Source organism: Parahoeflea halophila, from assembly GCF_900220985.1.
Lineage (GTDB): Bacteria > Pseudomonadota > Alphaproteobacteria > Rhizobiales > Rhizobiaceae > Hoeflea > Hoeflea halophila.
This window is the reverse complement of the sequence record NZ_OCPC01000001.1, coordinates 113855-170826: the sequence shown is the minus strand read 5'-3', so window position 1 is coordinate 170826 and position 56972 is coordinate 113855. Positions and strand designations below refer to the sequence as shown.

Here is a 56972-nt window from a genome sequence, read left to right as displayed (position 1 = left end):
TTCGGAATCAGCGGAAGGCGTGGTGTTTCTGGCGGCGAGTTTTGCAGCCTATGTGCTGGCGGAAGTGATCGGCGGCAACGGCTTTATCGCGGCTTTCGTCTCCGGCATGATCTTCGGCAACACTTACAGGCACAATATCCGCTTCGTGCGTGAATTCATGGAAGGCGCCGGGATGCTCTTGACCATGGCGTCATTCCTGGTGTTCGGCGCGTTGCTGCTGCCCGACGGGTTGGCGCATGCCTCCCTCAAGACGGTGGTGATTGCGGTGATGTTCCTTACCGTGGTCCGGGTGGGCGCGATCTGGCTGTCGCTGACCGGGGCAGGGCTGAATGCCAGCGAGAAACTGTTTTTAGGCTGGTTCGGACCGCGCGGGCTCGCCTCGATCCTGTTCACGCTGGTGATCATCGACGAGTTCGAGTTCCCCAACGAAGCCGAGTTGCTGGCCTGCGTGTCGATGACAGTAGCGCTGTCGATCCTGGTGCACGGGCTCAGCTCGACGCCACTGGCGCGATGGATCGGCAAGCGCTCGCAGTGAGCCCACGGCCCGGAGCCAAGGTGTTGCGCTTGAGGCGGAGAGGAAATGCCCGCAGGATTTTCTCGGCGGGCTTATATCAGGCTGTCGTGTTAAACGACCAGGGTGGGTTGTCTGATACGGAGTTTTCTCATGACCAATATTGCAAGAGCAAGTTGTCTCGTCCTTGCCCTGTCCGTCGGCATTGCCTCCGGCGCCGTCGCCTCGGAGATCGAGGTGGGGCCGCGGCCGGGTTTTCTGATCGACAAGATGGCTGACGGTGCGCTGAAGGACACGCTGCGCGCCTGCGCCGGCAAGCCTGTGTCAAGGACGCTGTTTTCCATCGGCCACCGCGGCGCGCCGCTGCAGTTTCCCGAGCACACGCGCGAATCCTACATGGCGGCTGCGAAAATGGGCGCCGGCATCATCGAATGCGACGTGACCTTTACCAAGGACAAGGAACTGGTATGCCGCCACGCCCAGAATGATCTGCACACGACGACCAATATTCTGGGAACCGAACTGGCAGACAAATGCACCAGGAGGTTCACGCCGGCGCGGGGCGGCAAGGCATCGGCGGAATGCCGAACCTCCGACATCACCCTGGCCGAGTTCAAGGCGCTGAACGGCAAGATGGACGCGGCCAACAGCAAGGCGGAAACGGTCGAGGACTACATGAACGGCACCGCCGGCTGGCGCACCGATCTCTACGCCAATGCCGGCGGCACCGTGATGACCCATGCCGAATCGATCGCGCTGATTGCCTCGCTCGGCGGCAAGTTCACGCCGGAGCTGAAATCGCCATCGGTGGAAATGCCGTTCGAGGGGTTCAGCCAGGCCGACTACGCGCAGAAGATGATCGACGAGTACAAGCAGGCGGGCATTCCCGCCTCCGATGTCTGGCCGCAATCCTTCAATCTCGAGGATGTGCTCTACTGGATCGAGAACGAACCGGAATTCGGCACCCAGGCGGTCTATCTCGATGGCCGCTACAGCCGTGAGGGATTTGATCCTCTCAAGCCGGAAACGTTTGAGCCGTCGATGCAGGAGCTGGCGGATCAGGGCGTCAACTACATCGCGCCGCCGATCTGGATGCTGCTGACGGTTGATGACGGCAAGATGGTTCCGTCGCCCTATGCGCTGGAAGCGAAGCAGGCCGGTCTCGAGATCATCGCCTGGTCGTTCGAGCGGTCCGGCTCACTCGTCAATGGCGGCGGCTGGTATTACCAGTCGGTCAAGGACGTGCTTGCGGGCGACGGGCAGATGTACGAGGTGCTTGATGTTCTGGCGCGGGATGTCGGCATCGTCGGCCTGTTTTCCGACTGGCCGGCAACGGTGAGCTATTACGCAAGCTGCATGGGTCTGAAATAGGACGGACTGCTAAGATCCCGACATGACGCCAAGGCCACGCCGTAACCTGGCTTGGCCTTCGCTTTTTCACTGAGGCGGATTGCGGCGGTTGCCGAAGGACCGGGAGCCGGGTTCGGCTGGTGTCAGCGGCAGTCGAGCGGGCGGATCTCGCCAACTTCCACCGCCGGGCCATGATCGTCGGTGGCAAGAAAACGCGGCGGTGCATCGCCGTCCAGTACGATGCAGGTCAGATGGCCGGAACGGACCGCGCCGGTGTCGAGCGCGATGCGGTTGCGGTGCAATTCCGGCAGCGACGACGCGGTCATGGTGTGGCCGTGGACGACGATCTTTTCAAGCGGGCCACGGAACGAGAGGAACCGCTCGCGGATCCAGCGCGTGGTTTCCGGGTCCTGCCGGGCAAGCGGCAGGTCAGGGTCGACGCCGGCATGGACGAAGGCGTGGGTGGTGGTCTCGAGCATCCAGTCCGCATCGCGCAGCGCGGTGATATGGGCCGGAAATCTCGCGCGAAGCCCGCTTGCGGTCCGGTCGAGCGGATCGTCATCGGCAAATCCGTAGGATCGAAGCGTCTCGGTGCCGCCATTGGGCAGCCAGCGGCGCGCCGCGGCCTCCCGGTCTTCCCGCGTTGGGGCGTCGAGAAAGGCCAGCATGAACTCCTCGTGATTGCCGAGGATCAGGCGGGAACCGTCGACCTCGCCGAGCGTCTCGATCACCAGATCCATCGCCTGCCGGCTTTCCGGCCCGCGATCGATGATGTCGCCGAGGAAAACGATCCGACCATCGCGGCCGCCCATGTCGGCCCTGATGGCCGCAAGCAGGCATTCGAGCAGGTCACGCCTGCCGTGAACATCGCCGATGGCATAGGTGAGGGACATGGCGAAAAACTAACGCGCAGGCAGGCGCTTGGGAAGGGGTGGGATGGGGTGACTGATTTCAGGTGACCGGTGCCGGGTATTGCGGATGAGGGCGGTACCGCTTTAGCCTTTCATTCCGTGATGCGGAGTTTAGCCCGCGTCCGTTCGACAGCCGGGGTGCAGACACTGCCGGACCCCCTCGCCAACAAAGTCTGAGCTTTAGCCTGTGGCTAAGCCCTCGATTTTGTGTCCTCTCCCACCAAGAGAGAGGTTGGCGCGTCGGGGGTCTCGGTCTTCTCCTCGCCCCTTTTGGGAGAGGGCGCAATTTCAGCATCTTAGCCTGAGGCCAAATGCAGAAAACTGCAGGAGAGTAATCGTGCCGCTGTCGTGCACACCCTCTCCGTCGTCATCCTCGGCCCCCGAGCCGCAGATCCATTCCGTGATGCTGCAACCTGCGGTATCATCTCGCGATGACTGGTTATGTTTATATGCTGGCCAGCCGCAAGGGCGGAACCATTTACATCGGGGTGACCAATGATCTGGCGCGGCGGATCCCCGAGCATACAGCTGGCACTGGCTCTGGATTTACCAGACGCTACGGAGTGCGGCGGCTGGTCTGGTATGAGGAGCATTTCGACATCGGCGATGCGATCCAGCGTGAGAAGTCGCTCAAGCGGTGGCCGCGGCAGTGGAAAATCGACTTGATCGAGAAGACCAATCCGGAGTGGTTCGAACTGTTTCGTGGCACCGGGTGGTGATGGGGAGCGGACCGAGCGTTTGTTTCGCGCGGTGGAGTGGGGTCCTGCCCTGCGATAGGGTTTGCGGTGCTGTGGGATCACGGAATGGATCCCAGGGTCGGGGCCCTGGGATGACGAAGGGGTGTGGGCGTCTCGGCACCAGCTGACTATCTTCTTGGCTCAACCCTATCCATCGTCATCCTCGGCCCCCGAGCCGAGGATCCATTCCGTGATGTGTGTCTGTTTGTGTGTTTGTTATTGTGTGGATACGGGGTGGCTGTATGCGGGATCGAGTCAGGGATAACGGGGATTTGCCACGTCTCACTCGCTTCGGAACTTGAGTTTCAGGGCGGTGCAATCGCTGGCCATGCGTCGAGGAAGAGCTTGCGTTCTTCTGATAACAAATTTTCGAATGGGACCTCTATGGAAGCCTCCCACAGAAGCCCACATACATCAGTCGCATGCCAGACCAAAGAGGCTAAATCCTTGTACGTCGAGGTTTATAGGAACTCATTGACATGGGGTCCGATGTGAAGGTCTTTACCGTCTCGATGAGCCATGATGGAGACCGCCGATGGATGTCCGCCATATTCTGAAAACGTATTGAAACGTGCCTCGAACCAATCAAACTTGGCTCTCAAATCCGGAGTGCTTAATTTGCTTTTCAGTTTGCTGTGGCCATAACGATTATACCGGTCTTTCCCGCGCAACACTCGCCAGCTTTCGATGTGGCTTGGATCTTCGGAAAATATCAGTAGCAGCTGCGCAGTCTCTGCAATACTCCGCAATGGAGCGGCGGCTTGAAGGAAGTATCCGCGATCAATCAAGACACTTGATGCGCCGGCGTCATTGCAAATCCGCAACACTAGATGGGATGCTTCAGCCAGCTTTCTCGAGCAAGATTGTTTTTAAGTTTAAGTCCTCGGGATTTTTGCACACCTTCCCGAATGAGATTGGTGCAAGCGCCCAAGGCTCCGAGTTCATTCAAAACAAATGTGGCGAGCCTTTCATGGCCCGCCACAACTTCATTTTCGTCGAATATGCTCAATTCTGAGCTCAGCTGCAGCCGCTCGTCGACCCACAGGTGTCGCACTTTTCGCAGGTGCCATTCCTCACCATGGTGAAGTTCTGGCATTCGGTGCACATGTTGCCGGTGTAGCCCTGCATGATCGACTTGGCGCGGCGGTCGGCTTCGAGTTTCTTGGCCTCGGTTGCAGCATCGGCCTTGGCGTGGGCTGCGTCCTCGGCCGCGTCGTCGGAGAACATTTCGTCCATCTCGATCTCGGCTGCCAGTTCCTCGGCGCGTTCCTCGTAGTCGCGCTTGAAGGCGACGGCACCGTCGGTGGCCAGCGCTTCGGCCTGATCGGACTTGACCGCCAGATTGCCGGAAGCCTTGCCCGACGCCGCCTTTGACGCGAACGAGGCGGTGATCACGGAGGAGCCGGAGGCGGGAGCGCCCTTGGCGGGAGCTGCTGCCTGGCCCTTGGGCTCAGCGCTGCCGCTGGCACCCGCGCCGGTGACGACCTTGAGCGATGCGCCGCGGGTCAAGCCCTTGGAGAAGGGCTGCGCCTTGCCTTCCGAGATCCCCTTGCCGAGTGCGGTGTTGGTGAAGTCGGAGGTGTCGACATGGGCCAGGTCATGACGCGCCAGGTAGGAGACGGCCAGCTCGCGGAAGATGTAATCCAGGATCGAGGTGGCGTTCTTGATGGCGTCGTTGCCCTGCACCATGCCGGCCGGCTCGAACTTGGTGAAGGTGAAGGCCTCCACATATTCGTCCAGCGGCACGCCGTATTGCAGGCCGAGCGAGATGGCGATGGCGAAATTGTTCATCATCGCCCGGAAGGCGGCGCCTTCCTTGTGCATGTCGATGAAGATCTCGCCGAGACGGCCATCGTCGAACTCGCCGGTGCGCAGATAGACCTTGTGGCCGCCGATGACGGCTTTCTGGGTGTAGCCCTTGCGGCGGTTGGGCAGCTTCTCGCGGTCGCGGTAGAGACGCTCGACCACGCGCTCGACGATCTTCTCGGTCACGGTGACGGCCTGGGCTGAAGCCGGCTGGGCCACCAGCGCCTCGATGGCGTCATCCTCGTCCTCTTCGTCCTCGATCAGCGAGGCGTTGAGCGGCTGGCTGAGCTTGGAGCCGTCGCGGTAGAGCGCGTTGGCCTTCAGTGCCAGCTTCCAGGACAGCATGTAGGCGCTCTTGCAGTCCTCGACAGTGGCCTCGTTGGGCATGTTGATGGTCTTGGAGATTGCGCCGGAGATGAACGGCTGGGCGGCCGCCATCATGCGGATGTGGCTTTCCACCGAAAGGTAGCGCTTGCCGACCTTGCCGCACGGATTGGCGCAGTCGAAGACCGGATAGTGCTCGGTCTTCAGGTGCGGAGCGCCTTCGAGCGTCATCGCGCCGCAGACATGAATGTTGGCAGCCTCGATATCCTTCTTCGAAAAGCCCATGGCTGAGAGCATGTCGAAGGAGAAATCGTTCATCTGCTCGTCGGTGAAGCCGAGCACGTCCTTGCAGAACTCTTCGCCCAGGGTCCACTTGTTGAAGACGAACTTGATGTCGAAGGCGGCCTTGGTGGCGCCGTTGACGGCTTCGATCTGGGCGTCGGTGAAGCCCTTGGCCTTGAGCGAGCCGGGGTTGATGCCGGGCGCCTGGTTGATGTTGCCGTGACCGACCGCATAGGCCTCGATCTCGGCCAGCTGGGCCTCGGAATAGCCGAGTGTTCGCAGCGCCTCGGGCACCGCGTTGTTGATGATCTTGAAGTAGCCGCCGCCGGCGAGCTTCTTGAACTTGACCAGCGCGAAATCGGGCTCGATGCCGGTGGTGTCGCAATCCATCACCAGGCCGATGGTGCCGGTGGGCGCGATCACGGTGGCCTGCGCATTGCGGTAGCCGTGCTTTTCGCCAAGCTCCAGCGCCTTGTCCCAGGCAGCGGTCGCGTGGGTGATCAGGTCCTGGTCGGGGCAATCCTCATGGATCAGCGCGACCGGGTTGACCGACAGGTCCTCATAGCCGGTGACCTCACCGTGAGCAGCGCGGCGATGGTTGCGGATTACCCGCAGCATGTTCTTCTTGTTTTCCTTGTAACCGGCAAAGGGCCCGATTTCGCCGGCCATCTCGGCCGAGGTGGCATAGGCCACGCCGGTCATGATCGCGGTCAGCGCGCCGCAGATGGCGCGGCCTTCCTTGGAGTCATAGGGAATGCCGGAGGTCATCAGCAGGCCGCCGATATTGGCGAAGCCCAGGCCCAGGGTGCGGTACTTGTAGGAGAGTTCGGCAATCTGCTGCGAGGGGAACTGCGCCATCATCACCGAAACCTCGAGCACGACGGTCCAGAGACGGACGGCATGCTCGTAATCAGCGATGTTGATGCGCTTGGAATCCTTGTCCTTGAAACGCAGCAGGTTGAGCGAGGCAAGGTTGCAGGCCGTGTCGTCGAGGAACATGTATTCCGAGCACGGGTTGGAGGCGCGGATCGGGCCGGCCGCCGGGCAGGTGTGCCAGTCGTTCATCGTGGTGTTGTAATGCAGGCCCGGGTCGGCTGATGCCCATGCCGCATGGCCGATGGATTCCCAAAGGTCACGGGCCTTGATGGTCTTCATCACCTTGCCGTCCTTGCGGGCGGTCAGGTTCCAGTCGCCGTCGGCTTCAACCGCCTGCAGGAAGTCGTCCTTGATCGAAACCGAGTTGTTGGAGTTCTGACCCGAAACCGTCAGATAGGCTTCTGAATCCCAGTCGGTGTCGTAGGTCTTGAATTCGATGTCGGTGTAACCCTGACGTGCAAACTGGATGACGCGCTTGACGTAGTTTTCCGGCACCTGATCCTTCTTGGCAGCCTTGATCTCGCGCTTGAGAACAGGGTTCTGCTTGGGGTCGAAGCAGGCGTCGTTGTCGGCCTCGCAGTTCATGCAGGCCTTCATGATGGCCTTGAGGTGCGTTGCCACGATCTTGGAACCGGTGACGAGGGCGGCAACCTTCTGCTCTTCCTTGACCTTCCAGTTGATGTAGTCCTCGATATCGGGGTGATCGATATCGACAACGACCATCTTGGCCGCGCGGCGGGTGGTGCCGCCAGACTTGATCGCGCCGGCCGCGCGGTCGCCGATCTTGAGGAAGCTCATCAGGCCCGACGACTTGCCGCCGCCCGAGAGCTTTTCACCTTCGCCGCGCAGGTGCGAGAAGTTGGAGCCGGTGCCGGATCCGTATTTGAACAGGCGCGCCTCGCGGACCCAGAGGTCCATGATGCCGTTTTCATTGACGAGATCGTCCTCGACCGACTGGATGAAGCAGGCGTGCGGCTGAGGATGCTCGTAGGAGGATTTCGATTTGGTCAGCTTGCCGGTGAACGGGTCAACATAGAAATGGCCCTGGCCGGGGCCGTCGATGCCATAGGCCCAGTGCAGGCCGGTGTTGAACCATTGCGGCGAGTTGGGGGCAACGCGCTGGGTGGCGAGCATATAGGCCTGCTCGTCCATGAAGGCGCGGGCGTCGTCTTCGGAGGAGAAGTAGCCACCCTTCCAGCCCCAGTAGGTCCAGGTGCCGGCGAGTCGGTCAAAGACCTGACGGGCGTCGGTTTCCGAGCCGTAGCGCTCGTCTTCGGGCAGCTTTGCGAGGGCTTCCTCATCGGCCACCGAGCGCCACAGCCATGACGGGACTGAGTTTTCCTCAACCTTCTTCAGGCGCGCAGGAACGCCGGCCTTGCGGAAATATTTCTGCGCCAGAATGTCGGCTGCGACCTGGCTGAACTGAACCGGCACGTCGATGTCGGCGAGGCGGAAGACCACCGAACCATCAGGGTTCTTGATCTCGCTGGTCGCCTTGCGGAATTCGATGTCTGCATAGGCTGACTGGCCCTCTTTGGTGAACCGACGTTCAATGCGCATTTTAGTCCTCTTTGTGAATTCGGCGCCGACCGCATCCCTTGCGTCCCGGCAACAGCTGCCCCGCAGGCGGCGCACTCATTGCGCAGCCAGTGTATCTACTCGGTCACTCAGTGAGATTCCCGTCGCAGGGAATGCTCTATCTTGTGGTCAGGTTGGCTGCAAACACTAAATATAGTGTTAACAAGAAATTTACGCCAGTCCCCAATATGGCAGATCGCCGTCATTTTTCCGCATCAAGGCAAGCCCCTCAAACCACCGTGTTTTCCACGGGGAAAGATGCTGTGAAACGCAAAATGTCGAGATTTGACTGGCCTCTGAACACCCCAGTCGCGCCGCCGCCGCAACGTCTGTCCTATAAGCAGCGACTCGTGTGGATGCGTCAAGGGGTTGTCGGTGGCAGATTCTTGCACACCATATCTAGTGGAAAAGCACTGTGGAAAACGAGGACAATCGCTTATTTGTCAGCTCGCGTCGTTGTTCGTAGAAACGCCAAGCAATCGTCGCGGACAAACTGCTTCGGACGAAGCGCCGACTCAATCCTGACAGGAGCAACGCATAATCAGAGCTTTAGGAAAATGACTGGAGGGAGCAGATACATGCCTAGAGGTCAAGTATCGCTATCGACCTGCGCCAGCCGCGATGGTTGTGCTCCGATATTTGCTTCATCGGAGCTCTTGGCGAAAAGGAGAGAACGCGGTGTTGCTTGCCGAGGTAGAAACTCAGGCAGCCTTGACGTAGAGGAAGGCCTCGCGGATGACGTCCTTCAATCCTTCTTCGTCGACAAGGCCAATTGCAGTGGCGACCGGGAACCATTTGCGCCGCCGTTCATCGCACTCGGGCCAGCGGTCGCATTCTTCGAGCAGCCGGAGAAGATAGACATCGACATCACACAAGGCATCGCGGCGGCGTGCCCTGTGCTTGATGTAGCGGTAGTGCCCGATCGGGCCGCCTGGCAGGGCTTCGCCGATCAAGCCGGCTTCTTCCCAGGTCTCGCGGATTGCGGCCGCGGCGCCGTCCTCATCATCTTCGATCCAGCCCTTGGGCACGATCCAGCGACCGGTATCCCGGCTGGTGATGAGCAACAATTCGCAATCTTCGCCTGTACCTCGGAAAATTGCCGCTGCGGATTGCCGCTTGGATTTTTTCTTGAGTTTTCGGTGCGGCTCGCCGGTCTGCCTAAACAGGTCCAGGATCGCCTTGAGCCTGTCAAATGCTGTCATGTCTGCTGATTCACCTGTTCTCATCTTGTTACCCGATTGTGGCCGATTTTCTTCCAAACCGCGGATGCAAGGCCGTTCCCGGCACTGCAGGATACGACAGCCTGTGGAACACCCGGCTGCGGCACCTGCTTTGGCCATGTCGGGCAGGGGCGTGCGGCGCCGGTGAGCAAATGGGGACACGGCGCGGGCCGGGTCCCCAACATAGTGCAACAAATGTGCAAACCAAGACTGACCGAAACCATTGGCCGCAAACCGGCCCGGAGAGATCAGAACTCGTCCCACCCCTGTGCGACGGCGACCGCTGCTCCTCCGCCTGCGTGACGTGCCGGGCGCTGAGGCTGGGGCGCGGGTGCCGGTGCTGCGGCCGCCGGCCTGGCCCGAGCGGCCGGGGCAGGGCGCGACGCGGCGCGTTCGCTGACGTTGAAGACCGCCAGCTTGGCAACAAGCCCATCCGCTTCCTCGGCAAGGCCGCGGATCGATCTGGTCGTGTCGGTCATCAGCGCGGTGTTTTGCTGGGTCGTCTGGTCCATGTTGACCACGGCGGAATTGATTTCGGAAATGTCTGTGGCCTGCTCGCGGGCGGTTTCGACGATCTTGGCGATATAATCGTTGATTTCCCGGACCTGCTCGCCGATGGAGCGGAGCGCTTCGCCGGTCTGGTTGACCAGTGCCACGCCGCTGCTCACCTGGGTCGACGAGGTGTCGATCAGCGCATTGATTTCCTTGGCTGCGCTGGCCGAGCGTTGGGCCAGTTCGCGCACCTCCTGGGCTACAACCGCAAAGCCCTTGCCGGCTTCGCCAGCGCGGGCGGCTTCAACACCGGCGTTAAGCGCCAGAAGGTTGGTCTGGAACGCGATTTCGTCGATCACGGTGATGATCTGGCCGATCTGACGCGATGACGCTTCAATCTCGGTCATGGCGTTGACTGCATTGGAGACGATGGAGGCCGAGATTGAGGCGTTTTTTGTCGCTTCGTCGACCAGACGTCCTGCTTCGCCAGCCCGCTTTGAGGCGGTCTGGACGTTTTCTGTGATCCGGCCGATGGCGGCTGCGGTTTCTTCCAGCGAGACGGCCTGCTGCTCGGTTCGTTTTGAAATCCGCTCGGCATCTGTGCATACGGTGTTTGAAGCTTCGCACATCTGACGCGCAGAGCCGCCAAGTTCGGCAACCAGTTGCTCAAGTGATTCCATTGATGTGTTGAAATCACCCCTGAGAACTTCCAACGTCTCGTCGAACTCGTCGGTCAGTCGAACGCGTAGATCTCCTTCCGCAAGCTTGCGAAGGCCGCTGCCAAGCGATTCCATGGCGAATTGCAGACGCGCCGTATCGGCAGCGCGCTCGGCTTCGCGGCGCTTCGCGTCTTCGATGTTTTGTTGCCGGGCCTCCTCGGCCTTGCGAGACATTTCGCTCGCCTGCTCATTGGCCGCACGGGTCTCAATCATCGCTTCATCGTTCTGGGCAAAGGCTCTGGCCAGCGAATGGCCCAAAGCCACGAGCGCACCGGCTTCGAGGATAAGGATGACCGCATGCAGCACAACCCGGCCAAAATCGGAAGTACCTGGAAACACCGCTGCGGGAATCAGGAAGAACAACACCAGGTGATGCACGGCCGTGAGGCCGGCGAATGCCAGAATCGGTTGCCAGTTCACCCAGGCCGCGCAGATCGCCAGACTGGCGAAGAAGTACATATGCATATCGATTTGATAGGGAGAACCGGAAAACGAATAGACCAGAAGCGCGACGCTTGCCGCATGGGCCAAGGCCGTGGAGATCTGCGTTGCCGTGCCGGTGCGGTCGTTCCACCAGGTCAGCGTCGCAGCGCCGGCGATGGCGGTGCCGCCACCCAGAACGATGATGGGATCCGCCTCCATGCCCCACAAGAACCTCAGGGCCATCATGCCGACGTTGATCCACAGCAGCGAGATGATTGCGATGGCTGCGCGGGTGCGGAGCGAAATCATGTAATTCATGGCGTAGGTGTACTCCTGCAAAAGAAAGCGAGACTGCCATCGAGAACCAGCATGGCGCCGGAACTGAACAGGCGGAAAGCAAAACCGGGTTCGTCGGAATGAGCGATGGCCGCATAGGGCGCGTCAGTGCCGTTGATGACGGATCCGCCTGCCTGGGAAATGACATCGACCACCCGTGACGGCTCGCTCCATGGTGGCACGATCACCAGAGCCTGGCCGTTTCGGGGCGTAATGGCCGCTGCCGACAACACGAGGCCGATCACGGCAAGGTTGATGCCGACTATGCGGCATTGCCTGAACAACTTTCCAGGTGGCGGCGTCGATGGCTGCATGATGGTGGATGATACGCCCTTGGGCCGCGATGCATGCCTTTGAGAAGGCTCTTAAAGGCTGAAATCATTCCAGCCGGATCATCAATTCTGACCCGGCATAATCCAACAAATGTATATAAAGAGAGTTAACGGCGTGCTGAGATCGAGAGCAAGGACTTGAGTTCGCGTGTCCAGGTCCTTGCGCCTGTTCGGGGCAGGGCAAGCCTCGGATGGCAGTTTTTTGGGGAAAGCCGGGCAGTGTTGCAAATGCCGCCCGTCTGCCGGCCGATCGCCGGCGGACGACCCCAAATCACACCGTTTTTGGCTCAGCCCTTGGTATCCTTGGCGATCGGTTCGACATAGGCGAAGCCCATATCCCAGGGGAAATAGATCCAGGTATCCTGGCTCACTTCGGTGACAAAAGTATCGACCAGAGGCCGGCCCTTCGGCTTGGCATATACGGTGGCAAAATGAGCCTTTGGCAGCATGGCGCGGACAATGGCCGCTGTCTTGCCGGTGTCGGTCAGATCATCGACGATAAGCACGCCTTCGCCTTCCGTCTCCAGGATCTCGGAGTTGATTTCCTTGAGAACCTTCATCTCGCCCTGATTGGAATAGTCATGGTAGGAGGCGACCGAAACGGTGTCGATGCGACGGATGCCGAGCTCACGCGAGATAATGGCGGCAGGAACCAGTCCGCCACGGGTGATGCAGACAATCGAGTTCCAGACCTGTCCGCTGCCGCTCAATCTCCAGGCAAGCGCTCGCGCATCACGGTGAAACTGGTCCCACGAGACCGGAAAGGCTTTGTCTGGAAGGGACATGGCTGGTTTCCTTGAATGTGCAGGCAGCCCCGATGGCCGCTGTTTGCAGGGTAAGCGCCGCAAATAGCCGGAATCGGTGGCGGAACGCAAGCCACCGGTCAAGTCCGTATCGCCGCTGCCTGCATTCTTCGCCGCCGATCCCGTCCACCCGGCGCGCCACCTGCATGAATGTGCAGACGTCGGGTGAGGCGACCGCCGGGCGCGATGCAATGGCGGGAATGTTCATGCAGATCAACCGCAATAACAGCCGCCGGCGTCAGCGTGACATCAGCACTGGTACCGGAGAGCTCTCGACAAAGGCGCGGGTGACGCCGCCGAAGAGCCATTCCCTCAGTCGCTGGTGTGTGTAGGCACCCATGACGACGAGGTCGGCATTGCTGGCCGTGACCTGCGCGGATATCGCTTCGGCCGTCGTGCCATCGCCTCTGGACACGGTTGTGACATTGGCATGAACGCCGTGGCGCGACAGGCAACTGGCGATATCGGTGCCGGCAAGCGGCGCGTCGATGTCGGGCAGCTTGTCGGGATCGACCACGACAACTTCAACCGCTTCCGCCGCCTTGAGCAGTGGCAGCGCATCATGGGTGGCGCGGGCCGCTTCGCGCGAGCCGTCCCAGGCTATGAGGATCCGCCTGACCGGCGTGGCCAGCTTGCCGTCGGAGGGAAGAAACAGCACTGGACGGCCGCCTTCAAACAGCAGCGCCTCGATGTTGGTCGCCATATCTTCGTTGGCGGTGCGGTCGGGCTGGCGGACCACGACAAGATCGGCCGAGCGCGCACTGGCAAGGGCAGACACGGCGCTGTCGCCGCCGGGAGAGCGGACCGGCCGCCATTCATGCGACAGGCCCTCGGCCTCACAGGCCTTGTTGAAGGCATCACCGACTTCGCGCATGCGCAGGTCGGCCTGTTCGTAGAGAGCCGCGATTGTGGTCGCGTCAGGCACATCGATGGGGGCGGAAAGCACGACAAATTGCGAAGGTTCGCCATGGCAGCCGATGAGGTGCACCTCCTTGCCCGCGGCAAACCCGGCAATGGCCGATGTCACCGGCGCCACGTCGGCCAGCGTTGCATAGACAGCGAGGATCGTGTGGTATGTCATGGGATGGTCTCCTTTGCGGGGCGCAGGGGCGAATGTCTGGATCCTACCATGCACAACGCGCGGCGTGACCGCCTTGATCCGTATCAAACAGCCTTGGGGGCGAGCCTCGATCCGGTGCTTGAGAGCATCGCCTCGACATCGCGCCTGGCCGCGGCGATGGCGGCCTGGTCGCGGCCACGGATGACGATCTCGGTGGAAAACCTGTCGCCTGAAAAACGCGGGTAGGAGCCGATATTGACCGTGGGATGGGCCTCCGCAATGGCGCTCAGCGGATCGCCGATGTCGCCTTCGCCATAAGGGCAGCTGACTTTCTCCGAGTGCATCTTCACGCCGGTGTTCAATGTCGGCAGGACGTTGTCGAGCATGGCCTGAAACACCGATGGAACGCCGGCCATGACATGGACATTGCCGATCACGAAACCCGGCGCCTTGCTGACAGGGTTGTCGATGTGGCGGCTGCCCACCGGCATGCGCGCCATGCGGCGCCGCGCCTCGGTAAATTCCATGCCGCGTTCGGCGTAATGCGCGTCGAGCAGGGCAAGCGCGTCAGCATCATGGGAGCAGGCCACGCCAAAAGCTGCTGCGACCGCATCTGCGGTGATGTCGTCATGGGTGGGGCCGATACCGCCGGAAGTGAACACGTAATCATAGCGCGCCCTGAGCGCATTCAGCGCCTCGACGATACGCTCCTGATCATCTGGGACAATGCGCACTTCCTCGAGATCGATGCCGGCTGCGGTCAACAACTCGGCGAGATGGCCGATGTTCCTGTCCCGGGTGCGGCCCGAAAGCAATTCATCGCCGATGGCAAGCGCTGCAGCGGTTACTGTGCGGCTTTCGCTCATGCTCACTCTCCTTTGCCAAGCGGTTCTGCATAGACCTTCCGCGGGCTTGCGTGCAAGGGAGAAGCACCCGCTGACAATGCCAGATTTGTGAACAATCCGTGCTTATTTTGCCCGCTTATTGTGAACGATAAAATGTCTATCTGTGGTGCCGAAACCGCCGAGGTGGCGAACACGGAAAAGGATATGACGATGGCGAAAGTACTTGTGCTCTATTATTCGAGTTGGGGCCATATGGAAGCGATGGTGCAGGCTGCGGCCAGGGGGGCTGCTGCGGCGGGAGCCGATGTGACCATCAAACGGGTGCCCGAGCTGGTGCCGGAAGAAGTTGCGAAAGCCGCCCATTACAAGCTTGACCAGGAGGCCGCCATTGCCGAGCCGCTGGAACTGGCGGATTACGACGCGATCATCTTCGGCGTTTCGACCCGCTACGGCATGATGGCGTCGCAGTTGAAGAATTTCCTCGACCAGACCGGGCCGCTGTGGGCGGAAGGTAAGCTGATCAACAAGGTAGGCTCGGTGATGGTCTCGACTGCCACGCAGCATGGCGGCGCGGAGATGGCAATCATCAACACGCAGGTGGCGCTGCAGCATCACGGCATGATCATCGTGCCATTGTCCTACGCCTACCAGGACCAGATGGGCAATGATGTCGTGCGCGGCGGTTCGCCCTACGGCATGACCACCACCAGCAATGGCGACGGCTCGCGGATGCCGTCGGAGCAGGAACTCGAAGGTGCCGAGTTCCAGGGCAAGCGGGTGGCGGAAATCGCCGCCAAGATTGCTGCCTGACGATCACCGGCTATCTTGCAAGCATATCAGCCGCGTCTGGCTCCTACTGCCGGACGCGGTTTGTTTTTGCCAATCTACATGACAACTCTTGCCTGCAACCTGATCGTCTTGTACCGACTAGGCCACGTGCGGACGTGGCGAAACTGGTAGACGCAAGGGACTTAAAATCCCTCGGCCGCGAGGCTGTACGGGTTCGATTCCCGTCGTCCGCACCACCGTCTTCAAGCTGAAATCGCCTGCGTGATGATGCAGCGCGGGTCTCAGGGGTTGATCTTGAAGCCGATGCGCAGGCCGCCCCAGTGGCGCCCGTTGACGACGATCGGGGCCGAGAGGTCCTTCATCAGGGTGAAATTGCCGCCGCCCATGTCACGCCGGTAGGTCTGCAGCAGGAACGGCTTGGTATTGCGGCCGGCGGCGAGACCGGTGCGGTCATTGAAGATGCGGCGATTGCGGCAATTTCCGGCATTCCAGACCGGATCGGAGCTCTGTGGCTGCGAGTAGATCTTGTTGTGGGTCGGCAGATAGCCGTTGCGATCAATTGCGGCACAGAATGTCACCCGCGGATCGACATCGAGCATGGCTTCCTGGATTGGCGGCAGCAGGCGGTCTGTGTGCCTTGTGAACCGAGTCATGTGCTGAAGCGGATCGGTTCCGGCGATGGGCGTGTAGTTTTCGTCAAACAGGTCACTGAGCGAGACGGCGCCGGAATTGACTGCCTCCTCGAAGAGCGCGCTGACTTTCTTGGCCCCGGCGATGCAGTGGCGGATGATCGGAGTGTCCTCGGTCTCGACGCCGCTCTGGGCCACTTCACCGATGACGTTTTCCGAGAAGGACACCAGCCGGTCGATCTTTGCGCTGGCGGAAATCAACATGTCGGCACTGGAGTGGACCTGTTTGTCAAGGTCGGACACCTTGGCGAGAACCGTTGAACAGGCTCTTGTGGTTTCCTCGACCGGATCGCTGATCCGCTCTATCTCGCTGATCATGCCGGCCACGGTCTGGCTGAAGCCGGTGAACTTCTGCAACTCGACATCGATCTCGGTCGAGCGCTGATGCGCGGCGGTTGCCACCATTTCGTTGTCGGCATTCTGTTTTTGCAGCTTGTCGACGATTGTGCGCAGGGCCTCCAGCCGGGAGACGATGTCGCGCGAGACCGTACCGGTCTTGTCGGCCAGCTGCTTGACGGCGTCGGCAACGACCGCAAAGCCACGGCCGGCTTCCCCGGCATGGGCCGCCATGATGCCCGCATTGACAGCCAGCAGCTGGGTCTGGGTGGCAATCCCCTGAATGGATTCGGAGAACGAGTGGATCTCCTTGATTTGCCCGGAAACGGAATTGAGAACACCGCTGATCTCGGTGGCATTGGCGGCCATAGACTGTATGTCGGAGACAGCGTTGCCAAGAATGCAGTTGACGCTATGGGTGGTCGAGTCGAGGCCCGTCTTGGTGGCCTTGGCCGATTCGATTGCGCCGCGCGAGGCTTCCGCCACGGTCTGGTTCGAGCGGGCAATCATAGAGATGTCGCGGGTGAGTGCGTGAAACTCGTCGGCCTGCCGTGACATCGAGCCGGAGACGTCGCTGACCATGCCGCTGGTGTCGGCAATGTTGACGGAGAGCTCACCGACCTGGGAGCCGATCACGGTCATGGCATGGATGAGGCGCGCGTCGTCTTCGCCGGGAGATGATGTTTCGGTCAGAGGACCCGACCCGATTATCGATCTGAGTTCCTTTTCCTCTGCGAAAGTTACCTGCAAAGCGTGCATTCGTTTGTACCCTCCGGTTCAGGGAAGAAAAGCAGGGTTTGGTTAACCGATGTATAATTTAGCAATGTTCGAAACTGCGGGCGGGATCAGTCGCGCCAGAACGCGGGCAGCAGCAAGACCAGAACCGCCAATATTTCGAGCCGCCCAAGCAACATCAGAGATACAAGTATTATCTTGGCCGGATCGCCGAGCGAACTGAAGTTGCCTGCCGGTCCGATAATCGGTCCGATACCGGGACCGACATTTGCGAGCGCGGTAATCGAGCCAGAAATCGCCGTCTCGATGTCGAGTCCGGTAGCTGCCAGCGCGACCGTACCCAGAACCCAGATTCCGACATAGGCGCAGACGAAAAGAAACACCGTTCGCTGCATGTCCGGTTCGACGGCGATCGAACCGTAGCGAACCGGGCGGACGCTGTTGGGGTAGATCAGCCGCATCAAGCCGGTACGGACCGAACTGGCGATGATGACCAGTCGGTAGGTCTTGATACCGCCAGAGGTCGAACCGGAACAGCCGCCGAGGAATGTGGCCATGAACAGAACGGCAACGGCCAGCGGCCCCCACAGCGTGTAGTCAGTACTGGCATATCCGGTGGTGGTGACCACGGAGACGACGTTGAAGGTGGCATGGGTGAGGGCGACGCCGAAGACTTCGCCCTGGGTCAGGCGCAGGCTGAGCGCGATCAACACGGAAAGCACCAAAAGAATGCTGCCATAGGCATAGATCTGCGGATCGCGCAATGCATCCCAGCGTCCCCGTACGACGAACAGGATCAGCACCGAGAAGGGCAGGCCGGCAATCGACATGAAAATCGTTGCTGTCCAGATCAGGGCAGGCGATTGGAATGCACCGAAGGAGGCGTCATGGGTGGAGAAGCCCCCTGTCGCCATGGTAGTCATGGCGTGGTTCAGCGCATCGAAATCGGTCATCCCGAACACGCGGTAGAAAATGGCGCAGATAATGGTCAGCCCTATATAGATGGCGAAGAAGGCGCGCACGAAGACTGCGAAGCGTTCGAACGGTTTCTCCGACGTGTCTGAGGATTCCATCTTGAACACGGTAAAACCGCCGACCTTGAGGTAGGGAAGCACCAACAGTCCCAGAGCAACGATGCCGATGCCGCCAATCCATTGCAGCAGCGAGCGCCACAGCAACAAGCCGGGCGGCGCCGAATCGAGACCGGCAATGACCGTTGCGCCGGTCGTGGTGACCGCGGACACGGATTCAAACAGTGCGTCGGCCATGTCGAGCCCGAGCGATGCCAAGTAGAACGGAATGGCGCCTGTGACAGATAGCGTGATCCACAGCAGGTTGACGACCAGGAAGCCCAGGCGCCTGGAGAACGGCGCGTTGATGCCACGATTGGCAGCTGCCGCGGCGAGGCAGACGGTGCCGACCACAAAAGAGGACACGGCAAACACCTGCCAGTCCGGATTGCCGTAATAGTAGTCGAGGGCCGCAGGCGCGAGCATGGCGACCGCAATGTATAGGCCGGCAACCGAGGCGATGAACACCGCAGATCGAATCGTGTGGCCGTGCACGCCAAGTCCTCTTGAAAGCCGGATCTGGTTGGCAACCGGCAGCTACGCGTGGCATATACCCGAGATGACCGAAAAACAATCTCCGGCTGATTTCCGCAGTTCTGTCGACCGTTCACTGGAGGAGATGCGCGCGTTGTTCCCGGCAACGCCGTTGCAGCTTAATGATCACCTGTCGGCGCGGTTCGGAGCGCGGATCTGGCTCAAGCGCGAGGATCTGTCGCCGGTGCGGTCCTACAAGATCCGTGGCGCGTTCAATTTCATCCGCAAGGCCTTGCAGGCAAATCCGCAACAGAACCTGTTTGTCTGTGCGTCCGCGGGGAACCACGCCCAGGGATTTGCCTATGTCTGCCGGCATTTCGGCCGCAAGGGTGTTGTCTTCATGCCGGTGACGACGCCGCAGCAAAAGATCGACAAGACCCGGGTGTTTGGCGGCGAGTTCATCGAAATCCGGCTCACAGGGGATTTTTTCGACGCCTGCTATGATGCGGCGCGCGCGTTCGCCGCCGCCGAAGGCGCACTGATGGCGCCGCCGTTCGACCATGACGATATCATCGAGGGACAGGCGAGTGTCGGCGCGGAGATCGCCGCACAACTGCCGGAAGGTGAGACGCCTGAACTGGTGGTGCTGCCGGTCGGCGGCGGCGGGCTGTCAGCAGGAACGACGCGCTATTTCGAAGGTCAAATCGACCCCGGCCGGTTTCTAATGGTGGAGCCTGCGGGTGCGCCGAGCCTCAAGGCGAGCCTTGAAGCGGGTCACCGGGTGAAACTCCCGAAGATCGACAATTTCGTCGACGGTGCGGCGGTGGCTGAAATCGGTGCACGCAATTTCGAGATCCTGCGCCGGTTCCGGGCCGGTCAGGTGATGACGGTGCCCGAGAACGCCATCTGCCTGACCATGACTCGGATCCTCAACACCGAAGGCATCGTGCTTGAGCCCGCCGGTGCGTTGTCGATCTCGGCGCTGGAAAGGCTCACTGCAGACGACATAAGGGACAAGACGGTGGTCGCCGTCGTCTCAGGCGGAAATTTCGATTTCGAGCGCTTGCCTGACGTCAAGGAACGGGCGATGCGCTATGCCGGGACCAAGAAATATTTCATCCTGCGCCTGCCGCAGCGGCCGGGCGCGCTGAAGGATCTGCTCAACCTGCTCGGCCCCGAAGACGACATTGCCAGGTTTGAATACCTGAAGAAATCCGCACGGAACTTCGGTTCCATCCTGATCGGGATCGAGACCAGCTCACCGGAGAATTTTGTCCGGTTGATCGAAGCCTTCGACCTGGCGGGGCTGAGTTATGAAGACATCACCGACAACGAGATCATCGCCAACCTGATCATTTGAGTTACCGGTTTGAGATGTTTCCGTTACAGAGCGGCGATCCAGTCAGCGGTTTCCGCCGCCAGCCTCTCGGTGGTGGAGGGCGAAAGCGCTTCGCCGGCGATGACATGGTGGTTGGGATCGTCCGCATCAAGGACTTCGATGATCCTGGCCGGGGCGCCCCAGGCGGCGGCTTTCGCCTTGACCAGATCCGGGCGAATAACCCGGTCGAGGGGAGAATAGACAAACAGTGACGGGATCTCGATTTTCCGTGCGTCGGCGGCGTCAGCAAGCTTGACCATGGACGCCATCGGCAGAAGAGCGAGGCTTGGATACTCTGATGTCCAGTGTTGTGCGTGCAAGTCGTTTGCCGGTTCGAATGAACGCCGCTCGCCGATGACCAGCTGCACCATCTGTTTCGCCCATGGCATGGACAGCAAGAAGGAGCCTGTGGCCTGAAGGCCGTAATTGGGTGAAAACTGCACCAGGCCTGCCACATTGCGCATCAGCTCCGGTTGGGTGGCGGCCCAGGTGGCGAGCGATGCGCCCGTCGAAGTTGCCATGACGATGACGCGCTCGCCCAACCGGCGGCCAATGGCAACGGCTTCTGCAAAATCATTGACCCAGGCATGAACCGAACCGTCGCGCATGGCATCGCCGCTGCGTCCGTGGCCCCTGAGGCGGGCGTAGTAGATATTGGCGCCGAGCTTTCGAGCGACGAGATCTGGCAGGGGGCGCAGCTCGCCGGGTCCGGCGGAGAAACCGTGCACATAGATGATGGCAAGGGGTGTGCGGGCGCGGGATGCGGGGTAGGCCCAGACGATCTGGCGTTGATTGGCGGGGCGGAGATCGCCGAAGGCGGCTTCGGATTGCGCGAGGTACGCGTCGAGATCATCGGGCAGGAAGCGTTCGTCGTAGTTTACCGTCACATCGGAAGCGGGACGTGGACCAAGCAGAAATGCAACAAGGCCGGCCAAAACCAGGAATCCTGTCACGTACAAGGCCATTCGTGCTCCCAGAGCGGATTTCACCATCATTCGCGTTCCTCTCGCATGGCTGTCGGTTGCGGCCGGTCACCGACCGGGCCAACAGTGGAGCAGAGAGACTGGACGTGCAATGGCTTTCGGTCTGCCGCGGGGTCGGGCAGCCGCACAACCGGGCTTCAAGCCATCAGGTAGTGCTTGATGTATTTCTTGTAATAGCTCTGCACCTTCGCTGCGGTGTTTGATGACATGTCAAGCTGTACACCAAGCCGCGGCCTCCGGAACCAGCGCACCGTGCCAGTAAGGTACCCCATTTCTTCAGTCTTGATCTCGATCTCTTCTTCCGGAGAAATGGGTATGTGGGAGTTTAGATAGATACACATGCCGCCCATCGAAATATCGATGATCGTCGCATGGGTTTTTCGGCCCATGCAGGTGATGACCGCCCGCAATTCGGTTGCGTCGCGCGGGTCCATTCGTGTTGGTCTGTCACTCATGATGTGAAGCCCCCAAAATATGGCAGGTGAAATCTATCATGGCCGGGTTATCAATTTGATAATGCAGCATGGCGTGGCTGTGTCCGGCCGGGTAAGCTCGCTCCAAGCGGTACGCGGAAGATAGTGAGGAGGTGCGGATTCGTTCCGGTATGCACGCAGGGGAAGACGCCAGTCTTTGCGTGGCTTTCGCAACAGCGGGCGGCAACTCGGATGGTCTTTGTTGGGCGCCGCCATCGGCTACAGGCCGTCGTGAGTGGCGGCCAGGGATCGCGTCAGGGAAAAGGTAACTCCTGACGCAGCGCGTTGGGGAAGGCGGCGCGCCACACGGTGGCTGTCAGGCGTCCGGAACCCATCAGGCGAGCCGGGTCGTCAGCCCGGTGACTTGAAATCCGCGAGCGTCTTGTAACAGCTCGCGACCTTGGCCACGGTGTTGGAAGACAGCAGCAGAGACACGCCGACCCGCGGGCTTTTGCTCCAGCGGACGGTGCCGGTGAGATGACCCATTTCTTCGGTGGTGCAGTGAATTTCGTCTCCGTAGGCAACCGGAATGACGTGCGATAAGTAAAGGTCAGCGCCGAGCTTTGAAAGATCGAGAACGTATCGGGTGTCTTGTGGCCCTTGCAGTCGATCCTGGCCCGCATCCGGGTTTTATCCCCTGGGTGTGCCCGCCCGGTGAAATTCTTCATGTCCGTTCGCCCAGTCTGTTTTTTTGGTCATGCGACGGTGCCAGCTATCCGTGTGCAAGGTTTAATTCCTTTCCCGTGGTTTGAGGCAGGGGCAAGGGACGATCGGCTTTTCACCGGGACGCCTGCCGGTCCAGGTCGAGCCCTCTACCGGTTCGCATGTACTTGAGATCGCCTGAGCCAGGTCGAGCAGAAGCCGCGGCGACCAGGTGCACTCGACCTGCATCGAGGGGTAACGGCAACCTGACCGGAAACCGGATCTATGCTGGCTGGCGGTTGTCGAGAAACATCTTGTAGTAGCTCTCGACCTTGGCGCGGTTGTTGGAGGTAAGCACCAGTGCCGCCCCGATGCGGCTACCCCGCATCCAGCGAATGGTGCCGATCAGCAGACCCATCTCTTCGGTCTCGACATGGATCTTGTCGCCGCGCGCCATCGGGATGCGGCCATCGATCTGGAGGCAGATTCCCTGCTGCGACAGGTCAACCACCGCTCCGGTGGTCTTCTGCCCCATGCAGTCAATCTTTGCCCTTACTCTGGTCCTGTCCCGCTTGATGGCGCGGCTGGTCGATCCCGTCATCGCGATTACTCCCCTGGCTTGCTGCCGTGCAGTCTCGCATTCAGCGGTAATCAAATTGCTAAGGTCGAATGATAGCGGCATGGCCTCACGTTGCTGGATATTGCAAGGCCGTTATCTTCATGCTCCCCGCGCGTGCGTCGGGGAGCATGAGAGCGCGCCGCAATGCTACAGCGTGATGCGATAGAGCGCGAAACCATCCGCGCCTTCGCCGGCTGTTTCGATCGAGACGCCCTTGACGTCGTCAACAAAGGCCGTGGCCTTGGGTCCGGTGGAGAACAACACGGTCGCGCCGTCCATGGCTGCAAAGCGCCAGTTGCCGTCGGCAGAAGGATTGATGGTGCCCTGATCGATGATGTAGCGGACGATGACATCGCGGTTGGTGTCGGGGGCCTGGAAGACCACCTTGTCGGGTCCGATGTCGGGGAAATTGCCGCCGCCGCCGCCACGGTAATTGTTGGTTGCGACCACAAATTTCTTCTCGGGATCAACAGGTTGGCCGCTGAAGCTGAGGTTCTGAATGCGGCTGGAATCGGGGTTCTGCAGTTCCCCTTTGGGTGTATATCTGGCCGGTTGGGTGAGGTCGACCTCGTAGGTTACGCCGTCGATGACATCAAAATTGTAGGACGGAAATTCGCCATTGATCAATTCGGCATCGGTGGCGCCGGGTTCGATCTGGTTGAAGATCCCGGCAGACATTTCCAGCCACTCCTTGACCTGGGCGCCGTTGATCACCACTGCCTGGACGGTATTGGGGTAGAGATAGAGATCGGCGACGTTCTTGATGGCGATGTCGCCGGCGGGAACATCGGTGTAATAATCCGCGCCTCCGCGTCCTCCGGCCTTGAATGGGGCGGCTGCCGAGAGCACCGGCAGGTCCTTCCACTCCGTGTCCTTGAGCATCTCGGTGACGTACCAGGTCTGGGCCTTGCTCACGATCTGAACCGAGGGATCATCGGCGACGAGCGCGAAATAGGAATGCAGTGGCGCCGAGGTCTTGCCGACGGCTGTGCGGACATAGGCGAGCGTTGCCTCATGATCCGCCTGGGCTGCTGCGAGCACTTCCGGGGTATCGGCAACAAGCGCATTGACCTTTCTGTCGACGCGTTCGTAGATCGGCCGGGCTTCGGAGCTGTGACCGACGATCTTCCAGCTGCTGCCATCGCGCTCGAGCATCAGGTCGATCAGGCCGAGATGGGAGCCCCAGAAACCGCCCATGACGCCGGGCTTGCCGGAGATGGTACCCTTGGCGTTGTCGACGCCGGCAACGCCGTCGAACCTGGGTCCGGGAAAATCGAGATGACTGTGGCCGGTGACGATGGCGTCGATGCCGGGAACGGCGGCAAGCGGCACCGAGGCATTCTCGAGGTTTTCGGCCCATTGCTCCTGGCCGATGCCGGAGTGCGAAAGCGCAATGACGATGTCGGCGCCTTCTTCGCGCATCTGCGGCACCCAGGCTTCGGCGGCCTTGACGATGTCGCGCGTGGCGGCATTTCCGGTCAGGTGACGGGCGTCCCAGGTCATGATCTGCGGCGGGACGAAGCCGATCAGGCCGATCCTGATCTGGTGTTCCTGGCCGGCGCCATCCTTGATGGTCCGGTCGAGGATCATGTAGGGCTCGAGAAAGAGATCATCATCGCGCGGGTTCTCGGCGAGGGATCCCTTGGCGAGATTGGCGCAAACCATCGGGAAGTTGGCGCCGGAAATGACCTTGAACAGGAAGTCGAGGCCGTAGTTGAACTCGTGATTGCCCAGGGTTCCGCCATCATAGCCGAGCACGTTCATTGCCGAGATGATCGGATGCATGTCGCCTTCCTTCATGCCGCGCTCATAGGCGATGTAGTCACCCATCGGGTTGCCCTGAAGGAAATCACCATTGTCGAGCAGAATGGAATTCTGCGCTTCGGAACGGATCTGGTCAATGATTGAGGCTGTGCGTGCCAGTCCCATGGTATCGTTGGGCTTGTCGCCGTAATAGTCATAGGCAAAGACGTGCACATGCAGGTCGGTGGTTTCCATGATCCGCAAATGCGCCTGGTTGGCATTGGCCCTGGCGGTGAAGGGATGGACCATGACGAGCGCGCTGGTGGCTGCGAGCCCACCCAGCAAGGAACGCCGCGAGATCGGATGAAGCATGTCGGAAATGCGTTGGTCTTTCATGGACTTTCTCCCTGCAGTTGACCTAGAAAGGATGCATGGCGGGTGCATCGGCACGCATCTGCATCCGGGCTTTCCGTCACGCCCGGCGGCAAGCCCTAAATTACGAGTGTGATCCCGGCATGACACTTGTGCAACAGAATTCAGCGGCACCCGCGGCGGGAATTTGAAAGACGGGCGAACGGCAAAAACCGATTGTGTGCGGCAGCAAGGAGCATGGAATGGCAGGCATTATGGACAGCATTCGCAATTTGTTCGGCGGCGGTTCCGGATCCAGGCCACCGCAGGCGGCCAATGCGCCCGACCGCTACAAGGATTACCTGATCTACGCCGAGCCGATTGCCGAGGGCGGGCAATGGCGCCTGGCCGGACGTATCGTCAAGGGTGAGGGGGACGCTGCCAGGGAGCACAAGTTCATCCGCGCCGACATTTCCGCAAACAGAGAGGAAGTCGAAACCATGGCCTTGCGCAAGGCGCGCCAGATCATCGAAGAGCAGGGCGACGCCTTGTTCAAGTAGAACTTCCCGCCAGTAGCGGGCCAGCAGGGTCTTGCGGTCATGCCGCGGCAGGAACGCGGCGAAACCGGTGGTCCCGCATGTTTCGGCTTTTTGAGCAGCCCGGCCTCAGTCGTAGCTGATGTCGTTGTCCTCGAGATAGACATTGCTGGCTTCGCAGATGTCGATACTGATCGGCTCGTCGAGCACTTCGCTTCCGTCTTCGCCGACCCAACCGACCTGCAGCACCTGTTCGCAGGGGCCCGTATTGGCGTGGAAACGGGCCTCAGCGGCTTCGCCGGGGCGCACCTGAATGGAAAGCCAGTTGGCGCTCCAGCTGTCGCCATTGTCCTCACTTGTATAGAATCCGGACACAACGTTGTTCTCGGTGTCGTTGTAAATGGTGAAGACGCCGTCAGCGCCAGTACCGGCCAGCGCACCGCTGGTGAGCAGCAGGAACAGGGCTGCTGCGGATCCGAATGATATTGCCTTCATGACCTTTCCCCTCCAATTTGACGGTCATCCCGATGATGACACTTATCGCCCGAGGGCACCAGTCAGCGAGAGCCTCGCAAGGCGGCGGAGCGGGGCGGGCAGTCCGAATGCAGCGGAATTGCGGCATGATTGTCGTGAAATCACCCCATATCTGTCCGGAACCGCTTTTCAGCCAAAACGTTGATCTCGCAGTCGTTCCTTTTCACCCCCGCAGGAACGGCTGACCCGGGAGATTCCCCGGCTGAATGCTTGAATTGTCCAACTTGTTGAGGAGAACGAAATGAGCATGACAAAGGAGAGCGCTGCGCTGATTGGCAGTGACAAGGTTGCCGGCACCGAAGTCTATGACCGCAACGGCAACCATATCGGTTCCATCGAAAAAGTGATGATCGAAAAGCGTGGCGGCAAGGTGTCCTACGCTGTTCTGAGTTTCGGCGGCTTCTTCGGGATCGGCGACGACCATTATCCGCTGCCCTGGGAGAAGCTTAAATATGACGAAGGCCTAGGCGGCTACCAGGCCGATATCACCAAGGAACAGGTGGAGGGCGCGCCCAAGTACCAGCGCGGCAACGATTACGACTGGTCTCCGAGGACGCAGGAAGACCTTTATGCACATTATGGCCAGCCTCCCTACTGGCGTTGACCGTCTGGCCTGCTGGCATCGACTGGCTAGCGTCATGACCACAAATACGGCCGCCGCAGTCGCCGGCGGCCGGTTTCGTTGTGGTCAATTTGGTGATGCTCGTCTGCAGAGCAGTGTCATGCCGCGGCGGTGGCATCGTCGCGCTTGGCGATCTTGTGGTTTTCTTCATTGCTGACAACCTTCCAGTAGCTGGAAATATTTAGGTTGGCGCGGTCGAGCCCGCGCTCGCCGCGGAAATAGTTGCGAATTTTGCGCATGCTTGAAAACTCGCATGCCGCCCAGACTGGTGGATTTCCAACTTGCCAGTGCAGGCTCCTGACCCTTTCGACCAATGGATCGCTGTTGTGTCCGGGCTGTGAATTGACCACCCAATCGATCTTGAGCTGCGGCGGCTTTTGCAGATCCTGAATGTCGGCTTCGTCCATGACCTCGATGACGGCTGTCCCGCGCGCCGTTTGCGGCATCAGTTCATGATTGCCCGAGAGCGCAGGCAGCGCGGTCATGTCTGCGACCAGCAGGTATCAATCGAGGCCGACATTGGGCCGGTCGATGATCTCGCGTAGCGCAAAGCTCGAGTTGATCTTGACCACATGAGGCAGGGCCGACAGCCAGTCCCGGTGAATGCGTTCATAGTCCTCCAGATCGCGCGCGGCAACGCGCAGGATATAGTCGTACTCGCCACTCATCAGATAGCAGACCAGGACATTGGGGCAGAGTTTGACCGCAGTCTCGAATTCGGAGAGGGTTTTGGCGAACTGGCCCGACAGAGAAATGTGAACAATGGCGATCATCCGGTAATCCAGCGCCTTGTGCGACAGCCGGGCGTGGTAGCCCTTGATGACATCGGATTTTTCGAGAATATCGAGCCGTCGTGAACAGGCGGACGCGGACAGGCCGACGCGTTCCGCCAGGGCTGCGTTGGAGATTCGCCCCTCGTTTTGAAGCGTCTTCAAAATGGCGATATCAAGTGTATCTAGCTCAGCCATAGCAAGAATATCCGAATAGCGAGTGAAGTTGCGCAATTTTATTCGAAAGCTGTGATCCGAACAAGGTTAGATTGCAAGGACATTTCATGGCGCCAATGTTTCAATGGGCCGCATTGAAACCGGATTTGACGCTTGCAGCGTCAGCCCAGGCTCGGAGGAGACATCTATGCGCGTAGGCTGCCCCAAGGAAATCAAGAACCATGAGTACCGCGTCGGACTGACACCAGGCGCCGTGCGTGAATATGTGGCACATGGCCACGAGGTCATCGTCGAAACCAAGGCTGGCATGGGCATCGGCGAAGACGATGCAGCCTACCAGGCCGCCGGGGCCACTGTCGTCGGCAGTGCCAAGGAAGTCTTCGAGCGGTCGGACATGGTGGTCAAGGTCAAGGAGCCGCAGCCGTCGGAGTGGGCGCAGTTGCGCGATGGCCAGTTGCTCTACACCTATCTGCACCTGGCTCCGGACCCGGAGCAGACCAAGGGCCTGCTGGCATCGGGCTGCACTGCCGTCGCCTACGAGACTGTGACTGATGACCGCGGCGGCCTGCCGTTGCTGGCGCCGATGTCGGAAGTGGCCGGCCGCCTGGCGATCCAGGCCGGCGCCACCTCGCTGCAGAAGGCCAATGGCGGCCGCGGCATCCTGCTCGGCGGCGTTCCCGGCGTGCTGCCGGCCAAGGTTACCGTGATCGGCGGCGGCGTTGTCGGACTCAACTCGGCCAAAATGGCCGTGGGTCTGGGAGCTGACGTGACCATTCTCGACCGATCGCTGCCACGTCTGCGCCAGCTCGATGATATCTTCAACGGCAGGGTGCACACCCGTTACTCAACCATCGAGGCGCTGGAAGAGGAAGTCTTCTCCGCCGATGTCGTGGTCGGCGCCGTGCTGATCCCGGGTGCTGCCGCGCCGAAGCTGGTCACCCGCGACATGCTCTCGGGCATGAAGAAGAACTCTGTGATTGTAGATGTCGCCATCGACCAGGGCGGCTGCTTCGAAACCAGCCACGCCACAACCCATGCCGAGCCTACCTATGAAGTCGATGGTGTGATCCATTATTGCGTTGCCAACATGCCCGGCGCCGTGCCGATCACCTCGGCCCACGCGCTCAACAACGCGACCCTCCATTACGGGCTGATGCTGGCCGACAAGGGGCTCAAGGCGATTGCCGAAGACCGCCACCTGCGTGCAGGCCTCAATGTCCACAAGGGCCGCATTACCAACCGCCCGGTCGCCGACGCGCTGGGTTATGAGCTGGCCGATCTGGATCAGGTGCTCAAGGTCGCCTGATCAGCGCTCGACGAAACTGCGTGTCGTGGGCTCCTCCACGTCTCCGGCCCGTCCGCATTTCATCCTGCGGGCGGGCTTTCTGTTGGCCGCAAGAGCTCAGTTTTCCCCGGAGCGGACAACTCTGCAATGGTAGCAATTGTTGCGCGACGAGCGGATATGCACGGCCTGGACATCGGGTCGGGCGAGCAGTTCGCCGATGCGAGCGGGGATCGCGTCACGGGCAGTGACGCCGCCGGTCCCGTAGACGATGCGTTCGTCGCCGTCATAGCCGCGCAGGATGTAATCCGGGCTTGCGAGAAACTCCGGCAAGGCGCCGTTGCCGGCTTGGGCTGGGCTGCAAATCTCTGCATGGAGGAACACCGGGCCGGTTTCGGTATAGGCGTGCAACCGGCGGAACGGGCGCCAGGCGGCGACCAGATAGGGCTCGTCCTTGCCGATCATGCACATGCAGCGGCGGCAGGGCAGGCCGGCTCCATCGGAAATCCGGTGTTCGGGCGGATTGCCATAGCAGTCGCCGCCGCCGGTTCGCAGCCGCTCAGCCGTGGCTTCATCCATCGGTTCGAATATGAAAGTCATCGGTTCCTCGCATGGTAGCTGGTATCACACGAGGTCTTGCCGCGGCCATGTACCGGGCGCCACCCGATTTCAGCCGCTGCTTTGATTTTCCGATTTCACCATGGCGAGGATTTCCTCATCCGCCAGCGGTCGGATTATCGCTCCGTTCTGGCTCATCGGCTCGAATCCCATCTTCTGGTAAAGCGGCAAGGCTGCGGGGTGGTCCAGCGTATTGGTCGAAACAATGACGCGGCCCGGCGTGCTCGACCAGGCTGTGCTCAGCGCCTGGCCCAGCATCCATTCGCCCAGCCCGCGTCTGCGCACATGTTTCATCAGGCCGAAATAGACGAGTTCTACTGTTCCGTCTTCACGATCGCTGAGTTCGAAAAAGCCGGCCGGTGCGCCCTCGACGCTGAGAACGTAAATGCGTGTGCTCTTGGCGTGGACGATCTCGGAGAGTTTTTCGTCGGTCAGACGCAACCGCGCGACCCAGTGCCATTCGCGGCCGACCTGCCATTGCAGGTAGCGATAGAAGTGCAGCGGTATGCCGGTCGCTTTCATCAGCGTCGCGTGCAGATTGACCGGCAGCGGTGTGGTGGCGCGCGGCCGCCGCTTCATTTCCAGATGTGTGACCGTGGCCTTGAGTGACTTCGGTTTTGCAGCCTTTGTCATCTCATGGCTCTCCGGTGGCGACGGGCGTGTCCTCGCGGCCGCCCCATTCCGACCATGACCCATCGTAAAGCGTGTTGTCGCAGTGCCCGACCGACTGCAGCGCAAGCGTGATCACCGCTGCGGTCACGCCCGAACCACAGGTTGTCACCACCGGTTTGTCGAGGTCGAGACCGGAGGATTCGAGTGCCTCACGCAATTCCGGGATCGGTTTGAGCTTGCCGCCGTCCGACAGGATGGGGAAAGGGACATTGCGTGCACCGGGCATGTGGCCCGAACGCATGCCGGCGCGGGGTTCGGCCTCGGCGCCTGTAAAGCGGCCCGGGCCACGCGCGTCGGCAATCTGCGAAGAGCCGGTGTCGACGATCGAGCGCATCTGCGCAAAGCTGGTGACTGCGCTCGGGTTGCTTGCGGCGGTGAACTGAGCCTGATGCGGCTCTGCCGGTTCGGTTGTCTCCACCGGCAGGCCCTGCTGTTTCCAGCTGTCAAAGCCGCCATCGAGGACAAAGGTGTTGCCGGCACCGAACAGGCGCAGCAGCCACCAGACCCGGGGCGCGGTAAACATGCCTGGGCCGTCATAGACGACGATGGTGTCGGTTTCAGACAGACCGAGCGCGCCGGCAGCCCGGGCGAAATCAGACGGATTGGGAATTGTGTGCGGCAAATTCGAAGTCTTGTCGACGATGCTGTCCTGATCGAAGAAGACGGCACCCGGAATCCGCGCGGCGGCAAACTCGGCCGCAGCGTCTCGGTTTTGTGCCGGGAGATACCATGATGCGTCGACGATCTTGAGACCCGGCTCACCGATCCGGCTCTTGAGCCAGTCAAACGAGACGACGAATGGGCTTTGCTCTGGCGCAGCGGTCATGAAATTATCCTCAAATGAAGGGCACGGGTCGTAGTGTCGTGGCGCGAGTGTTCCGGGCGCATGTTATGCGATTGCCGTCAGCTGCGGCAATGCGGTGGCCGGGTCATACAAAACTATATCGGGCAAATAAAAACGGGCCGATGACCGGCCCGTTGGGTTTCAGTGTGCGGCGCGTCAGTACATCGATGTCGGATAGTAGGTCCTGGCGTCGTCGAACACAATCGGAGCGTGTTGCGGCCCGGATTCCCCGGCACTGTTATTGCTGCCAGCGTCGTTGTCGGTTTTCAGCTGCAGCAAGGCAGATGTGCTTTCGCTGGATGTTTCGTTCTGCCGTGGAGCTTCACCAGCCGAAGCCGTTCCACCCTCGGGTGGTGTGCCTTTCGGGCGGCGGCCGCTGGTTTCCATCGTTGCATCGCTTGTCAGAAAGGTGCTGACCCGTGCAGACAGCTGTGGTGCAGCGTCAGTGGGGACGACCGTGTCGGTCTTCGGCGAAGGTGTTTTGGTGCTGCCGCCAGCAGGCTGCGCAGGCATCAGGCTCGGAACCATTGCAGAGATCGGATAGGATCTTGCTTGAATGGAATTCATGGTGTCGCTTTTCGATGTTCGGTGAGAAGCCCGAAAGACTTCGATCACGGCGTTGCTCTGTGCCCGCGGCTCTAGCATGCCCGCGAGTTATCACGTGTTTTACGCTGATCGATTTAACGAGGTCTCAAATGCACCGTTAAAACTGTAGGCATTGCCACCGATTGGAGCGCTGCACCGGGCAGGGAAGCGCGACGACGGTGTGCGGTGATGTCTGGAGAGACCGAGATCAGGCCGGAAGCGGGCCGAAGCGAATGCGGAAGCGGCGGTTTTCCTTGCCCTTCTTCTCGATCTTGCCGATGTGGATCTCGCCGACTTCGGCGGTCTCGCCGACATGGGTGCCGCCACAGGGCTGGCTGTCGACGGACGAGTCTTCACCGATGCAGACCAGTCGGATCTGACCCTGGCCACGCGGCGGCCGCACGTTCTTGGACTTTACCAGTTCGGGGTTGGCGTTGAGATCCTCCTCCGAGATCCATTTCCTGTGCACCGGATGGTTGGCATTGACCAGTTCCATCAGCTTCGCGGTGATCTCGGCCTTGTCGATAGTGTCGGTCATGTCGAAATCGATGCGGCTGTCGGTCTCGCTGACCGCGGCACCGGTGATCGGGTAAGGACAGACGACGGAAAGCAGATGGCAGGCAGTGTGCATGCGCATCAGCCGGTAGCGCCGGTCCCAGTCGATGTGCTGAACCAGTTTCTCACCGACGGCAGGGACAGCCTGGCCGGGTGCAGGGACAAGGATGATCTCGGCCTTGGTCTCGCCAGTGACGGTGCCGGCGATCTGGATCCTGTCACCATTCTCGCGCTCGAGGAAGCCGGTGTCACCGGGCTGGCCGCCGGAGGTTGCATAGAAGCAGGTCTGGTCAAGCAGAATGCCGCCATCCTCCCGCACTCCGGTGACATGGGCCTCAGCGGTGGAGAGATAAGCGTCTTCGAGGAAGAGAGCAGTCATGGAACTCATTCATTGGTAAAGGGGACAGAAAGGTCGCTGGTGCGATTCAGCCATTCGGGTACCGGCAGATCCTTCGACCGCAAGAATTCGGGGTTGAACAGCTTGGACTGGTAGCGGTTGCCGTAATCGCACAGGATGGTCACGATGGTGTGGCCGGGCCCCATCTCCCGGGCCATGCGGATGGCGCCGGCGACATTGATGCCGGAGGAACCGCCAAGGCAAAGGCCTTCGTTTTCGAGAAGCTCAAACACCAGCGGGATGGCTTCCGAATCGGGGATGTTGAACGACATGTCGGGCGTGAAGCCTTCGAGGTTGGCGGTGATACGGCCCTGGCCGATGCCTTCGGTGATCGATCCACCTGACGATTTCATCTCGCCATTGGTGTAGAAATTGTGAAGTGCTGCACCATCGGGATCGGCGAGACCGATCTTGACCGACTTGGTCCGGCCGCGCAGGCCTTCTGCGACGCCGGCAAGCGTTCCGCCCGAACCCACGGCGCAGATGAAGCCATCGACCTTGCCGTCAGTGTCGTGCCAGATTTCCGGCGCCGTGGTCTTCACATGGGCCTGGCGGTTGGCGACATTGTCGAACTGGTTGGCCCAGATGGCGCCTCGTGGATCGGTCTTGGCAATCTGCTCGGCAAGACGCCCGGACAGCCGGACATAATTGTTGGGATTGCGGTACGGGGCGGCCGGAACCTCGACCAGTTCGGCGCCGAGCAGGCGCAGGGCGTCCTTCTTTTCCTGGCTCTGGGTTTCCGGGATCACGATGACGGTCTTGTAGCCAAGCGCGCGCGCCACCATGGCGAGGCCGATGCCGGTGTTGCCTGCCGTTCCTTCGACGATTGTTCCGCCCGGACGCAGCAAACCCTTGGCTTCAGCGTCGCGGATGATCTCGAGCGCAGCCCGATCCTTGACCGACTGGCCGGGATTGAGAAACTCCGCCTTGCCCAGAATGGTGCAGCCCGTGGCTTCCGACGCGGCATTGAGGCGAATGAGTGGCGTGTTGCCGATGGCGTCGAGAACAGAGCTGATGGCTGGCATGGTTTTTCCTGTTAATGTCTGCGGGTGCACGGGCTGGCTGAGACTAGGCAGCCAGTTGTGGCTTCTCAAGGGGGCGGTGGCAAGAAATCGCCTCTTTCGCGGGCGGAATATTAGGGAAAATTTGCCTTCTAAGGGCAAAAATGGGAAATGGCATGTTCCGGTGATCCGTATTGCGCCGCCGGGCGTAAGGAGACACAATTGGAACATGTCTACGCGATGGTTTCACCTTCATGGGTGAGGCGGTCGTTGAAATTGTGGAAAGCTTGATACGCATGGTGCGTGAACACATCGATACAATCGACTCGCTTCTTGCCCGGTATGTCGCCGGGACTCTTCCGACCCCGGCGCGGGTCCTCGTAGAAGCACATCTGGAATTGAAGGCGGACAACCGGCGCAAGATTGCGAATCTGGAAGCCATGGCCGGACTTGAGCTGATGGACGTCGAGCCAGCTGCGCTCGACAATCGCGATGCGATGCTGGCTGCAGTGCTTGGCTCCCCTGCACCGGCGCCCGTTACCGGGATGCGCGGCGGCGAAGAGCGGATCTTCCCCAAGGCGCTTTATGATTTCGTCGGCTTTGATGCGGATGATGTGCCGTGGCGTACCAAGATGCCAGGGTTCAAGGAATATGAGCTTGGCGACATCGAAGGCTGCCATGTCAACCTGTTCTGGATCAAGCCCGGCCGGACGGTACCTGCCCATACCCACGAAGGCTGCGAGTTGTCGCTGGTATTGGACGGCGCGTTCAGCGATGGGCGCGGGCATTACGGCCGCGGCGATATCTCGGTGGCCGATGATTCGGTCGACCACCGCCCGAGCGCCGACAGCGGCCGTCCGTGCATCGGCTTCGCGGTGATGGATGCGCCCTTGAAACTGACCGGGTCGTTCCGGCAGCTGATCGGCGACCTCATCGGCTGAGCCGCTGACACTTCTGAATTTGAACCAATAGGCCGTCTGGAACGTATCATGTTCCAGACGGCCTTTTTGATTGGAGATACGCATGACCAGTTTTACCGCCAAACCCGCAGACGGAGCAGCCTGGGTAACCGGCGCCTCAAGCGGCATCGGAAAGGCGTTGGCGCTGGATCTGGCGCGCGAGGGATACACGGTCTTTGTCACGGCGCGCAGCGAAGATGCGTTGTCCGAGCTCGCGGACCGGTCTGCCGATCTCAAGGGCCGGATTGTTGCGGCACCCGGCGATGTGACCAACACTAAGACGATGGCCGAGATCGCGGGGCGCGTTGATGCCGAAGGCAATGGCCTGGCACTGGCGGTGTTCAATGCCGGGGTGTATCTGCCGGTTCACGGCGAAACGCTCAAGGTTGCAGATTTCGACAAGACTTTCGCAGTCAATCTGTCCGGCGTGGTCAATGGGTTGGTGCCGGCGATCGAGCGAATGAAATCCCGCGGCCGCGGCCAGATCGCCATCGTTTCCTCGGTCACCGGCTATGGCGGTTTGCCGACAAGTGCGGCCTATGGCGCCACCAAGGCGGCGCTGATCAATATGGCCGAAAGCCTGAAATTCGATCTCGACAAGTTCGGCGTGCGCATCCAGGTGATCAATCCGGGCTTTGTCGATACGCCGGCCACGGAAGACAATGCGTTCGAGATGCCGGCGCTGCAGCAGCCCGAGCAGGCGGCCGATCGCATCGCCAAGGGGCTCAAGTCAGGTGCATTCGAGATCACGTTTCCGCGCCGCTTCACCTATGTCCTCAAGGCGCTGCAGTTTCTGCCCTATCCCGCCTACTTCTGGCTGATGAATGCGGCTACCGGTTGGAAGAAACGGCCACTGGAGACCGGCTGACCTGTCGGCTCACGCTGTTTCAATCCGGCTGCGCAGCGACTTCTGCGCGGCTTCGTCAAGCGGGAAATTCCACATGATGGCAATGCTGATCAGCTTTGCGGCAATCGGCACCCAGGCATAGGCAATGGCCAGGGCCGTCAATCCCTGCGTCGAGCCTGATTCAGTGCCGGGATCGAAGCCGAACATGGCGAGGGCCGGGAACACGATCCCGACGCCGCCGGCAAGCGAGAGCTTGGTTGCGAGGCTCCAGACGGCGAAATAGGTGCCCGAACGCTGCTCGCCGGAGGAGGCAGTATCAACATCGATGACGTCCGCCTGGATTGCCGGCGGCAGCGAGAGATCGAAGCCGAGAAGCAGGCCGGTCAGGGCGCAGATTGCTGCAAAAGCCACAAACGCTCCCTCGGGCAAGAGCGGTGCCGGCGCAAAGGCGACGCAAGCAGCCAGCATGGCATAGCACCAGGCGCGGTGCTTGCCGACGCGCCGGGCCGCCCATGCGGCAAGCGGCACACCGGCGATGGCACAGAGGAAATAGAGAAACAGAAGCGGTCCCCGCGCCTCGGGCAAACCGAGCCGTGCCGAGACGAAATAGAGAAACAGGGTGGCCGGTATGCCGTTGGCCAGCCCGTTGAGAAAAAACGCCACGATGAGGCGGACGAAGGGCCGGTTGCCGACCAGATGCTTCAAACCGGCCTTCAGGTCGACACGCATGCGCGAATGCTCGACCGGCTCAGGCGTCGCGAGAGTGGCTGTTGCACCGAACAGCGGAAGTGCAATGAGGATGGCCAGCCCCAACACCGCCAGACCATGCAGGCCGCTTGCCTGCTCGAAGCCGATGGCAAAGGGCAGGGCGATGGCAACCAGGGTTCCCACCAGGGTCAGGCCCTCGCGCCAGGCGGTGATGCGGGAGCGGCCGTGGTAATCGGTGGCCAACTCGGCGCCCCAGGCTGAAAACGGAATCAGCGCGGCGGTGTAGCCGAGCGACAGCAACAGGCCCCAGCCCGCCAGCCACGGCACGCCGGCGTTGACTGGCGGCCAGAACAGCATGAAGGCTGAGATTGCCGTCGACGGCAGACTGATGGCAAACAGCGTGCGGCGGCGGCCGAAGCGGGGACGGAACCGGTCGGCGGCCCAACCGATCAGCGGATCGTTGACCGCGTCGAAGATCCGCACCAACAAAAGGGCGAAACCGACCGAGGCGAGCGAGAGCCCCAGGGTCTCGGTGTAGAAGGTCGGCACCAGCACATAAAGCGGCAGTGTGAGCGCAGCCAGGGGAATGGCCGGCAAAGCATAGGCAGCAATGCGCAAAAGGGCGAGGGGCGAGGCTTTCGGGCGCTCGCGCTCTTCAGACGCAAGATCGGGGGTGAGGTCAGAAGCTGTCGCCAAAACGTAAACCCGGTGGTTGGCCAAAACCCCGGCACCGGCATGGTTACGGGTTCAGCTGCAGTCCTGACTACGCGTAGAGGCTGCATTTGGTTCACCCCGCCGGAGCCAGCTTCAGCGGGATGAGCTCACAAAACCGGCTGATCAGCCGTAGACCACTTGGCGGACATTGATGTGTCCGGAGCGGAACCCGGCTTCGCAGTAATGCATGTAGAATTCCCACAGCCGCTTGAAGCGCTGGTCGAAGCCCATTGGCTGGATCTCCTCCCAGGCGTCCCAGAAGCGCTGCCGCCATTCGGCCAGCGTGCGGGCGTAATCGGGGCCAAAGGCTCGGTGTCCGAGCATGTCGAGGCCTGCCGTTTCGCCCAGCGTCTTGAGATGGTTTTCGGTCGGCAGCATGCCGCCGGGGAACACGTAGCGCTGGATGAAATCCGGATTGGCACGGTAGGCCTCGTAGGCGTCCGGCTTGATGGTGATGATCTGCAGCCCGGCCCTGCCACCGGGTTTGAGGCACTGGCGAACCTTGGAGAAATAGATCGGCCAGTATTTCTCGCCCACAGCCTCGAACATCTCGATCGAGACAATTCCGTCATACTGGCCGGTTTCGTCACGGTAATCCTGGAAACGCAGTTCCACGTTGTCCGACAGACCTGCCTTTTCAATGCGCTGGCGGGCAAAGGCCAGCTGTTCGCGGGAAATGGTCAGCCCTGTGACGTGGCAGCCGATCTCGCGTGCGGCGAACTCGGCAAAGCCGCCCCAGCCGCAACCGATCTCCAGAACGCGGTCGCCCGCCTTCAGGCCGGCGGCCTGCGCCAAAGCGCGGTACTTGGCGGTCTGCGCGCTGGTTAGGTCATTGGCGCCGTCGGCATAGAGCGCCGCCGAATAGGTCATCGTCTCATCAAGCCATTTCGAGTAGAACGTGTTGCCAAGATCGTAATGGGCCGAGATGTTCTTTTTGGCCTGGCTGCGTGAATTGGACCGCAGCCAGTGGCGCACCAATTCGACAAGCCGGGCGATGCCGCGTGCGCCGCCGGCCAGCGTGTCGCCGACCTCGACATTGACCAGGAACAACTCGAGAAAGGCCGTCACATCCGGGCTCTCCCAATCGCCATCGATGTAGGATTCGGCCACGCCGATGGTTCCGCCGGTCAGCGCACGATGTGCCAGGTTCCAGTTGTGCAGGATCAGGCAGGCATCGGGCCCCTCGGCACGTCCTTCGATCATCACGGTGCGGCCGTCGGGCATGCGAATCGACAGCCGGCCATGCCCCATGTGCAGAAGCCCGCGCAATGCCATCTTGGCCTTGGCCGGGAGCCCGCGCAGATAGGTCGAGAGGTTGTCCGTCGACAATTTTTCTATGGATTGATGTTCGTTCCAGGTGGCTTCAGACTTCATGAACGCAGCCTCCTCCGACTCGCCAACAACTCATCCGTCACGGTCTCGCCACCTGACGTTCGAACTCTCCCTGATCGCGAAAACTCGCACTGGGAGGCGGCGCCGGGCGCGGCACGTATCGCATCCCCTTGAGCCACAATTTCAGCGCCTCGTAGTGGATGCCGCCGACAATCTTCCACGTCAGCAGCGGAATCTGCAAGAGCAAGCTCAACACTGTCGCGGTCGTCAGGGCTCGCCTGTTGCCATTATACGTCGCTGCCAGCAGCGGGCCCGTCGGGTCGGTTTCGAGGATACGCCATTTCAGGTTTTCTCCGGGAAGGTTCATCCGGAAATTGTAGCGGGCCTGCATTTTGACGAAGGGCGAGACGTAGAATATCTTGGAGCGGCTCTGGCGGATGCCGGCCGGCGTGACGTCACCCTCTTCGACCCTGCAGACGTAGGTGTGGTTTTCGCCAAAGGTGTTGCGCACCTCGTAGACGAGCGCCAGCGGCTCGCCAGCGTCGTCATAGGCGTAGTAGACCGAGAGCGGGTTGAAGACGCGGCCGAAGATGCGCGGATAACAGGCAAGTTCGATACGCGCGGCGGGCAGGTCAAGCCCCGCTTGCTCCAGCAAGGTGTCAATATGCGCGCGCAGCGACGGCTGCGATGCACCGCGCAGATGATCGGCTTCGTGAAACGACATCACATTGCGGCCATTGACCGAAAACAGCGGTGACAGCCGGTCGGCCTCGTCGAGGCGGTCGAGATCGATCAGCATGGAGTAGACCCGGTAGCGGAACCTGTGACCGACCGGTTTCATGCGCTGATGCATGACATCACCTACGTAAAGGCAGGCCGGTGGGGGCGTAGCTGCGTGGTCCATTGCCGGGTCATCGTGGGACACTTCCGTGGTCATGCGGCCACTTCCGTGATTTGGGCCGTGCCGGTGCGCCACGGCAGAACCGCGCCTAGGGCTTCGGCGGCGAGGATGCCCGAGGTCAGGCCATCCTCGTGGAAGCCGTAGCCGGTCCATGCACCGGCGAAATAGGTGTTGTTGTGACCCTGGATCCGCCGTAGCTGCGCCTGGACCTCCATCGCATCGGTGCCGAATTGCGGGTGGTCGTAGCTGTATTCGCCAAAGACCAGTTTCGGATCCGGTTCGCGGTCCGGGTTCAGGGTGACAAACAGCGGCTTGGCAGGGTCGATGCCCTGCAGCCGGTTCATCCAGTAGGAGACCGCGACATTGGCGTCGCTGCTCTGGCTGGACGACCGCAGGTAGTTCCACGATGCCCAGACCTTCCTGCGCGTCGGCATCAGTCTTTTGTCGCGATGTAGAACGACGCGGTTGGGACTGTAGGGAATTGCACGAAGGATCGACTGTTCCTCGTCGGTCGGCCGGTCGAGCATGCGTAGCGCCTGATCGGTGTGGCAGGCGATGATGACCCGGTCATAGGTTTCGGTGGTTCCGGTGGTGTCGAGGATGTCAACACCATCGGCGCTGCGGCGGACAGAGACCACACCGGCATCGAGCCTCACCCGGTCGCCCAACGGCTCGAGCAGCTTCCTGTGGTAGTTGCGGCTGCCACCGGTCACGGTGCGCCAGGTCGGCCGCTCGTGATGGATGAGGCGATGATTTTCGAAGAAATTGACAAAGTAGGTCGCCGGGAACTCCATCATCTTCTTGGCCGGCGTCGACCAGATGGCAGCGGCCATCGGCACCAGGTAGTTGTTCATGAAGCCCGGTGAGAATCCGCGCCAGTTGAGATAGTCGCCGATCGATCGGGCAGCCAGGTGGCCCCGGGCGCGGTCCTGCAGGCAGAGCTTGTTGAAGCGCAGGATCTCGCGCAGCATCAGCAGGAAGGACGGACGCAGCAGATTGCGTTTCTGGGCAAACAGTGTCCAGAGATTGTCGCCGCTCCATTCCATCTTGCCGTGGTCAAGCGACAGGGCAAAGCTCATGTCGCTGTCATGGGTCTGCACGCCGAGATGGGCGAACAACGCCGTCAGATTCGGATAGTTCAGCTCGTTGTAGACGATGAATCCGGTGTCGACGGACAGAGGCGTGCCGTCATAGTCGATGTCGACCGTGGCGGTGTGGCCGCCGGCCCGTTTCTCCGCCTCGTAGAGCGTGACGTCGTGCAGATCACGCAAGGCCCAGGCGGCCGAGGCACCGGAAATGCCGGAACCGATGACAGCCACTTTCAGACGGTGTGGCCCGGGCTTGACTGGAAAGGCCTTCAGATGGACGTTCATGCGGCTTCCTTGATCTCTTGATAGGCAGCCAGAGCGCGGTCGCGCGCCAGCTGATGGTCGACAATCGGGTGAGGGTAGGTGTCGCCCAGGCGCACACCTGCAGCGTCAAGCACCTTGCCGGGAGCGTCCCACGGCTTGTGTATGTACTTGTTCGGGATCCCGGCCAGCTCGGGCACGAAGCGGCGAACATAGTCGCCGTCGGAATCGAATTTCAGGCCCTGAAGCACCGGGTTGAAGATCCTGAAGTAGGGCGCGGCGTCGGCGCCTGAGCCGGCAACCCACTGCCAGCTTGCGGCATTGGACGCCGGGTCTGCGTCAACGAGCGTGTCCCAGAACCAGTCCTCGCCAGTGCGCCAGTCGATCAGCAGATGCTTGGTGAGAAAGGAAGCCACAATCATGCGGACACGATTATGCAGCCAGCCAGTCTGCCAGAGCTGGCGCATGCCCGCATCGACAATCGGGTAGCCGGTCAGGCCTTTTTGCCAAGCTGTCAGAGCTTTTGAATTATCGCGCCATGGGAACGCATCAAACTTCGGATTGTGATTCTTTTCAGCGAGCGAGGGCTCGTTGCACAGAAGATGCCAGGCGAATTCACGCCAGCCGACTTCCTTGCGGAACTTGCTGCGGTCATCAGGGGCCGCATCATTTTCCGTGGTCTTGAGTGCCTCGAGGATCTGCGCCGGGGTGATCTCGCCGCTGGCAAGATGCGGGGACAGGCCGGAGGTGGCATCAACGCCCGGAATGTCGCGGCGGTCGGCATAGCCCTGCATACGTTCTTCGAGAAAGTCGGCAAGGCGCTCGTGGGCGCCGGTTTCACCGGGTGTCCATGTATCGTTCAGCCCCCCAGACCAGTCAGGCGTTGTGGGGAGCAGGTCCCAATCGTCGAGCGATTCCGTCGTGAGGTCTGAAGCGCAATCCAGAAAAATCAACTGCTCGGGCGCATCAAGCGGCGGGCGGTTTTCAATGTCGGGTTCGAGCGCCCGCCAGAATGGGCTGTAGACCTTGTAGTAACTGCCGGATCCGGCGCGCAGTTTCTTTGGCTCGTGCAACAGCTGTCCGGCGAAACTTTCCACAATAAGGCCTTGGGCCTGAAGAGCGGTCTTGAGATTCGAATCAGCCTCGAGGTGCTGAGGATCGTAGCGCCTGTTCCAGTAGACTGCGGATGCGCCGGTGGACTTGACCAGCTCGGGGATCAGATCGGTGGGGTCACCGCTAAGCAGGATCAGTGGCGCACCAAGCCGTCCCAGATCATTCGAAAGGCTGGCCAAGGACTTGTGCAGCCACCAGTTCCGGGCACCGCCGAGAGCACGTGCCTTGCCCCCGGTTTGCCGGATATAGACCGGCACAACCGCGCTGTGCTGACAGGCGGCGACCAGAGCCTCATTGTCCGCGGTCCGCAAATCGTTGCGGAACCAGACAATGGCCGGAGCCTGAAAAAGGGAGGTGTGGTGTTCCATGCGATGTATTTTTTCCGTATTGGCGAAAGTCGCCGAGGCTTTTGAATGTCTCTTACGGAACTACGTAAGGGACGGATCAAAAGTTTCACGAAAAAATGCTGTTGCTGCACGGAGTTGCGGAAAACTCGCCAGGCAACAAAAAAGACCGCGATCCCTGTCGGGATGCGGTCTTTTGAAATTTGGCTCCCCGGGCCGGATTCGAACCAGCGACCGATCGATTAACAGTCGATTGCTCTACCACTGAGCTACCGGGGATCACCGCGTTAAGCAGCGTGGGGGGCCTATAACAAATGCCTCTCTCATTTGCCAAGCTGTTTTTGAAGAAAATGTGTCGATCTTGCCAAGAAGCTTCGTAAACCCCATCTCTCGGGAACCTACGAAGGGGCAAACCGGCCCCCGCAACCGCCAAAGGCAAGCCGCCGACCATGTCCCGAAACCGTTTATTCAGCTTTCACGCCGGCCGTGGCGAGATCCGGATCGGATCGCGCTTGTTCCGGCTGCCGCAGAGCCCATCTCTGCGAATCGCGCTTGGCCTTGGCCTGATTGCGGGTGGGGCGCTGGGTTTTCTGCCGATTCTGGGGTTCTGGATGCTGCCGCTGGGACTTCTGGTCTTGTCCATGGATCTCACATCCGTGCGCCGCTGGCGCCGGTCATTCGTGCTGCGGATGGAACGGCGCAAGGGCGAAAGGCCCGGCCGAAAGGGCAGGATGAAGTGAGACAAATCGGTAGGAAGATGGATTGGAGGCCTCGCCCGGAATCGAACCGGGGTGCAAGGATTTGCAGTCCTCTGCGTAACCACTCCGCCACGAGGCCTCGCGCCGATCAATGACCGGACGGCTGGCAAATAGACGGAGAATCGAAGCGGCGCAAGGGGCATCTTGATCGCCGGGGCAGCTTTCTGGCCAAGTTGCCGGTTGAAAAGCCGGAATTCGACCGCGCGGGACGTGGTGCTGCTTGAATCTCGCGGTGCAGCGCTTTATTGGAAGCGGAAGAACAGATGCATCGGAGAGACCTAATGGGCACCGACTACCAAGCAGCGCGCCAGAAGATGGTGGACAGCCAGCTCCGGACCACGGATGTGAATTCGCATTCGGTGTTGAAGGCGTTCCTGACGGTTGCGCGCGAGGATTTCGTTCCGACACCGCTCAAGCCGCTGGCCTATATCGACACCGATCTCCAGGTCTCCACCGGTGGTGAAGACGGCGTCGGCCGATATGTCATGGAACCTTCTCCATTGGCCAAAATGTTGCAGCTGGCGCAAATCACCCGCGACCATGTGGTGCTCGAGATCGGTTGCGGTTCGGGTTACACCGCGGCGCTGCTTTCCCTGCTTGCGGGCTCGGTGGTCGCCGTGGAGAGCGATTCGGCGTTGGTCGAATCCGCCAGTCAGACTCTGAGCGACGGTGGCTACGACAATGTGGCCGTGGTCACGGGCGAGCTGGAAAAGGGGTACGCAGCGGAAGGCCCCTATGACCTCATATTCCTCAACGGCGCTGTTGAAACTGTGCCGGCGGCTTTGTTCGATCAGTTGCGCGATGGCGGGCGGCTTGTCGCACCCGTTGGCCTTGGTCTGGCTGCGCAGGCGCATCTCTTCGTCAAGGACGGTGGCGCAGTCTCGAGCCGTCCGGCTTTCAACGTTGCCGTCAAGCCTCTTCCAGGTTTCCGCAAGGTCGAAGAGTTCGTCTTCTGAGCCGCGCAAAACCCAGCAATTCCGCCTTGATGCGGCGTGTCGCACTGTTGCCTGATGGCAACTTGAGGGGGATAAGTTCGCAATTGTGATCCACGCGCGATTGCGTCGGAGTGCTCCAACCATCATATGTTGATCAAACATCATGATGGTGTCCTGCTCTTGTTCGCGGTCACCGCGATTGCGCATGCTGGAGTATGTACTCGTGTCCCTTTTCAAGAAATCGCTCGCTTCCATTGCCGTCATTTCACTGATGGCGGCGGCGGTGCAGCCGGCCTCGGCTGAAACGATCTACCAGGCCATGGCCAAGGCCTATGAGAACAACCCGGATTTGAACGCGGCACGGGCGGGTTTGCGGGCTACAGACGAAGGGGTGGCGCTAGCCAAATCCGGCTACAGGCCCAAGATTGGAGCAGAAGCTACAGCTTCGGTCGTCAACACCGAGGGACGGGTAAACAAGTCTGCCAGCGTCGGGGTTTCGATCACACAGACGCTGTTTGACGGGTTTCAGACGCGAAACAACGTGCGGGCCGCCGAAGCGCAGGTCTTTGCCGGGCGGGAAAACCTTCGCGGCACCGAGATCGACATCCTTCTGGCCACCGTCCAGGCCTATGCCAATGTCAATCGCGACAACCAGATCGTCGTTTATCGCAAGCAGAACATCGCCTTCCTTCAGGAGCAGTTTTCTGCAGCGCGCGCACGTTTCGATGTAGGTGAAAGCACCCGCACCGATGTGAGCCTTGCCGAAGCCGAGCTCGCCGGCGCAAGGGCCAGCCTGACTGCCGCGATTGCACAGGCCAAATCGAGTGCTGCGGTCTATGCGCAGATCGTGGGCACCACTCCGAAGAGCCTCAAGCCTGTACCGTTGCCGCGCAAGCTGCTTCCCGGGTCACTGGCGCTTGCGGTTGCGCAGGGCACCAAGGAGCACCCTGCGGTTCTGGCAGCGTTGTATGGTGTTGATGCGGCGAGCTACAATGTCAAATCACAGGAAGGTTCCTTTCTCCCGGGTGTCACGGTCTCCGGCTCGGTTGCCGAAGCCGATGGCGGGATTACCACCAGCCAGATCCAGGCCAAGGTCACCGTTCCTCTCTACCAGGGCGGCGCTGCTTCGGCCCGCGTTCGCCAGGCCAAGGAACAGCTCGGCCAGCAGCGCATTCTGGTGGATTCCGCGCGCCGTTCAATCGAACAATCGGTGGTCTCTTCGTGGACCCAGATGGAAGCCGCCATTGCGACCATCCAGGCTAACAGGGCCCAGCTTTCCGCCGCTAATCTCGCCCTGAACGGCGTTGTGGAAGAGCGGCGTGTCGGGCAGCGGACCACGCTTGACGTGCTCAATGCCCAGCAATCGGTGCTCAATGCCAAGGAAGCCATTTCGCAGTCGGAGCGTAACGCGATCGTTGCAAGCTTTTCGGTCCTTGCATCCACCGGCAAGCTGACCGTCGATCGTCTCGGCCTGCATGTCGCCAACTACCGGCCGGAAGTGCACTACGAGGCGACCAAGGACCGCTGGTTCGGCCTGCGCACCGTCGACGGCCGCTGAAACCTGGGTACGGCTTCGCAAGGGCGGTGTTCTGCCCTGTCGCGAATTCCTGTGCATGACTGGAGAAGCGTGCAAACGCCTGATTCTCAAATTCAAACCGATACCCTAGACTGGGCAGGTGATTCGCCGGTTGGCATCAGCTTGGCGACGAGAGTAACGGAGCGTAATCATGGGACAGGCCGGCGCGCAGCGCGAACCGTCAATGGAAGAAATTCTGGCTTCCATCCGCAGGATCATTGAAAACAACGAACCTGGGGCTGACGCGCATCCGGTCGCGGGCAGTGCCGAAGCATTTTCCCGGCAGGACGCCGGCGACGAATCCCTTGACGAGGGATATGCCGACCAGGACACGGAAAACCAACGATCCGCAGCCAATGACGCTCCGGTTGCGCAGCCCGTTTCGCTCGCAGATGTTGCGGCGCGCGCACGGGCGATGCCGGATGCGCATACGCATACGCAGCATGATATGTCACCCCAGCCGGTCAGCCATTCCCGGGCTTCCGTCCAGAGCCAGAATGATGCAGCAACACAGTCGGCCGATCCGGAACCTGACTTCATCGACGCGGCTGCGGAAAGGCTGCGTGAGGCGCTGACATCGGAAGAGCCGGTGCAGGCAGCGGCGCCGCGTGTGGTGGCTGAAGCGCCGCAGGACGTGCAATCTGTGGAAGCGCAGCCTGCGAAGGCAGCGCCAGCCGAAGAAAAACCTGCAGTTGCCGCTGATACGCATGCGTCAGGCTCGGGGCAGCCCGTGCAGCCCGAGCAAAATCAGCAGCCTGAACCCGAACAGGCCCCGGAAGCTGATCGCAATGCCGGCGGGCAGCTGGTCTCCCTGCAGACCGGCGAGAAAGTCGCCGCCGCCTTCGGAGAGCTCGATGCGGCCATTGCTGCGGGTCAGCGACGCTCCTTCGACGAGATCGCCGAGGAGATGTTGCGGCCGATGTTGACCCAATGGCTGGATGACAATCTGCCGACGCTGGTCGAACGGCTTGTGCGTGAGGAAATCGAGCGCGTATCTCGCGGAAACCGCCGCTAGTCTGCGCCGGGATAGCGGACCGGGCACTAAAGCTCGGCCTCACCGCATGACTGCCCGGACCTGTGTTTTGTAGATTGATGTCACCGTGACCCTGAGCCGCCCGCGGGGCGGGCGCGGGGCTCATCCCGTTGCTTGACGCCTGCGCGGTCAAAAATGCGCCAGGGTCTGTCCGCCGGTGCCACATGATGTGGGAAGATGCCATGTTTTGCGGCTAGCTGCGGCATGTCCACCGGCTGCGGCCGGTTCGCCGCAGCTTGTGTTGACTCCAGCAACTGCTTCCGGTTTATCACAGTCCCATCACATCAGATGCAAACGGTCCCCCGATCATGCTCGAAAAAACCTATGACGCAGTGGCTGTAGAGCCCAAAATCGTGACACGCTGGGCCGAGGCGAATGCCTTTGCCGCCGGTGCTGGCGCACAGCCGGAACAGGACGCGTTCTGCATCGTGATCCCACCGCCGAACGTCACCGGTTCGCTGCATATGGGCCACGCGCTCAACAACACATTGCAGGATATTCTGGTGCGCTATCACCGGATGCTCGGGCAGAACGTTCTGTGGCAGCCGGGCATGGACCATGCCGGCATTGCCACCCAGATGGTGGTCGAGCGGCAGCTTGCCGAACGCCAGATCCATCGCCGGGAGATCGGTCGCGAGGCATTCGTCGACAAGATCTGGGAGTGGAAAGACGAATCCGGCGGCATGATATTCAACCAGCTCAAGCGGCTTGGTGCTTCCTGCGACTGGTCGCGTGAACGCTTCACCATGGACGAGGGGCTGTCGCGCGCGGTGCTGGAAGTCTTTGTCAGCCTCTACAAGGAGGGGTTGATCTACAAGGACAAGCGTCTGGTTAACTGGGACCCGAAACTGCTGACGGCGATTTCCGATCTCGAGGTCGAGCAGGTCGAAGTGCAGGGCAATTTGTGGCACTTCCGCTATCCGTTGGCCGATGGCGTCACCTATGAGCACCCGGTCTCCTATGACGAGGAAACCGGCAGCCACACCTATGAGACACGGGATTACATCATCGTCGCCACCACACGGCCGGAGACGATGCTCGGGGATACGGGGGTTGCCGTCAATCCCGAGGATGCCCGCTACCGGGACCTGATCGGCAAATCCGTCGTGCTGCCGCTGGTCGGGCGGCGGATCAAGATTGTCGGCGATGATTACGCCGACGAGACCGCCGGATCGGGCGCGGTGAAGATCACGCCCGCGCATGACTTCAACGATTTCGAGGTTGGCAAGCGCCACCACCTCAAGGCCATCAACATCCTGACCGTCGATGGCCGTATCGAGCTCAAGGACAACGAGGATTTCCTCGAAGGCCTGACCGTCAAGGGCAAGCTGATCGAGGTGATCGAAGAGCTTGATGGCATGGACCGCTTTGCAGCACGCAAGGAGGTGGTCGCCAAGATGGACGAACTGGGGCTTCTCGACCACATCGAGCCGCACACCCACATGGTGCCGCATGGCGACCGCGGCGGCGTGCCGATCGAGCCGTTCCTGACCGACCAGTGGTATGTCAATGCCGCCGAGATGGCCAAGCCGGCGATCGAAAGCGTGCGCGAGGGCCGCACCAATTTCGTGCCGAAGAACTGGGAAAAGACCTATTTCGAATGGATGGAAAACATCCAGCCCTGGTGCATCTCACGGCAATTGTGGTGGGGGCACCAGATCCCGGCCTGGTATGGCCCGGACGGGCAGGTATTTGTAGAAAAGGACGAGGAGACGGCGCTCGATGCGGCGATCCAGCATTACATCGCCCATGAAGGTCCGTGGAAAGCCTGGGTCGAGGAAAAGCTGGAGAACTTCAAGCCGGGCGAGATCCTGACCCGCGACGAGGATGTGCTCGACACCTGGTTCTCGTCAGCGCTCTGGCCGTTCTCCACGCTCGGCTGGCCTGACAAGACACCCGAACTTGCCCGCTACTACCAGACCGATGTGCTGGTAACCGGCTTCGACATTATCTTCTTCTGGGTGGCCCGGATGATGATGATGGGGCTGCACTTCATGGATGAGGAGCCGTTCCACACTGTCTATGTCCACGCGCTGGTGCGCGACAAGGACGGCGCCAAGATGTCCAAGTCCAAGGGCAATGTCATCGATCCACTGGAGCTTATCGACGAGTACGGCGCCGATGCGCTGCGGTTCACGCTGGCGATCATGGCGGCCCAGGGCCGCGATGTGAAACTCGATCCGGCGCGGATCGCCGGTTACCGCAATTTCGGTACCAAGCTTTGGAACGCGGCGCGATTTGCCGACATGAACGGTGCGGTGCTGGACCCGGCATTCGACCCGTCGACGGCCAAGCTGACGATCAACCGCTGGATCCTCACCGAGCTCACCCGCACCGCCAACGAGGTAAAGTCCGCGATTGAGGCCTACAAGTTCAACGAGGCGTCGAGTGCGCTTTACCGATTTGTCTGGAACCAGGTCTGCGACTGGTATCTGGAACTGCTCAAGCCGGTGTTCAACGGCGAGGATGAAGCCGCCAAGGTGGAGGCCCGCGCCTGTGCTGCTCACGTGCTCAGCGAAGCGGTCAAGCTGCTGCATCCGTTCATGCCGTTCATGACGGAAGAACTGTGGGAACACCTGGCGGGAGCCGGGGCGGGGCTTGCCTGCCATGCAGCGTGGCCACAGCCGGTGCTTGATGACGAGGCAGCCGCGGCCGAAATCAACTGGCTGATCGACCTGGTTTCGGGGCTGCGTTCCGTACGGGCGGAAATGAATGTACCGCCTTCGGCAAAGGCGGCGCTGGTGATGGTGGGCACGAACGCCACAACCGAGGAAAGACTGGTCCGCCACGATTCTGCAATCAAGCGGCTGGCAAGGGTCACCGAAATCGTGCGGGAAAGCGCCGTGCCGGCCGGATCGGCGCAGATTGTTGTCGGTGAGGCGACAGCCTGCCTGCCGCTGGGCGACCTTATTGACCTGGCTGCGGAAAAGGCCCGTCTGGAGAAGGCAAGGGCGAAGGTTGCCGATGATCTCGACAAGATCGAACGGAAACTTGCGAACGAGAAATTCGTGGCCAATGCCAAGCCGGAGATTGTCGAAGCCGAACGTGAAAAGCTGGTCGACCTGTCGGGACAGAAGGACAAGCTCACCGCTGCGATCGACAGGCTGGTCCAGGCCGGGTGATTTAATCCCGGTCTGAATATGCTGGCTGGGCGGTCCGGAGACGGGCCGCCCTTTCTGTTTAAAGGCGCAAGGCTCGGCTTCTCGAGCCGTCTGGTCGAAAACAAAGCAATTGTGGCTGAATTGCAACAATTTTGCGGCATAGAGGCAATAACTCCCCATTTTTGGCCGTCTCGTGCTCACTGCAACGTGATTTTGGGATGTTGCCAGCCGCAAAACGGGAAATTCAGCGAGTTCTTGCATCCAACGCCGGCGCGGCTGCGCTGGGGCCAAATTTGTGACGGTTTACAAACACGCCGATACCTTACCTAATATAATCTTCGTAAGCTTTTGCGTCCGGGAGGGATTATATGAAACGCGGGACTTTGAATTCAGTAATGGTTGCCATGGCCGCAACCGTGACGCTTGCATCCGCAGCGCATGCAGGAGGACTTGAGCGGGGTGGCCACAATATCGATCAGTTGTTCGACACATCCCGTTTTACCACGGATGCGACCGCTGCATATGTATCGCCACAGCGTAAGTTGAAAAATGCCGTAGACACAAACGCGACCAACGGTTTGGGTAGCAATGGTATTGGTGGGGGGACAACCACTGCCAATGACACTGAAGCCTACTGGGTTCCACGGATCGGGTTCAAGGCCGCTGTCGGAAACGCGATCGATTGCCTGGGTGACTACTCGCAGCCCTATGGCGCACACTCCGCACCCGGCGCGAACTGGGTGGGTGCCAACAGCAACATCGAAACCAAGATCACCAGCGACAGCTTCGCCGCGACATGTTCCTACAAGGTTGACGCCGGGAAAGGACAGTTTCGCGTCATCGGTGGAGTTTCTCATCTCGAAGTCAGCGGTTTCAAGACCCGGCTTGTTGCTCCGATCCCTGGTGCGGGTGTTGGCCGTCTCGATCTGAGCGGGTCTGGAATTGGCTGGCGTGCGGGTGTCGCATACGAAGTTCCGGACATCGCTCTGCGTGCAAGCCTGATGTATTATTCCGAAGTCCAGCTCGACAATATCACCGGTACGTTGGATCTGACGCAGCTGACTGCCGGTTTGGGCGGAAATCCGCTTGCGGGGCGCGCGACACCAGTGTTCGGTGCAACGGCAATGCCTGATTCATTGGAATTGAAGCTGCAGTCGGGTGTTGCGCCCGGCTGGCTGGTCTTCGGATCGGTCAAGTGGGTCGACTGGAGCCAGTTGCAGACTATTGCATTCTGCCCGACCAGCACTCGTGCGCTTGGTTGTCGTTTCGGTGCCGCCAATCAGGCTACATCGCTTGATCTGCTTTACCGCGATGGGTGGACGGTCACCGGTGGTGTTGCTCACAAGTTCAACGACATGCTCTCCGGTTCGGCTGCAATCACCTGGGATCGCGGTACCAGCACCGGGATCGGTACGCAAACCGATACTTGGACATTCGGCGCAGGTGCAGCGTACACTCCCAACGAAAATGTTCAGATCCGCTTCGGCGGCGCGCTCGGCGTCCTGACGTCTGGCAGCTCCGGCACCGTGACCAATTCGCAGGGCACGTTCGGTAACGAAGTGAGCTACTCCTTTGGCAACGACCTCGTCGCTGCGATCTCGCTCGGTGCCAAGATCAAATTCTGATCCGGTTGTTTGAGCCGCGTCTCTGAGACCCCGCCCTTGTGGCGGGGTTTTTGTATGCAGGGGGCGGCAGGTCCACGGCGCATGTCAGTCTGTCTGATTTTCTCCAAGTGCCGCCGTGTTGCCGCCTTGGTCTTTGAAAAATTGATGAAAATTTGTCGAATGCAGCTTTGACATCACGCATTGTGACGATTCCGCAACACTTTTTGCCAAAGCATCTGCTATGAGTTTTACGGGCACAGGGGGTGCCTATTTCCCGCCACAAACGGGGCGCAGGGCAGAGCATCAATCCAGTCCCGCAGCTTGGTTGGCAGGCCCGACGCGTCTGAGGATTTCATGAGCGCCACACCATTCGACAAATCCAAGCTTCCGAGCCGTTACACAACGGTAGGTCCGACGCGTGCGCCACACCGGTCGTTCCTGTACGCCATGGGTTTGTCGAGTGAAGAGATTGCCCAGCCTCTGGTCGGCGTCGCCTCTTGCTGGAACGAGGCGGCTCCCTGCAACATCTCGCTGATGCGGCAGGCCCAAGTGGTAAAGAAGGGCGTTGCATCAGCCAAGGGCACGCCGCGCGAGTTCTGCACCATTACCGTGACCGACGGTATTGCCATGGGACACCAGGGTATGAAAGCGTCGCTTGCCAGCCGTGACCTGATCGCGGATTCGGTCGAGCTGACGATGCGCGGTCACTGCTACGACGCGATTGTCGGACTCGCCGGCTGCGACAAGTCCTTGCCAGGCATGATGATGTCGATGGTACGGCTCAATGTGCCCTCAATCTTCATTTATGGCGGGTCGATTCTTCCGGGCTCTTTCCGCGGCCGCCAGATCACCATTCAGGACGTGTTCGAAGCCGTGGGCCAGCATTCGGTCGGCGACATGTCGGATGAGGACCTGGCCGAGATCGAGCAGGCGGCTTGCCCGTCGGCGGGTTCCTGTGGTGCGCAGTTCACCGCCAACACGATGGCCACCGTGGCCGAGGCCATTGGTCTGGCGCTGCCTTATTCCTGCGGCGCGCCCGCAGCTTACGAGATCCGCGACAAGTTCTGCTATGCGGCCGGCGAGAAGGTGATGGAACTGATCGCCAAGCAGATTCGCCCGCGGGACATCGTCACCCGCAAGTCGCTTGAAAACGCCGCGGCGGTGGTCTCGGCAACCGGCGGATCGACCAATGCGGCGCTGCACCTGCCGGCGCTGGCGCATGAATGCGGCATTGAGTTCGATCTGTTCGATGTGGCGAAGATTTTCGAGCGCACGCCCTACATCGCCAACCTGAAGCCAGGCGGCAAATATGTCGCCAAGGACATGTTTGAGGCCGGCGGCATTCCGGTGCTGATGAAGACCATGCTCGAGCATGGTTACCTTCACGGCGACTGCATGACGGTGACCGGCCGGACGCTGGCGGAAAACATGGAGCATGTGCGCTGGAACGACGAGCAGGACGTGGTGATGCCGGCCAACAAGCCGATCACAGCGACCGGCGGTGTTGTCGGGCTCAAGGGCAACCTGGCCGAGGACGGCGCCATCGTGAAGGTGGCGGGAATGGCGAAGCTGAAATTCAGCGGCCCGGCCCGGTGTTTCGATTCCGAAGAGGCTTGCTTCAATGCGGTCACAAATCGGGAGTACAAGGAAGGCGAGGTTCTGGTGATCCGCTACGAGGGACCCAAGGGTGGCCCCGGCATGCGCGAGATGTTGTCGACAACCGCTGCGCTTTACGGCCAGGGAATGGGCGACAAGGTTGCGCTGATCACCGACGGCCGGTTCTCCGGCGCGACACGCGGTTTCTGCATCGGCCATGTCGGGCCTGAAGCGGCGGAAGGCGGGCCGATCGGCCTGCTCGAGGATGGCGACATTATCGATATCGATGCCGTCGCCGGTACATTGAATGTGCAGTTGTCCGATGAGGAACTGGCTGCACGCAGGGAAAAATGGGTGGCGCGGGAAACCGATTATGCATCGGGCGCGCTGTGGAAATACGCCCAGACGGTGGGGCCGGCGCGCTATGGCGCGGTTACCCACCCGGGCGGAGCGAAAGAAAAGCACTGCTATGCAGACATCTAGGCATACCCGGGCGGGTCTTTGTGGTGTTATCCTTGCTGTGGCCATGGGCTTCGGCGCACCGGCATTGGCGCTGGACCCGAATGCGGGCGTGACGCGCGAATCGGGCCCGTTCGACCTGTTCCGGTTCGGCTTTTCGGCCTACAAGAAGGGCCGCAAGGACGAGGCCGTCGAAGCCTACCGCTACGCTGCGGAAAAAGGCCATCCCGGTGCCCGCTGGGCGCTTGCCAACATGTATGCCTATGGCGACGGCGTGGTCGAGAATGACTACGAAGCCTTCAAGATCTATGACGATATCGCCCGTCAGGGCGTGGAGCCCGGGTCACAGGACACCGGCTATTTCGTCAACGCGCTGCTGTCGCTGGCGAACTACTACCAGAAAGGCATTCCCGGAAGCCCGGTTCAGGCCAATCTGGGTGCCGCACGCCAGCTGTATTTTCAGGCAGCTTCGGCCTTTGGAGTGCCCGAAGCGCAATACCGCCTCGGGCGCATGATCCTTGAAGGCGAGGGTGGCGCCAACGATATCCAGCAGGCCAAAAAGTGGCTCAACCGGGCCCGTGTCAGCGGTCATCCCGCCGCAGCCGCGGTGTTGGGCAATGTCGTGTTCGAAGAAGGCCAGACAGTGCGCGGGCTTGCCTTCATGACAACGGCGCTCGAGCGCTCACCGGCGGCCGACAAGGCCTGGATCCAAGCGATGCAGGAACGCGCCTTTTCGCTGGCCGGTGAAGCCGACCGGCGCACGGCGATTGCACTGGCCCAGGACATGCTGGCAAAGGGCCTCAACTGACCGGACGCTGTCGCTGCCACAGTGGCCTGCATCGCGATGTGGGCAATCCCAGATGATGAATGCGCTGATATTGTCAGCCCGGTTTCAGGGCTGAAACCGTTGTTGTCCGGGGCAAGATCTGCGACATCGGGCAGCCATCGGTAATCTTTTTCCAGCTTGTATTGTTCAGATTGCGCTCGCAACGCGCGAGATAACGCTGGGATGAGCCGATCTGCAAGCAGACCACGCTACCTTCCTTGACCCGTTTTCCGTTGCCGACACACTCACAGTCTTGACCGGCAAACGCCGAAGGCGCGGCCAAGCAGGCAACGGCCATCAAACCGGTGCTCAAGACAATCCGACGTGCAAGAGCCTGTTTCATGGCCCAATGATGCGCCTGTTGCGGTGGTTTGGCAAGACTTGCGGGGTGCCCGGAAGCGCGGGCAGCTGCGGCTCAGACTGCCAGTGAAATTGCCACCGGAACGTGATCGGACGGTTTTTCCCATCCACGCACATGCTTCTCCACGGTGGCAGACCGCAGCAGGTTGGCCGCTTCCGGCGAGAGCATCAGATGGTCGATGCGGATGCCGTTGTTTTTCGGCCAGGCGCCGGCCTGATAATCCCAGAAAGTATAGGTTTCAGGCTGGTCATTGACTGAACGCAAGGCATCGGTGAAGCCGAGGTTTTCGAGCCTTCGGAAAGTGCTGCGGGATTCGGGGCGGAACAGCGCGTCACCCTCCCAGACCTTCGGGTCGTGGCAATCGACCGGCTCGGGTATGACATTGTAATCGCCCGCCAGAATCAGCGGTTCCTCTAAAGATAGGCGATCGGCGGCAAAGGCTTGCAGCCGTTCCATCCAGGACAGCTTGTAGGGAAATTTCGGGGTTTCCACAGGGTTGCCGTTGGGCAGATACAGCGACACGACTCTCAGCACGCCACGCTCTGTCGAAAACACGCCTTCTATAAAACGGGCCTGCTCGTCGCTGTCGTCCCCGGGAAGCCCGCGATTGACTTCATCGGGGCTCTGCTTGGAAAGGATCGCGACACCGTTGAAGCCCTTCTGGCCATGTGTTTCAACATGGTAGCCCAACGCTTCGATCTCGAGGCGCGGAAAACCTTCGTCGACCGACTTGATCTCCTGCAGGCAGGCGATATCCGGGTCGCTTTCCTTGAGCCAAGCCTGCAGATTGTCGATCCGCGCCTTGACGCCGTTGATGTTCCAGGTGGCGATTTTCAAGGCGCATATCCTTCGGCAATCAATCCGCCCAGGGGCGGACAGAGGGGCAGGTCAGACGGAAAAGCTGGTGCCGCAGCCGCAGGATGCGACCGCGTTGGGGTTCTTGATCTGAAAGGCCTGGCCCATGAGGTTGTCGACAAAATCGATCTCGGATCCGGCCATGTAGACGAGCGAGACCTGGTCGATCAGCACTCGCGCATCATCTTTTTCCAACACGATATCATCCGCATCGGGCGCATCTGCGAGATCGAATTTGTAGGAAAAGCCGGAACAGCCGCCGCCTTCGACGGACACCCGAAGTGCGGACTTGCCGGTTTCGGCGGAGACGATTTCCCTGATCCTGCGAGCGGCGGAATCGGAAAGTGTTACAGATGCGGGTTCAGTCATTGTACCTCCTTGCCGGGGTCAAGGTCCGGAAGAGACATGTTTCAAATCACTCGCTCTATAGGTATGAAGGCGCTTGCCCGGCGTCAATGCTTGGACGGAGTGAGTCGGGCAATGTTTGACGCCTGTTGACGGGATAGGCATGGAAATCGACACAAAGCAATTGGGGTTTGGAACCTGCGCGCGGGCGCCATGGGCGGTCGATCCCTGGGCGAGCCGCGGGCGGCTGGTGGCGGAACCGGTCAGTCCGACCCGGTCCGAGTTCCAACGTGACCGCGACAGGATCGTCCATACCACTGCCTTCCGGCGTCTCAAGCACAAGACACAGGTCTTTGTGGCACATGAGGGCGATCATTATCGCACCCGGCTCACCCACACCATTGAAGTGGCGCAAATCGCCCGTGCCCTGGCGCGCGCACTGAAGCTTGACGAGGATCTGGCCGAGGGCGTCGCTCTGGTGCACGATTTCGGACATACCCCGTTCGGACATACCGGCGAAGAAGCGCTGGCCGAACTGATGGCGGACGCCGGCGGGTTCGACCACAATGCTCAGTCACTTCGCATCGTCACCAAGCTCGAGCAGCGCTATGCCGATTTCGACGGTCTCAATCTGAGCTGGGAAACGCTGGAGGGGCTGGTCAAGCACAACGGTCCGCTGATTGTGGAGGGCGGCAAGCCGCTGCCCGAACCCATCGCGCTTTACAATGCCGAGCACGATCTGTGGCTTGCGACTCACTCGAGCCTCGAATCCCAGGTCGCGGCGATTGCGGACGACATTGCCTACAACACCCACGACATCGATGACGGTTTACGCTCCGGCCTGATCACGTTGGAGATGCTGGAAGAACTGCCGCTGATATCGCGGCTGTTGGCGGAGGTCCGGTGCCGCTATCCCGGCCTTGAAGAGCCGCGGCTGATCCATGAGGTCATGCGGCGCCAGATAACCAGCATGGTCGAGGACGTCATCAGCGTGTCTCAGGCTCATATCAAGGCACTGAAGCCGCAATCGGCTGACGATATCCGGCATGCTGGCCGGACCATGGCGCATTTCTCCGACGAATTCGTCACAGCCGATCGCGCCATCAAGAAATTTCTTTACCGGCATCTCTACCGGCACCCGAACGTCATGCGGGTGAGGGCGTCCGCCACACGGATTGTGCGAGACCTGTTTGCGGCCTTCATGAGTGATCCATCAGCCATGGGGGACAAACATCGCCACAAGGGTATCGAAGACCTGCCGGTCGAGCTGCGCGCGCGCAAGGTGAGGGACTATCTTGCGGGAATGACGGATACCTATGCCGTGGCGGCGCACCGGCGTCTGTTTGACCATACGCCGGATTTGCGATAGGCAGCGCTCACCTGCGCAAACACCCGTTTCGCTCCCCTATCCCCGCCATATCCGGACTTTAGCCATGAATGTGTTCAAGGACTTCGAAAACAGAATCAAGCTTGCCGTACAAGCGCTTGATGCCGTTAAGGAAAAGAACGGTGAAGTCAATCTTGAGCGACTGACCGTGGAGCCGCCCCGCGACCCGGCCCATGGCGACATTTCGACCAATGCGGCGATGGTTCTGGCAAAACCACTGGGGATGAATCCGCGCGCGCTGGCTGAGCTGATCGCGGCGCAGTTTGCCGGTGACACGGACGTCACGGAGACAAGCGTGGCCGGCCCCGGTTTCCTAAATTTCAGGCTGACTGCAAGCTTTTGGCAGCGGCTGGTTGCGACCATAGTGAGCGAAGGGGCCGAATTCGGCC

52 protein-coding genes and 3 tRNA genes (2 of these 55 running past the window's edge) are annotated in these 56972 nt (G+C 60.6%); 21 read left to right on the top strand and 34 right to left on the bottom strand.

What is annotated here, in order from left to right; all coding sequences use genetic code 11:
* Both CRO46_RS00830 and CRO46_RS00825 read left to right on the top strand, forming a co-directional pair.
* Positions 1-535, top strand: the final stretch of a protein-coding gene (locus CRO46_RS00830; protein ID WP_179758902.1) for a cation:proton antiporter. 677 nt of this gene lie to the left of the window's left edge; 535 of the gene's 1212 nt are visible here — the last part of the coding sequence; its start codon lies beyond the left edge, outside the window; its stop codon occupies positions 533-535.
* Between the two features lie 129 nt (positions 536-664).
* The gene (locus tag CRO46_RS00825; RefSeq protein WP_097104074.1) at positions 665-1882 is read left to right on the top strand and encodes a glycerophosphodiester phosphodiesterase family protein; all 1218 of its coding nucleotides are present in this window, start codon (positions 665-667) and stop codon (positions 1880-1882) included.
* A gap of 122 nt (positions 1883-2004) precedes the next feature.
* Here the strand turns inward: CRO46_RS00825 and CRO46_RS00820 are convergent, their stop codons facing one another.
* Positions 2005-2754, bottom strand: a complete 750-nt coding sequence (locus CRO46_RS00820) for a metallophosphoesterase (RefSeq protein WP_097104072.1) — start codon at positions 2752-2754, stop codon at positions 2005-2007.
* Positions 2755-3203: 449 nt separating this feature from the next.
* On the opposite strand from CRO46_RS00820, the gene CRO46_RS00815 reads away from it, so the two are divergent.
* Positions 3204-3491: a GIY-YIG nuclease family protein gene (locus CRO46_RS00815; RefSeq protein WP_097104069.1), complete on the top strand. Its 288-nt coding sequence runs from the start codon at positions 3204-3206 to the stop codon at positions 3489-3491.
* Between the two features lie 479 nt (positions 3492-3970).
* On the opposite strand, the gene CRO46_RS20310 is transcribed toward CRO46_RS00815, so the two are convergent.
* The 8 genes from CRO46_RS20310 to CRO46_RS00775 form a co-directional block, all read right to left on the bottom strand.
* Complete coding sequence (locus CRO46_RS20310; protein WP_425479193.1) at positions 3971-4336, bottom strand: hypothetical protein; 366 nt, start codon at positions 4334-4336, stop codon at positions 3971-3973.
* Between the two features lie 190 nt (positions 4337-4526).
* A complete protein-coding gene (locus CRO46_RS00805) occupies positions 4527-8357 on the bottom strand; it encodes a vitamin B12-dependent ribonucleotide reductase (protein ID WP_097104064.1) in 3831 nt (1276 codons plus the stop codon).
* 719 nt (positions 8358-9076) lie between these two features.
* Positions 9077-9577 (bottom strand): NUDIX hydrolase, encoded by a 501-nt coding sequence (locus CRO46_RS00800; RefSeq protein WP_179758901.1) that lies wholly within the window; start codon positions 9575-9577, stop codon positions 9077-9079.
* Between the two features lie 266 nt (positions 9578-9843).
* Positions 9844-11547, bottom strand: coding sequence for a methyl-accepting chemotaxis protein (locus CRO46_RS00795; protein ID WP_097104060.1), 1704 nt, complete (start codon positions 11545-11547; stop codon positions 9844-9846).
* A complete protein-coding gene (locus CRO46_RS00790; protein ID WP_143438910.1) occupies positions 11544-11879 on the bottom strand; it encodes a hypothetical protein in 336 nt (111 codons plus the stop codon). Before CRO46_RS00790 ends, CRO46_RS00795 begins: the two co-directional genes overlap by 4 nt.
* A gap of 305 nt (positions 11880-12184) precedes the next feature.
* Positions 12185-12682: a xanthine phosphoribosyltransferase gene (gpt, locus tag CRO46_RS00785; RefSeq protein ID WP_097104056.1), complete on the bottom strand. Its 498-nt coding sequence runs from the start codon at positions 12680-12682 to the stop codon at positions 12185-12187.
* Positions 12683-12938: 256 nt separating this feature from the next.
* Positions 12939-13781: a universal stress protein gene (locus CRO46_RS00780; RefSeq protein ID WP_097104054.1), complete on the bottom strand. Its 843-nt coding sequence runs from the start codon at positions 13779-13781 to the stop codon at positions 12939-12941.
* Positions 13782-13864: 83 nt separating this feature from the next.
* Complete coding sequence (locus CRO46_RS00775; protein ID WP_097104052.1) at positions 13865-14626, bottom strand: competence/damage-inducible protein A; 762 nt, start codon at positions 14624-14626, stop codon at positions 13865-13867.
* A 189-nt stretch (positions 14627-14815) separates the two neighbouring features.
* Between CRO46_RS00775 and wrbA the strand changes: the two genes are divergently transcribed.
* Together wrbA and CRO46_RS00765 are read left to right on the top strand one after the other, a co-directional pair.
* Positions 14816-15415, top strand: a complete 600-nt coding sequence (wrbA, locus tag CRO46_RS00770; RefSeq protein ID WP_097106368.1) for an NAD(P)H:quinone oxidoreductase type IV — start codon at positions 14816-14818, stop codon at positions 15413-15415.
* A 128-nt stretch (positions 15416-15543) separates the two neighbouring features.
* Positions 15544-15630 (top strand) — tRNA-Leu (locus CRO46_RS00765).
* A gap of 45 nt (positions 15631-15675) precedes the next feature.
* Here CRO46_RS00765 and CRO46_RS00760 read toward each other — a convergent pair.
* Together CRO46_RS00760 and CRO46_RS00755 are read right to left on the bottom strand one after the other, a co-directional pair.
* A complete protein-coding gene (locus CRO46_RS00760; protein ID WP_097104051.1) occupies positions 15676-17178 on the bottom strand; it encodes a methyl-accepting chemotaxis protein in 1503 nt (500 codons plus the stop codon).
* A gap of 86 nt (positions 17179-17264) precedes the next feature.
* Entirely contained in the window at positions 17265-18719 is a 1455-nt protein-coding gene (locus CRO46_RS00755) for a TrkH family potassium uptake protein (RefSeq protein WP_179758900.1), read from the bottom strand.
* Between the two features lie 64 nt (positions 18720-18783).
* Between CRO46_RS00755 and ilvA the strand changes: the two genes are divergently transcribed.
* The gene (gene ilvA / locus CRO46_RS00750; RefSeq protein WP_097104049.1) at positions 18784-20058 is read left to right on the top strand and encodes a threonine ammonia-lyase IlvA; all 1275 of its coding nucleotides are present in this window, start codon (positions 18784-18786) and stop codon (positions 20056-20058) included.
* 23 nt (positions 20059-20081) lie between these two features.
* Here ilvA and CRO46_RS00745 read toward each other — a convergent pair whose 3' ends face one another.
* From CRO46_RS00745 to CRO46_RS00730, 4 genes are all read right to left on the bottom strand, one after another.
* Entirely contained in the window at positions 20082-21071 is a 990-nt protein-coding gene (locus tag CRO46_RS00745) for an alpha/beta hydrolase (protein ID WP_244577733.1), read from the bottom strand.
* 125 nt (positions 21072-21196) lie between these two features.
* The gene (locus CRO46_RS00740) at positions 21197-21514 is read right to left on the bottom strand and encodes a PilZ domain-containing protein (protein WP_097104046.1); all 318 of its coding nucleotides are present in this window, start codon (positions 21512-21514) and stop codon (positions 21197-21199) included.
* Between the two features lie 943 nt (positions 21515-22457).
* Positions 22458-22775, bottom strand: a complete 318-nt coding sequence (locus tag CRO46_RS00735; protein ID WP_179758899.1) for a PilZ domain-containing protein — start codon at positions 22773-22775, stop codon at positions 22458-22460.
* Between the two features lie 165 nt (positions 22776-22940).
* On the bottom strand, positions 22941-24932 hold the full coding sequence (locus CRO46_RS00730) for a bifunctional 2',3'-cyclic-nucleotide 2'-phosphodiesterase/3'-nucleotidase (RefSeq protein ID WP_179758898.1): 1992 nt from the start codon (positions 24930-24932) through the stop codon (positions 22941-22943).
* Positions 24933-25150: 218 nt separating this feature from the next.
* On the opposite strand from CRO46_RS00730, the gene CRO46_RS00725 reads away from it, so the two are divergent.
* Positions 25151-25447: an HlyU family transcriptional regulator gene (locus CRO46_RS00725; protein ID WP_097104041.1), complete on the top strand. Its 297-nt coding sequence runs from the start codon at positions 25151-25153 to the stop codon at positions 25445-25447.
* Positions 25448-25552: 105 nt separating this feature from the next.
* Here CRO46_RS00725 and CRO46_RS00720 read toward each other — a convergent pair whose 3' ends face one another.
* Positions 25553-25918, bottom strand: coding sequence for a hypothetical protein (locus CRO46_RS00720; RefSeq protein WP_097104039.1), 366 nt, complete (start codon positions 25916-25918; stop codon positions 25553-25555).
* A 280-nt stretch (positions 25919-26198) separates the two neighbouring features.
* Here CRO46_RS00720 and CRO46_RS00715 point away from each other — a divergent pair, with 280 nt between their 5' ends.
* A complete protein-coding gene (locus CRO46_RS00715) occupies positions 26199-26561 on the top strand; it encodes a PRC-barrel domain-containing protein (RefSeq protein ID WP_097104037.1) in 363 nt (120 codons plus the stop codon).
* Positions 26562-26677: 116 nt separating this feature from the next.
* Here the strand turns inward: CRO46_RS00715 and CRO46_RS00710 are convergent, their stop codons facing one another.
* Together CRO46_RS00710 and CRO46_RS00705 are read right to left on the bottom strand one after the other, a co-directional pair.
* Complete coding sequence (locus CRO46_RS00710; RefSeq protein ID WP_280176259.1) at positions 26678-27076, bottom strand: SIP domain-containing protein; 399 nt, start codon at positions 27074-27076, stop codon at positions 26678-26680.
* A 6-nt stretch (positions 27077-27082) separates the two neighbouring features.
* Positions 27083-27547, bottom strand: a complete 465-nt coding sequence (locus tag CRO46_RS00705) for an Lrp/AsnC family transcriptional regulator (protein ID WP_097104033.1) — start codon at positions 27545-27547, stop codon at positions 27083-27085.
* Between the two features lie 166 nt (positions 27548-27713).
* On the opposite strand from CRO46_RS00705, the gene ald reads away from it, so the two are divergent.
* Entirely contained in the window at positions 27714-28832 is a 1119-nt protein-coding gene (ald, locus tag CRO46_RS00700) for an alanine dehydrogenase (protein WP_097104031.1), read from the top strand.
* A gap of 96 nt (positions 28833-28928) precedes the next feature.
* On the opposite strand, the gene CRO46_RS00695 is transcribed toward ald, so the two are convergent.
* From CRO46_RS00695 to CRO46_RS00670, 6 genes are all read right to left on the bottom strand, one after another.
* On the bottom strand, positions 28929-29408 hold the full coding sequence (locus tag CRO46_RS00695) for a DUF1203 domain-containing protein (RefSeq protein WP_244577732.1): 480 nt from the start codon (positions 29406-29408) through the stop codon (positions 28929-28931).
* 69 nt (positions 29409-29477) lie between these two features.
* A complete protein-coding gene (locus tag CRO46_RS00690; protein WP_097104029.1) occupies positions 29478-30059 on the bottom strand; it encodes a GNAT family N-acetyltransferase in 582 nt (193 codons plus the stop codon).
* Between the two features lies 1 nt (position 30060).
* Positions 30061-30924, bottom strand: coding sequence for a 3-mercaptopyruvate sulfurtransferase (gene sseA / locus CRO46_RS00685; protein ID WP_097104027.1), 864 nt, complete (start codon positions 30922-30924; stop codon positions 30061-30063).
* Between the two features lie 174 nt (positions 30925-31098).
* The gene (locus CRO46_RS00680) at positions 31099-31509 is read right to left on the bottom strand and encodes a hypothetical protein (RefSeq protein WP_143438909.1); all 411 of its coding nucleotides are present in this window, start codon (positions 31507-31509) and stop codon (positions 31099-31101) included.
* A 226-nt stretch (positions 31510-31735) separates the two neighbouring features.
* Positions 31736-32470 (bottom strand): alanyl-tRNA editing protein, encoded by a 735-nt coding sequence (locus CRO46_RS00675; protein ID WP_097104024.1) that lies wholly within the window; start codon positions 32468-32470, stop codon positions 31736-31738.
* Positions 32467-33504, bottom strand: a complete 1038-nt coding sequence (locus tag CRO46_RS00670) for a cysteine synthase A (protein WP_097104022.1) — start codon at positions 33502-33504, stop codon at positions 32467-32469. Before CRO46_RS00670 ends, CRO46_RS00675 begins: the two co-directional genes overlap by 4 nt.
* 272 nt (positions 33505-33776) lie before the next feature.
* On the opposite strand from CRO46_RS00670, the gene CRO46_RS00665 reads away from it, so the two are divergent.
* The gene (locus tag CRO46_RS00665) at positions 33777-34421 is read left to right on the top strand and encodes a ChrR family anti-sigma-E factor (protein WP_097106360.1); all 645 of its coding nucleotides are present in this window, start codon (positions 33777-33779) and stop codon (positions 34419-34421) included.
* An 82-nt stretch (positions 34422-34503) separates the two neighbouring features.
* Positions 34504-35307 (top strand): SDR family NAD(P)-dependent oxidoreductase, encoded by an 804-nt coding sequence (locus tag CRO46_RS00660; RefSeq protein ID WP_097104021.1) that lies wholly within the window; start codon positions 34504-34506, stop codon positions 35305-35307.
* Positions 35308-35316: 9 nt separating this feature from the next.
* Here CRO46_RS00660 and CRO46_RS00655 read toward each other — a convergent pair whose 3' ends face one another.
* From CRO46_RS00655 to CRO46_RS00630, 6 genes are all read right to left on the bottom strand, one after another.
* Positions 35317-36690, bottom strand: coding sequence for an MFS transporter (locus CRO46_RS00655; RefSeq protein WP_097106359.1), 1374 nt, complete (start codon positions 36688-36690; stop codon positions 35317-35319).
* 141 nt (positions 36691-36831) lie between these two features.
* On the bottom strand, positions 36832-38082 hold the full coding sequence (locus tag CRO46_RS00650; RefSeq protein ID WP_097104019.1) for an SAM-dependent methyltransferase: 1251 nt from the start codon (positions 38080-38082) through the stop codon (positions 36832-36834).
* Between the two features lie 37 nt (positions 38083-38119).
* On the bottom strand, positions 38120-38977 hold the full coding sequence (locus CRO46_RS00645; protein ID WP_097104017.1) for a DUF1365 domain-containing protein: 858 nt from the start codon (positions 38975-38977) through the stop codon (positions 38120-38122).
* The gene (locus CRO46_RS00640; protein ID WP_097104015.1) at positions 38974-40314 is read right to left on the bottom strand and encodes an NAD(P)/FAD-dependent oxidoreductase; all 1341 of its coding nucleotides are present in this window, start codon (positions 40312-40314) and stop codon (positions 38974-38976) included. The genes CRO46_RS00645 and CRO46_RS00640 overlap by 4 nt, the downstream gene beginning before the upstream one ends.
* Complete coding sequence (locus CRO46_RS00635) at positions 40311-41771, bottom strand: cryptochrome/photolyase family protein (protein ID WP_097104012.1); 1461 nt, start codon at positions 41769-41771, stop codon at positions 40311-40313. The genes CRO46_RS00640 and CRO46_RS00635 overlap by 4 nt, the downstream gene beginning before the upstream one ends.
* A gap of 180 nt (positions 41772-41951) precedes the next feature.
* Positions 41952-42026: transfer RNA gene (locus CRO46_RS00630), tRNA-Asn, on the bottom strand.
* Positions 42027-42196: 170 nt separating this feature from the next.
* On the opposite strand from CRO46_RS00630, the gene CRO46_RS00625 reads away from it, so the two are divergent.
* On the top strand, positions 42197-42487 hold the full coding sequence (locus tag CRO46_RS00625) for a hypothetical protein (RefSeq protein WP_097104010.1): 291 nt from the start codon (positions 42197-42199) through the stop codon (positions 42485-42487).
* Positions 42488-42510: 23 nt separating this feature from the next.
* On the opposite strand, the gene CRO46_RS00620 is transcribed toward CRO46_RS00625, so the two are convergent.
* Positions 42511-42584 (bottom strand) — tRNA-Cys (locus CRO46_RS00620).
* 202 nt (positions 42585-42786) lie between these two features.
* On the opposite strand from CRO46_RS00620, the gene CRO46_RS00615 reads away from it, so the two are divergent.
* The 7 genes from CRO46_RS00615 (at position 42787) to CRO46_RS00585 (ending at position 53617) form a co-directional block, all read left to right on the top strand.
* Positions 42787-43461 carry a protein-L-isoaspartate O-methyltransferase family protein gene (locus tag CRO46_RS00615; protein WP_097104008.1) on the top strand — a complete coding sequence of 225 codons (675 nt, stop codon included), beginning with the start codon at positions 42787-42789 and terminating at the stop codon, positions 43459-43461.
* Positions 43462-43663: 202 nt separating this feature from the next.
* Positions 43664-44998 (top strand): TolC family outer membrane protein, encoded by a 1335-nt coding sequence (locus CRO46_RS00610; RefSeq protein ID WP_280176255.1) that lies wholly within the window; start codon positions 43664-43666, stop codon positions 44996-44998.
* A gap of 169 nt (positions 44999-45167) precedes the next feature.
* Positions 45168-46031: a DUF2497 domain-containing protein gene (locus CRO46_RS00605; RefSeq protein WP_097104005.1), complete on the top strand. Its 864-nt coding sequence runs from the start codon at positions 45168-45170 to the stop codon at positions 46029-46031.
* Positions 46032-46357: 326 nt separating this feature from the next.
* A complete protein-coding gene (locus CRO46_RS00600; RefSeq protein WP_097104003.1) occupies positions 46358-49171 on the top strand; it encodes a valine--tRNA ligase in 2814 nt (937 codons plus the stop codon).
* Between the two features lie 347 nt (positions 49172-49518).
* Entirely contained in the window at positions 49519-50775 is a 1257-nt protein-coding gene (locus CRO46_RS00595; RefSeq protein WP_097104000.1) for an OmpP1/FadL family transporter, read from the top strand.
* Positions 50776-51108: 333 nt separating this feature from the next.
* Entirely contained in the window at positions 51109-52833 is a 1725-nt protein-coding gene (gene ilvD, locus CRO46_RS00590) for a dihydroxy-acid dehydratase (RefSeq protein ID WP_097103998.1), read from the top strand.
* Positions 52820-53617, top strand: a complete 798-nt coding sequence (locus CRO46_RS00585; RefSeq protein WP_097103996.1) for a tetratricopeptide repeat protein — start codon at positions 52820-52822, stop codon at positions 53615-53617. The genes ilvD and CRO46_RS00585 overlap by 14 nt, the downstream gene beginning before the upstream one ends.
* 73 nt (positions 53618-53690) lie before the next feature.
* Here CRO46_RS00585 and CRO46_RS00580 read toward each other — a convergent pair whose 3' ends face one another.
* The 3 genes from CRO46_RS00580 to erpA all read right to left on the bottom strand — a co-directional run bounded on the left by CRO46_RS00580 (position 53691) and on the right by erpA (position 55220).
* Entirely contained in the window at positions 53691-53978 is a 288-nt protein-coding gene (locus tag CRO46_RS00580; RefSeq protein WP_143438908.1) for a hypothetical protein, read from the bottom strand.
* 72 nt (positions 53979-54050) lie between these two features.
* Positions 54051-54833: an exodeoxyribonuclease III gene (gene xth, locus CRO46_RS00575; protein ID WP_097103992.1), complete on the bottom strand. Its 783-nt coding sequence runs from the start codon at positions 54831-54833 to the stop codon at positions 54051-54053.
* A 51-nt stretch (positions 54834-54884) separates the two neighbouring features.
* Positions 54885-55220, bottom strand: coding sequence for an iron-sulfur cluster insertion protein ErpA (erpA, locus tag CRO46_RS00570; protein WP_097103990.1), 336 nt, complete (start codon positions 55218-55220; stop codon positions 54885-54887).
* Between the two features lie 139 nt (positions 55221-55359).
* Here erpA and CRO46_RS00565 point away from each other — a divergent pair, with 139 nt between their 5' ends.
* Together CRO46_RS00565 and argS are read left to right on the top strand one after the other, a co-directional pair.
* Positions 55360-56565: a deoxyguanosinetriphosphate triphosphohydrolase gene (locus CRO46_RS00565; protein WP_097103988.1), complete on the top strand. Its 1206-nt coding sequence runs from the start codon at positions 55360-55362 to the stop codon at positions 56563-56565.
* A 64-nt stretch (positions 56566-56629) separates the two neighbouring features.
* On the top strand, positions 56630-56972 hold the 5' end (the start) of the coding sequence (gene argS / locus CRO46_RS00560) for an arginine--tRNA ligase (protein ID WP_097103986.1). 1418 nt of this gene lie beyond the right edge of the window; the window shows 343 of its 1761 coding nt (coding positions 1-343); it begins with the start codon at positions 56630-56632; its stop codon lies beyond the right edge, outside the window.

Coding starts and splice junctions, on each gene's coding strand:
- CRO46_RS00825 (WP_097104074.1), top strand. CDS start 665: ATGACCAATATTGCAAGAGCAAGTTGTCTCGTCCTTGCCCTGTCCGTC.
- CRO46_RS00820 (WP_097104072.1), bottom strand. CDS start 2,754: ATGTCCCTCACCTATGCCATCGGCGATGTTCACGGCAGGCGTGACCTG.
- CRO46_RS00815 (WP_097104069.1), top strand. CDS start 3,204: ATGACTGGTTATGTTTATATGCTGGCCAGCCGCAAGGGCGGAACCATT.
- CRO46_RS00805 (WP_097104064.1), bottom strand. CDS start 8,357: ATGCGCATTGAACGTCGGTTCACCAAAGAGGGCCAGTCAGCCTATGCA.
- CRO46_RS00800 (WP_179758901.1), bottom strand. CDS start 9,577: ATGACAGCATTTGACAGGCTCAAGGCGATCCTGGACCTGTTTAGGCAG.
- CRO46_RS00795 (WP_097104060.1), bottom strand. CDS start 11,547: ATGAATTACATGATTTCGCTCCGCACCCGCGCAGCCATCGCAATCATC.
- CRO46_RS00790 (WP_143438910.1), bottom strand. CDS start 11,879: ATGCAGCCATCGACGCCGCCACCTGGAAAGTTGTTCAGGCAATGCCGC.
- gpt (WP_097104056.1), bottom strand. CDS start 12,682: ATGTCCCTTCCAGACAAAGCCTTTCCGGTCTCGTGGGACCAGTTTCAC.
- CRO46_RS00780 (WP_097104054.1), bottom strand. CDS start 13,781: ATGACATACCACACGATCCTCGCTGTCTATGCAACGCTGGCCGACGTG.
- CRO46_RS00775 (WP_097104052.1), bottom strand. CDS start 14,626: ATGAGCGAAAGCCGCACAGTAACCGCTGCAGCGCTTGCCATCGGCGAT.
- wrbA (WP_097106368.1), top strand. CDS start 14,816: ATGGCGAAAGTACTTGTGCTCTATTATTCGAGTTGGGGCCATATGGAA.
- CRO46_RS00760 (WP_097104051.1), bottom strand. CDS start 17,178: ATGCACGCTTTGCAGGTAACTTTCGCAGAGGAAAAGGAACTCAGATCG.
- ilvA (WP_097104049.1), top strand. CDS start 18,784: ATGACCGAAAAACAATCTCCGGCTGATTTCCGCAGTTCTGTCGACCGT.
- CRO46_RS00745 (WP_244577733.1), bottom strand. CDS start 21,071: ATGATGGTGAAATCCGCTCTGGGAGCACGAATGGCCTTGTACGTGACA.
- CRO46_RS00740 (WP_097104046.1), bottom strand. CDS start 21,514: ATGAGTGACAGACCAACACGAATGGACCCGCGCGACGCAACCGAATTG.
- CRO46_RS00735 (WP_179758899.1), bottom strand. CDS start 22,775: ATGACGGGATCGACCAGCCGCGCCATCAAGCGGGACAGGACCAGAGTA.
- CRO46_RS00730 (WP_179758898.1), bottom strand. CDS start 24,932: ATGAAAGACCAACGCATTTCCGACATGCTTCATCCGATCTCGCGGCGT.
- CRO46_RS00725 (WP_097104041.1), top strand. CDS start 25,151: ATGGCAGGCATTATGGACAGCATTCGCAATTTGTTCGGCGGCGGTTCC.
- CRO46_RS00720 (WP_097104039.1), bottom strand. CDS start 25,918: ATGAAGGCAATATCATTCGGATCCGCAGCAGCCCTGTTCCTGCTGCTC.
- CRO46_RS00715 (WP_097104037.1), top strand. CDS start 26,199: ATGAGCATGACAAAGGAGAGCGCTGCGCTGATTGGCAGTGACAAGGTT.
- CRO46_RS00705 (WP_097104033.1), bottom strand. CDS start 27,547: ATGGCTGAGCTAGATACACTTGATATCGCCATTTTGAAGACGCTTCAA.
- ald (WP_097104031.1), top strand. CDS start 27,714: ATGCGCGTAGGCTGCCCCAAGGAAATCAAGAACCATGAGTACCGCGTC.
- CRO46_RS00695 (WP_244577732.1), bottom strand. CDS start 29,408: ATGACTTTCATATTCGAACCGATGGATGAAGCCACGGCTGAGCGGCTG.
- CRO46_RS00690 (WP_097104029.1), bottom strand. CDS start 30,059: ATGACAAAGGCTGCAAAACCGAAGTCACTCAAGGCCACGGTCACACAT.
- sseA (WP_097104027.1), bottom strand. CDS start 30,924: ATGACCGCTGCGCCAGAGCAAAGCCCATTCGTCGTCTCGTTTGACTGG.
- CRO46_RS00680 (WP_143438909.1), bottom strand. CDS start 31,509: ATGAATTCCATTCAAGCAAGATCCTATCCGATCTCTGCAATGGTTCCG.
- CRO46_RS00675 (WP_097104024.1), bottom strand. CDS start 32,470: ATGAGTTCCATGACTGCTCTCTTCCTCGAAGACGCTTATCTCTCCACC.
- CRO46_RS00670 (WP_097104022.1), bottom strand. CDS start 33,504: ATGCCAGCCATCAGCTCTGTTCTCGACGCCATCGGCAACACGCCACTC.
- CRO46_RS00665 (WP_097106360.1), top strand. CDS start 33,777: ATGGTGCGTGAACACATCGATACAATCGACTCGCTTCTTGCCCGGTAT.
- CRO46_RS00660 (WP_097104021.1), top strand. CDS start 34,504: ATGACCAGTTTTACCGCCAAACCCGCAGACGGAGCAGCCTGGGTAACC.
- CRO46_RS00650 (WP_097104019.1), bottom strand. CDS start 38,082: ATGAAGTCTGAAGCCACCTGGAACGAACATCAATCCATAGAAAAATTG.
- CRO46_RS00645 (WP_097104017.1), bottom strand. CDS start 38,977: ATGACCACGGAAGTGTCCCACGATGACCCGGCAATGGACCACGCAGCT.
- CRO46_RS00640 (WP_097104015.1), bottom strand. CDS start 40,314: ATGAACGTCCATCTGAAGGCCTTTCCAGTCAAGCCCGGGCCACACCGT.
- CRO46_RS00635 (WP_097104012.1), bottom strand. CDS start 41,771: ATGGAACACCACACCTCCCTTTTTCAGGCTCCGGCCATTGTCTGGTTC.
- CRO46_RS00625 (WP_097104010.1), top strand. CDS start 42,197: ATGTCCCGAAACCGTTTATTCAGCTTTCACGCCGGCCGTGGCGAGATC.
- CRO46_RS00615 (WP_097104008.1), top strand. CDS start 42,787: ATGGGCACCGACTACCAAGCAGCGCGCCAGAAGATGGTGGACAGCCAG.
- CRO46_RS00605 (WP_097104005.1), top strand. CDS start 45,168: ATGGGACAGGCCGGCGCGCAGCGCGAACCGTCAATGGAAGAAATTCTG.
- CRO46_RS00600 (WP_097104003.1), top strand. CDS start 46,358: ATGCTCGAAAAAACCTATGACGCAGTGGCTGTAGAGCCCAAAATCGTG.
- CRO46_RS00595 (WP_097104000.1), top strand. CDS start 49,519: ATGAAACGCGGGACTTTGAATTCAGTAATGGTTGCCATGGCCGCAACC.
- ilvD (WP_097103998.1), top strand. CDS start 51,109: ATGAGCGCCACACCATTCGACAAATCCAAGCTTCCGAGCCGTTACACA.
- CRO46_RS00585 (WP_097103996.1), top strand. CDS start 52,820: ATGCAGACATCTAGGCATACCCGGGCGGGTCTTTGTGGTGTTATCCTT.
- CRO46_RS00580 (WP_143438908.1), bottom strand. CDS start 53,978: ATGAAACAGGCTCTTGCACGTCGGATTGTCTTGAGCACCGGTTTGATG.
- erpA (WP_097103990.1), bottom strand. CDS start 55,220: ATGACTGAACCCGCATCTGTAACACTTTCCGATTCCGCCGCTCGCAGG.
- CRO46_RS00565 (WP_097103988.1), top strand. CDS start 55,360: ATGGAAATCGACACAAAGCAATTGGGGTTTGGAACCTGCGCGCGGGCG.